Origin of the sequence: Desulfosporosinus sp. OT (assembly GCF_000224515.1) — a bacterium.
GTDB lineage: Bacteria > Bacillota > Desulfitobacteriia > Desulfitobacteriales > Desulfitobacteriaceae > Desulfosporosinus.
Window position 1 is genome coordinate 1 of sequence record NZ_AGAF01000071.1, and the last position, 43,636, is coordinate 43,636.

The window sequence follows — 43,636 nt, forward strand, 5'->3', positions numbered from 1 at the left end:
TTGCAATGCACTCAGGGGGTAATTCTTCTTGGAGAATGTTAAGTAGGTAACTGTAAGTACTATAGAGTGAAGGATCTCCCAAGGTTATGAAGGCAACAGATTTTCCCTGTTTCAGTTCACCGAGGAGCGTTTGGGCTCCATCTTGCCAAGCTTTTGCCAAAACCTGTTGATCTGAAGTCATGGGCATTTCCAGCTCAATCAGACGGACGTTTGCCGGGCAGTGAACTTTGGCAATATCCCAGGCCACGCTTTCTCGCTCCATCTTAGATTTAGGGATAGCTACGATATCGACCGTTTGCAAAACTTCAACGGCAAGTAATGTTAAATGACGCGGATCACCGGGGCCAACCCCGACCCCATATAATTTTCCCCACGTTGTATTCATGCTTTTTCTCCTTTTCGCGCTGATAGTATAAAGACCGGATTCATTGCTTGGGCCATGTGCAGGGAGTGAATCGCATTCCAGCGGACCGCTTGTATAGAGACGGTATCGATTTCCTGATAATGCAACTCGTTAAGCAGTTTCAATCCTTGAGCCACGGTTTCGATGGTCACTGCCGTGATCACGACTCTTCCCCCATCAACCAGGGGTACTTGCTTTAAGATTTCCGCCAAGCGCCCATTGCTTCCGCCAATGATACAGACATCGATTGGTGGAAGTTGATCAAAAACATCTGGTGCTGCCCCAGAAATCAAACGAATATTGGAGATGCCAAACTTTCGTTGGTTAGCAAGAATAAGTTCTTGAGCTTCCGGGTTATGCTCAATAGCGTAGACAACGCCTTCGGCGGCAAGGGCCGCTGCTTCAATGCTGATACTCCCGGTACCAGCCCCAATATCCACCACGCGGTCAAATAACGAAATTTGGGCTTTAGCGAGTACTTGGACTCGAATTTCAGCCTTCGTCATGGGAACTTTACCGCGCAGGAACTCTTGATCGGGGATCCCAATTCTGCATCCAGTACCTTGCTTGACTTCCTGCTCTAAAGTAGGATACAGAATGATGATGGCATTTTTCAATAACTTCGTTTCCTGGGCTAAATGTTGGGCATCCATTGTTTCCCAGATCTCCTCAGGATACCCTAGGGCATTACCGATAGAAATAAGAGGGTTATCGCCCCGTTCCAAATAGAATTGAGCAATTTTCTGAGGGGTATTTTCACCCCCCGTCAAAACCGCCGTCGGTCGTTTTAACAACCGGGGCAATACAGACAATTCTCGACCATGAACACTAACAAAAGCCGCATCTTGCCAGGCAAGCCCGGCTCTGGCAAAGGCGAATTGCAGTGAACTAATTCCGGGGTAGACATCTATCCTCTCCTCAGGAAATTCCCTGCGCAGCATAGGCAAAAAACTAAAGAATCCTGGATCGCCTGAGACAAGGACCCCAACCACTTTTTTGTCCAGCAGAGCATCTTTGATAACAGCAAGACTAGGTGTAAGGTTACCGGTTATACAAGATTTATATCCCGAAAAATCGGGAAAGAGCTTGAGGGCTCTAGATCCTCCGATCAAGACATCGCAGTGCTTTACAAGTTCAGTGATTGCTGGTGGCAACCATTCAAGCTTTCCAGGACCGATACCGATCACCTGTAACATACATTCCCCTCTTCCTAAGTTTGATGGCTTGTTCAAGACTCGAACAGGACGTTCGAGGTTAGAGCATCGTCATGACTCGGACTGGACGTCCGAGGTTTGAACACCGCCATGACTCGGACAGGACGTCCGAGGTTAGAACACTGCCATGGATGGCATAGAGCGGTGTTCTTTGTTATATTGTTGACTGCAACTGGGAAGTAAGCGAATTTATAGTATGTAAATAAAAAACGAGCCCGAGCGGCTCGTATGGTTTACCCTAATAAACACACACATTTCCTATCGCCCGTAGGTCAGTGATGTTTCTTAAGGCAAGGTTTCCTGGCTTCAAGTCATCGTTCTCTTCCTCTTCCCAGCTTTAATCTTGAAGAGAACTCCTTGTTTACAGTGGCGGGACCGCGTCGGATTTTCACCGACTTCCCCTTTAAGATCCTCAATTGCAGAGGAACCTTAAGAATATTCATATTTAATTGAAAATACTTTCATTCGACGTATAGTCAGATATTCGACCTTTATTTATGCAATTCCTTCTTTACTAAAGGAATTTTTCAAAAAAATACTTAGAATGTTTACATTGGAATTTTCACGCGATTAAAGTTAGGGCTCAATTGACCACTTCCAACCTTGCTCTTCGACTATTTTGCGAGCTGCTGAATCCCAACCAATCGGTTGGCCATTTAATAACGTCATAACCGTGCCAACAACTAGGCGCCCAAAGGTGAAAGCCTGGGCCCGTTCACTGGCTAAACGCGCCAAATGATGAAATAACCTTTGTTCTCCAAGTAGCAAGAGCTCCGAGGCGGCCCCTTCAGTTGTTGGTAATTCGGCAAGACGAGCTAAAGTGTCCATCTTAATTCCAGCAAGTGCGGCGTGCGCTACTAGGATTTCCATTCGGGCATCAGCTACACGATTATGTGTATGAAAAATGCCTCCAGATACTTTGATCAACTTCCCGATATGCCCAAGTAATATAACTTTTTCAATCCCTCGGTAGGCCGCTTCTTCCAAAAGGAAACCTACAAAGTTACTCATCTGGATCACTGCTTCGCTCGGGACCTTAAACCGCTCTGTCGCGACTCTAAATCCATAGTGCCCGGGGGTAAGAACTATAGATTTATGCCCATAAGCTACGGCTTGATCTAATTCCGGTAGGATAGAGGTTTTAAAGGCTTCCTCAGACATTGGTCGGACAATCCCACTTGTCCCCAGGATAGAAATCCCTCCGATAATCCCCAGTCTGGGATTAAGGGTACGTAAGGCAGTGGCTTCTCCGGAAGGGACCTCAATAATAATTTCGAGTTCTTCTTGAGGGAAAACCTCCCTTACCGCTTCAAGGATCATTTGCCTCGGTACCGGATTAATAGCACTTTTGCCAACCTCTATGGCTAATCCTTTTTTTGTGACGGTCCCCACCCCCTGACCGCCTTGGATGTGTATATCCCCTTGGGGTGAAATGAAGCGTGCTACTGCTTGGATCTCAAGTCCATGGGTGATATCTGCGTCATCCCCACCGTTTTTGAGAATGGTTGCTTTTGCCAGCGGATATTCAGTTTCTCCCCCCTGGATAGGGAGCATTAAACGTGCAGAATTTGGAAGAGGAATATCAACCTGTTCAGGTATATTGTCTCCTCGGAGCAGCAGGCAGGCTACTTTAGCAGCACCAGCAGCACAACTTCCGGTTGTATATCCTTCGCGCCAAGTATGTCGATCTTTGTCTCGTGCCATAGTTTCCCTCTCCCGCCATAGATTAATTAAAGGTTTAATTAATTCTACCTATCGACAACCTTTCGTCAAGTCTCACCTATACTATTCAGCATCAGAGAATAGCAGTGTATTAACCATAATACACTGCTACAATACTCACTATTTGTAATTTCTAATTATTTAAAAATTACTTTTATTTTAACCCATTCTCCGTTAGATAAACATGGAATTTCTTTTGAATAGTATCAAAAACTTGTTTATCTACAAACATTTTGTTTCCTTCAGGTATACATATAACAGCTTTTTTATCTTCCTTGTTATAACCATCAGTACAAAGCACCTGATAACCACAAGGATTTGAGCGGCTATTTGGAGTATAGATAGCGGCATCAGGACTTTGTGGGAGATATAAACCACTGTATTCCGGTACTTCCGAAGATAACATCAAAGTTGCTTGCTTGATAGTTTCAATCTTAATATCCAGATATTGCCCTAACTTCGCCAAAGTACTAAAGACGGTATTTTGATTAACCGGCTGAATAGCAGGGTTAATCGTTTGAATCTTTCGATCCGATCTCGTAAACGTACCGGCAGATTCTGCAAAAGTGCCAAGAGGAATAACAATGTTTGAAATTGCAGTCGTAGCTGTCTCAAAGAGATCAAGAGTTACCACAAAATCAAGCTTCTTCAAGGATTCAGCGAGGGTTGGATCAGTTCCGGCCGGATCTTCGCCAACAATTAAGGCAGCTTTAATTTTCCCAGCGTTGATTTGTTCTATAATCTGCATACCAGGAACTTTTACACCCATATCGATAAATCCTTGGGAATTACAGTTGGAGCGCATCAGGATGATGCCACTATGTGGTTTACCAATCTTGCCAGTAATTACAGCAATATCTGCCAACAGTTTGATAGCATCCGCTGAGACAATATTGTCATCGATAACGAAGATTGCTTTTTTAGCTTCCCCGTACATTTTGGCGAGCTTAGTGGCATCCTCAGAAGCTGGAGCGTCCTTAACATAATCGCTCAGATTAGTTAGATTCACAGCGTTCTTTTCAACATTAGCTTGGTTTACATGCCCACCGTCAAAGAGTGCTTTAACTAAGGACTTAATGAAGTCCAAGTTATTATCAAGTTTCAGAGAAACATCAGCATATTCAGCCATTCTTGTCGTACCATTACTGATTGAAACCAGTTTAGCTTTTTTCTGGGCAGCAGTCTTGATTTTCACTCCCATAACCGGATTATCTTCAGCAATATTCCCGACGGAAATGATTAAATCAGTACTGAAAAGTTCATCATAGCTGTTCGTAGAAGCATTGTAGCCTAGCACGCTTTCAGTTCCTGAAATATCTTTCTCAGCCATTGTGCCAAGGAAGGTTGTCCCTAATTTGGCGGCAACTTTTTTGAGAATAAACGCTTCTTCGTTTGTAAATCTTGGGGAGGCGAGGATTCCAACACTATCATTGCCATATTGCCCTTGAATTAACTGGAGATTCTTCGTGGTCAGGGTTAAGGCTTCTTCAAGTGAAACCTCAAGGGTACTGTCTTTTCTGCGGACCAGTGAAGACTTAAGTTTATTTGGATCGTTAACAAACCCTATGCCAAATCTGCCGTTAACACATAAGACCCCTTCGTCTTTCGTTCTGTCAGGAAGAGATTTGAACACAAGATTTCCTTTGGATTGGAGAATAATGTTACAGCCAACACCACAATAATTACAGACCGAATTTACATTATCAAATTCAACCGGCACTTGCTTTGGTACAGCGGCTTTTTCCATACATGCTCCCGTTGGGCAGACATCGATACACTGGCCGCAAGATATGCATGAACTTTCCTCAAGAGGCAGATTAAACTCTGTAATGACCTTGGAATCGAAACCTCTTTTTTCTAGTCCGATAGCTGTAACGCCAAGTCTTTCTTCACAAGCTCTGATGCATTGACCACATAAAATGCACTTATCAGGATTTCGAACAATAAACGGATGAGTTTGAGCTTCTTCTCGTTTATGAACTTCTCCGACTATAGCTTTGGTATTAATATTGTACTTGCCAAAATAATTAATCAGCTTGCATTCAAAATAATCGTGGCAGCCGCACTCCAGACATTTGGCAGCTTCTTTAAGAGCACTTTCTTCAGTAAAGGTTTCGGAAATTGCGCTAAAGCTGAGTTTTCTTTTTTGTTCTTCGACAACAAAACCGTGTTGGCGGTCTTGTTTGGCGATGTGCGCAAAGTCCTGCTCAGTTAAATCAGTTTGCGTAATGTAAGAAGGTTCAGAAACAGGAATGATTTGACCATTTAAATAACTATCAATCACCTTGGCAGCATTATTTCCTTGAGCGATGGCAGCGATAGCTATTTTGGGACCAGTTGCTGCTTCGCCGCCGGCAAAGACACCTGCCATATTCGTTTCAAAGGTGTTGGGATTAACGTTAATGTTGCCTCGTTTAGCGACATCAAGTTCCTTAATACTTCTTGCATTAACTTGCTGTCCAATGGCCGAGAGAATGAGGTCTGCTTCAAAGGTAACTTCTTCGCCTGGAATTGGTTTCGGACTTCTTCTTCCGGAGGCATCGGGTTCACCAAGAGCCATTTTCTGACACCTGACAGCTTTTGCTCTGGTGCCATCTCCGATAATTTCTACAGGGGCTACAAGGAAGGTGAATTCCACGCCTTCTTCTTCTGCTTCTAAAATCTCAATCTTTTCCGCAGGCATTTCATCTTTCGTTCTTCTATAGATAACCTGAACATGCTCAGCTCCAAGCCTTACAGCCGTCCGGGCAACGTCCATAGCAGTATTTCCGCCACCAACGACGATAACGTTATTGCCCATATACAAAGGCTCAGAATTGGTAACCTTACCCAGGAACTCTATACCGCCAAGAACCCCTTCCATGTCTTGCCCTTCACAGCCCATGCTTGAACTTTCCCAAGCTCCGATGGCTACGAAGACAGCGTCATAAATTTTCTTAAGGTAGACAAGGCTGATATCTTCACCAAGTTTGACGTTATATTTGATTTCCACGCCCATTTTCGTGAGAGTATTGATTTCAGCATCCAGAATTTCTTTAGGCAAACGGTATTCAGGGATACCATAGCGGAGCATACCACCGGCATAGGGCTGATTCTCATAGATAACGACCTGGTGGCCATAGCGCGCCAAGAAATAGGCGCACGAAATCCCTGCCGGACCGGCGCCAATAATGGCAACCTTTTTGCCGCTTTGGGGTTTTAGTTCAGGCACATACGTTCCGTTGCTGATATCAATGTCCCCAAGGAATCGTTTGAGTTCGGCAATGGCGACAGGGCTATCAACGTTCTGACGTCGACATTCAGTTTCACAAGGATGGGGGCATATTCTGCCAATACTGGCAGGTAGGGCAATAACATCTTTTGTGAGCTTGATGGCCTCCTCATACTGACCATTAGCAATTAAGCCTACATACCCTTGACAATCGGTATGTGCCGGGCAGGCAGTAACACAGGGAGGTCTGCAATCTCCTCTATGGTCTGAGGCTAATAATTCAAAGGCAACTTTACGTGCGGCTAGCGTTCTTTCAGTTTCGGTTCTGATGATCATGCCATCGACAGCAGTCGTTGAGCACGCTCTTAGTAATTTAGGGATACCATCAACTTCAACGACACAGACACCACAAGCACCATAAATCTTCAGCCGATTATCATAACAGAGGTTCGGAATCTCTATTCCATTAGCAAGTGCTATCGTTAAAATGGTATCTCCAGCTTGACCGGTTAATTCTCGAGAATTTATATTAACTCTTATCATATCCACCAATGTCACATCCCTTCCTATTCTACAGCGATAGACTTAGTTTTACATACCGTTACACAGTTACCGCATTTAACACACTTTGACTGATCAATTTCATGAACCTTTTTCAATTCACCCGTAATAGCTTGGGCAGGACATTTCTGCGCACATAAGGTACATCCTTTGCAAGACTCTTCAATAATGGTGTAGGTTAATAGAGGCTTACATTGTTTTGCGGGACACTTTTTGTCTTCAATATGGGCAAGATATTCGTCTTTGAAATAGCGAATTGTTGTAAGAACCGGATTAGGAGCTGTTCCTCCAAGCGCACAGAGTGATCCGTCCCTAATGCTGGTACATAGGATCTGAAGAGTATTGAGATCCTCAAGCACTCCCTCTCCTGTGCATATTCTATCAAGTATCTCAAGCATTCTCTTGGTGCCGATTCTACAGTAGGTGCATTTGCCACAGGATTCTTTGACGGTGAAGTCCAGGAAGAATCTGGCCATATCAACCATACAGGTCTCTTCATCCATGACCACCATACCACCTGATCCCATAATGGCACCGGTTTGATTAATCGATTCATAGTCTACTGGGGTATCCAGGAGGGCACGTGGAATACATCCGCCAGAGGGTCCTCCCATTTGAACAGCTTTAAATTCGTTATCTTGTTTAATTCCTCCGCCTATGCCATAGATAACTTCTCTTAAAGTCATACCCATTGGGACTTCGACAAGTCCCCCGTTTTTAATTTTGCCTGCCAGAGCAAATACCTTGGTACCCTTACTGGTTTTAGTGCCATAAGCAGCAAAGGCCGCTCCGCCATTTCGGAAGATCCAAGGCACATTGGCAAAGGTCTCTACGTTGTTAATATTGGTTGGTTTACCATAATATCCTGATTGAGCCGGGAATGGCGGTTTTAGCCTTGGCATACCCCGTTCCCCTTCCAGAGAGGCGATTAAAGCTGTCTCTTCGCCGCAAACAAAGGCCCCTGCCCCAGTTTTAATGACAATGTCAAAGTCAAAACCTGAGCCAAGGATATTTTTACCCAGGTAGTTTTTATCTCTAGCTTGTTGAATCGCTATTTTGAGTCGCTCAATAGCAAGTGGATATTCCGCACGGCAATAAATAAAGCCATAATTTGCTTCCATTGCATAACCGGCAATGATCATACCTTCAAGCACTGCATGAGGGTCTCCCTCTAGAACGCTTCTATCCATAAACGCGCCTGGATCGCCCTCATCAGCGTTACAGACGACATATTTTTCCGATCCTTTGGATTTTTTGGCAGCATCCCATTTAAACCAAGTCGGGAAACCTGCTCCCCCTCTACCCCTGAGTCCCGAAATTTTAATTTCATCAATAACCGTTTCCGGAGTCATTTCGTTGACTACTTTGTTAAGTGCTTTATAACCATCATTTTCAGTATAGTCTTCAATCTTCTCAGGATTAATTATTCCGCAGTTTTTCAGTACAATTCTAACTTGATTTTTTAACTGGGGATAAGGTTCTTGAGTTGTTGAGACGATATGCTCTTGAATTGGTTCGCCATTAACAATATGTCGCTCAATTATTTCTTCAACCATAGTTGGGGTGACATTCGCATACGTGAAGACGCCCTTATCATCAATAATGTCAACGATTGGTTCATAATAACACATGCCAATGCAACCAGTTACCGAAACATCAATATTCAAGTTCTTTTCTGCAAGTATCTGTCCAAATTTGTCGGTAACCTTTTTTGCTCCTGCTGCAATTCCACAGCTACCAAATCCTATTCTAATCTTCATTAACGGCAACCCCCTTTTCCGAGGCGTAAATATCTTTTACAATTTTCCTGGCACTTTTAGGAGTCAAATTGCCAAAGGCTTCACCATTGATCATAATTACGGGAGCCAGACTGCAACATCCAAGACAGGCAACTTCTTCAAGCGAGAACATCCAATCGCTAGTGGAATCCCCCACCTTAATGTTTAATTCTTCACAAAGAGCTTCCGCAATTGCATCAGAACCATTAACATGACAGGCTGTTCCTTGACAAGTAAGAATGATATATTTTCCACGAGGTTTTAATCTGAACTGTGAATAGAACGTTGCAACGCCATATATTTTAGCTCTTTTATTGCCTGTCCTATCGGCGATCATCTTTAAAACATCGAGTGGCAGGTAGCCATAGGCCTCTTGAGCGTCCTGTAACACGCTAATGAGGTTACCGTTTTCACGCTTAAACTTGTCAATCACCTCATCCATCAGAGATGTATCAACCTTATTCGTACTGAATTCTGCTTCTAACTTTTTTTCACAATCGCAAGACACTAATTATCACTCCTTTAATACTAGATCTATGATTCCACTGCGGAAAAAATAAATTGGTACTTTCTTCACGAACTACTGGAACAACTAAATATTGAATAGAGAGCACCTACAAGATACGGCACGACAAAGTTATTGTTGCAATAAAGTCTGAATATTCATTAAATTCCGAAATGCCCGAAGAAAAAAGTTTGTCCTTGCCGCTTCCCAATGTATATATTTTACATCACTTTTCAATGATTGGATATAATTTTTTTGCTTTTTTAGGTGATTTGTTTGATTATTTGAAAGAATCTCATAATGTCAAGAGAGAGATCCTCCCTCACAGCAATAATATTCTTCCATCTATGTAATAATTAAAAAGATGTACCATAATATCCCTCTTGCTGGACATTATTTTAACTCTAACAAAAAACCTGTGTTTCAATATTAATCTATTGGTCAGTGTTTAGAGCGTGTCTATTTTTTCTTTGGAGCAAGATTGATAAATAGTATGTTAAAAAGGTTAGCTAACTTGTTGGTTTATAGCGGTTTCGTATTTCGGACAACTCTTTACGACGGCCATAAAATTCTTGAACTTGAGTCTTCAGCCAAACTTGAAAGTGCTCTTTTAAGACTTCTTTTTCAAAACGTTTACCAACCGATATAAAATCCCATTGTACTCTATCTTTCAAAAAGTTAATGTTTGCCTCCTGACCACAAAGGGGGCAAACAGCATGATTTGGTTCGGGGAACTTCCAGAGATCGGACCAACATGTAGGGCATTGACCCTCTTCAAGTTTTCGAGTCTTGCTGAACAAAGCCTCACCTAAAGTACGGATGCGTTCGACAGATTCAGGATTTACCAAAGCTTCCCCCGGCAGTGCGCCAATAAACATGTGAGCATCTTTGATGTCCAAGCCCATAAGACGTGCGTTCGCGATTAGCGCCGATAGAGTATATCCATCCCAACCTTTAATTCCAGCAGTACCGATAATCACACATGGCTTTCCCCAGATGTCATCGATATGTTGAGCAAGGGCAATAATTCGATCTCCAAATAATTTTGTGATTGCTGCTGGGCCTAAGGCATAGCAAGGAGAGGACAAGATAATACCATCAGCGTCTTTCAGGCGATCTAACAGGAAATATAAATCATCTATAAGTGGGCAACGTTGATCTGGAACTAAGCAAGCATAGCAAGCGTTGCAGGGCTGAAGGATCAACTCAGGTAGTCGGATGAGTTCGAGTTGAAATTTTTCACCAATTGAATTAGCCGCTTCCTTAACCAAAATTTCACCATTACCTAATTTTCGCTTTGAAGCAACTAATCCTAAGATCTTTTTCATCCTATAGCTCCTTCCTTGAATTTAGCTGAAGCCTTGGTAGGTTTTAATTAAAGTGTCTAAACTTCTTTCCCGATGCAACCAGAGGATCGACTCTCCTTGTTGTTTCTTTTTGTTCTTCGTGTGAATTTTTCAAGTCAGTAATTTTTTTAAATAGGTCACTTTCAAGGATAAGTTCTATTTTGCCTAATTGCTTGCTTAGCGCTTCTTGTTTACTGTTCATCTCGTCTAACTTCTTGCTTATCAAGTTGTGGTTTTTCTCGAGCTCATTTTGAGCCTCAAGTATTTTGGCGAGTGTTTTTATAATCTGTTGTTGATCCATATAATCAATCACCCCTCGGTGATAGATTATATCATACAGCCATCAGCTTTTTGTAGGACAATAATCTTTAAAACAAACATTCTCAAAGCACAATATATCTTACATAATCTGGAATTCATAGAACTTGATAATCTGGAGACTATATAATTTGTATTTTAAATTTAAAGGAGGAGTTTTTACATGTCAGGACAAGCTAAAAAAATGCCTCAACCAAACGGCGGGATTAAATGTGTTGTGAACACTTGCCATTATTATGGCTCAGGCGATCATTGTCATGCAGACAAAATCGAAGTACAATCTCCTAACGCTAGTTCTACAGAAATGACCGATTGTGCTACTTTCCTTCCTGAGTAACTTGATTGCCTGTTTAACTAAACAATAAAAATTTTAAGGCTTGTCGCAAGACAAGCCTTAAAATTTTTCCCTACATTACTATATATTTGGAAAATGCAACTAGACAATCTAAATAGTTCTTTATACATACCATATAGTTACATTTTATACAATTTTTGCATATTGTGTATTATCTACAGGAAAAGGAGGAAATGCAAATGGCATATGGTGGCGTAGATGGAGCTGCTTGTGGAACAGGATATGGCTTTGGCGCAGGAATCGCTGTAGTTGTTATAATTATTCTTCTGCTTATCGCAATGGGAATAGTATTCTAAATTAGAAAGGTGGAAATAGCTATGTATGGAATGGGTTATGGTGGAATGGGTTACGGTGGAATGGGTGGAGCTTGCTGCCGTCCTCCAGTTGCCCCAGTTGCCGCCTGTGGCGGCGTCGGTGCAGGAATCGGTGTAGGTATTATTGCTATTGCAATCTTAATTCTTATCGCTTTAGGAGTAATTTTCTAGAATATTATCTGGCTAATGGGCTGTCACCTGAAAAGATGACAGCCCATTGAAATTTAAGTCTCAGATTCAGAAGGAACTCCTAGAAAATAAACGAGGAGATTACTGCTCCAATCACTATAATCCAAAGAGTATCAACTTTGGTTAATCGCTGTACTCCAAAAGCAGCTAAGGCGAGTCCACAAGTAGGTAAGTCAACTAAAGAACTACCCATTAATTTAAAAAGAACTGCCCAAAGGGTTCCGAAAAATGCCGCGACAATTCCACTAATCACCATCTTAAATAGTTCAGCATTACCAGCCCGCCGATAAAGATCTGAAATTATAGATACCACGATAAACGATGGCAAATACATATTCGCCATTGCTAAGGCCGCTCCGAAGATACCAGCCACTTTATAGCCAACAAAAGCGGAAATGACTGTGACTGGACCGGGCGTTAGTAAGCTTAAGGCCAGAGCAACGCCAAATTCCTTGTCGGTGACAAAGTGAAATTGATTCACCATAGCATCCTGGATGAACGGCAGCATAACGTAGCCACTTCCGAAGGTCAATCCTCCAATTTCAAATAAAGTGTTCCCCAGTTTTTGAAAGGTGGGATTGCTAAAATTAATCGTCATATTGACGGTTAGTAAAATAGCAAGCATGATTAACATGGTTGCGTACTTTTTCTTACTGAACTCAAACCTAATTACCGACACTGCTTTTGGAGAAGGCTTTTTCGCAATCCAAAACCTACGATCCATTAATGCTTTCCAACGCGAAAATTTATAAGTAAGGAAAGTAAACACTAGACTGAACGCGCCTGCAACGAAAAGAAGAGTCGTAATATTTAGCTTCAAGAAATACACCATTATAAACCCTGTAACCGCCAAGATCGTTAGCTGTGGGGTATTCACCCCTTTTTTCCAGAGATCCATAATCGTGTTTAATACGAGACCGACAACTAAAGCCCCCACTCCTTTAAATAACGATGATACTAAGGGAACATCGTTAAAGTTTAAATAGAGGTGGGCAAGTAGGACCATAGCCACAAAACATGGAATTACAAAAAAAATAGTAGCTACTAATGCGCCTGGAAAACCTCTTAGAAAATAGCCAATATATGTGTTTAGATTCACAGAAGGTGCCCCGGGTAAGAGTTGTGAAAGAGCCAGGCCTTTTAGGTATTCCTCATCTGTTAGCCAGTTTTTCTTGTCGACCAATGATTTTTTGGCTTCCCCTAGCGCTGCTAAGCTATAAGATACTAGTCCGATGTGAAGAAAGGTTTTAGCAATCTCTAAGAGACTCACTAACCTGGGTGGCTCTGATGAATGGTTAAGCTTACGTACCGTTCTTATTTCCATAAGTTAACCTCCTATGTTTATAAGCGTTGTCTTACCACTAAGCTAATAGCCTAATTAACATGGAATGAAACCACATTCTTCCAGGATTAGGTTGCCTTCCACTCCAGTTAATAGGTCAATAAAGGATTTGGCAAATTCTAAATAGCCCGTACTCTTAGCTATTCCAACAGCAAATTCAATAGGTTTACCATGGATAATTTCATTTTTCCCCGGAATTCTACTTTCTACAGAAACAGCAGCCTGATCATAAAAATTGGCATAAGCGGGACTAGAGAGATTAATCTTCGAGGGCAGGATGACATAGGGAAGCCCTAATTGTTCAGCCTGCGAGGAATACAGAAAGGCATAGTCAACCTTTCCCTTAAATAAAGCACCTGCAAGATCTAATGATTTAGGGTAAACAGAGTATGGTATACTAGCGGATTCCATGATTGCGCTCAGACCTGGCTTGTCATAAATTATTTCAGCCAATTGCCAAACCATGAGTGTTCTATAACCGCAGGGATCCAGATGATGGTTGGAGCGAGCAAAGCTCACTTGCGGCTTAAGTAAGATTTCCACCCAATTCTCTTGAGTAATCTGCTGGCTGCCCTTTGATGAGCGATCATAGCCAATAACAATTTGATCAGCAGCAAAAACAAAGTAGTTTTCTACCAGATCGGGTACCAGCAATTCCGCAAATAGTGCCTGGTCAGCTAAAGCAATGATGTCATATTTTTCTCCCGATAATAACCGTTTGGCAGCCTCTCTTGAACCAACTGCATTAGTCTCAAATTTAAGACCTGAGTTTTGTTTTGAAAATTGTTCTAAGCATTTCTCTACAACTTGCTCTAATGCACCTGCATGAATAATTCTAAAGGGTTTAGTTTTATTAGAATCTTTGATGATCTTCACCCCCCTTTCTTTTCGAACAGTGATTCTTCAAACTGGAAATAGGCTCGTAAAAAATTCTCTAACTTTGCTTTGTGTCGAGTTAGATACTTGGCCCATACCTTTAGAGACTCTTCTCCATGAGGAGTCAATTCGTAAAGTCGCCTACCGGGGCCTGACTCGCCGACTTCCCAATGGGATTTAATTAACCCATCTTTATCCATACGCCTTAGGTTTCGGTACACGGTTGCTGTGTCTGCTTCGCCGGTTCTAAAATCAGTTTCATTCAAGCGTTGAATTAATTCATACCCATGAGATGGCTTTTGCCCTAACAGGAGCAGTAGTTCAGCTTGGATAGAACGTTCTATAGGAATAGTCAACTCAAATTTACTTAAGATTTCTGCATTCATATGTTTACACCTCAGCTATTGTCACCATGCACATAGATTTATTATATCTTTATTCTACATCTATAACTATTATCCTCCTCATCAGCCCAGAAATCCTTGGAATTATTACTAAGCCTAGGCGAAGGCGGCAGCCTTAATCGCCAAAAAGGGTTATAACAAACTAGAATAAGTTTGTTATAACCCCTTTTTTTGTAAAGTATTTAACAGATTTTTTTGTCAATAGGATATAGACTTAACTTGTACATTACATCATATAAGGAGGTGGTATGATTGGAAAAAGTGTTTGTCGGCTGTTCAATGCTTGAGAATGAAATTGAACAAGTTATGAAAAAAATGGGCTTACAAAACAAGACAGTTTTTATAGATGCAGCACTGCATGTTAATTTAGATCGCTTAGAAGAGGCTGTCCGTCGAAGACTCGATGAAACTAGCCACATTGGTAAGCCTATTATTCTAGTAGGGAATAAATGTCACCCTGACATGGAATTGATTTCTCAAGAATACGATGGGCAAATTGTATCAAGGTGTAATTGTTTAGATCTCCTTCTTGGAGATAAGATGAAAGAGTTAGATAAGGAAGCCAATATTTTCTATATCACGAGCGGCTGGTTAGAGAAATGGAAAGAGATTTTCATAACCGGGCTAGGTTGGGATGAGATTGATGGCAGGCAAAATTTTGGTTTCTATGACAAAATACTATTGCTTGACTTGGGAACCCCTATTGACGACATGGATATGTTAGAATTCTTTGAATTTACCCAAGTACCTATCGAACTGTACCCAATCTCCTTAGATAATCTAGAACTAGAACTTAAAAAGCTTCTTGATATTGAATCCACCTAAATTCAAACTGCTGTCCTCGTAAAATTTATTACGTCCTAAAGACAGGGGCTGACTCAGTCTTTAGAATAGGCAATTATGGGATACGAAGGAGGTGAAAATAATGTTTGACGCTACTAAAAAAGATACTGCAATTGCTGCTTTAGCAGAACTCTGTCTTAAATGTGGAGATAAACATTCGGATGAATGTTACCTTGCCAAAGCAGTCGCTGCTGCAAAAGCAATTCCGACAGCATAATAAAGAATCATTTTTGATATTACATGCCTATCGCTATTTGAAAGGCTCATAACCAGTTAAGTCTGGGTATGAGCCTTTTTCCAGGTGATCCTTGATAAAGAATATGTCCGGCTATTATCTCTTTGTTTTCTCCACTTGAGTACAGAGCCAACTTTTTATTTCATCCGTAACGAGATTTTTATCTAATTGCCACTGCCAATTTCCATTGACCGTCCCTGGGATATTCATTCTGGCTTTCTCGCCTAATCCCAAAATATCTTGCATTGGTGTAATTACCCACACTGCTTGGCTCAAATAGACTTCCTCTATCAATTTGCGACACGCTTCTCTGTTCCTATCTGCAGGGTCCACACCGCTGCTGAGCAAGGCCCCTCCTTCTGCCACATGATTTTTTTCATACCAACCCAGCAAAGTATTGTTATCATGAGTTCCAGTATAATAGACAAAATTAGTTTCATGCTCCATCGAAATCTTTTCTAGAGGCGTGAACTGAAGGACCTTTATTCCAGGAAAACCAAAAATCTGTTTCAGACAATTGACTTCCGTAGTTATAACTCCTAAATCTTCAACAATTAGTGGGCATTTCTCGAATGTCTCAACCAGGCTTTCAAAAAATCGTTTCCCTGGTCCTTTCATCCAACGCCCCCTTTCTGCTGTTTCTTCTTGGGCATCAACCTCCCAATAGGCTTCAAAACCTCGGAAATGATCCAGACGAAGGTAATCAAACAGTTCTAACCCGAACTGTATTCGCTTTTTCCACCAATCATACTGAGTAACGTGCATAGCATCCCAGTCATAGACAGGATTTCCCCATAACTGGCCTGTCTTACTAAAATAGTCAGGTGGTACACCTACCGTTTTAGCAGGTCTTCCACACTTATCCAGCACAAATAAACTGCGGTTCACCCATACATCACAGCTATCGGCAGCAACAAAATGAGGTATATCGCCAATAAGTTGAACGCCTTTTGATTTGGCGTAAGTTTTTAAATTATCCCATTGAAAGTAAAAGGTATATTGTAAGAATTGGATGAAACCCATTTCTTCTAGCAGTTGCAAAGAATACTTAGACAACCCATCTTTCTCACGAGCAGCAATTCCTGGTTCCCAGTCATACCAGGGAATATCTCCGAAATGAGTCTTTAAGGCCCGGAAGAGAACATAATCATCAAGCCATTCTTTGGTTTTAGATTTAAAGCGCAAATAGTTTTCCAATGAAAGATAGCTGGACTTCTCAGAACCAGATAATCCTGTGGAGATTGACTCCAGTTGAGTCTTAAATTGCCGATAGGCTTCATTGAGTAATTCAAGTTTCAGCTCTTTAAAAGCTAGGGACAAGAGACTTTTTCGAAGGCCTAAACTCTTAATATGTTCGTATTTTTGATGGGTCACTGCAAAACTTAAAAGTCCTTCCCTGACCAAGTGATCGAGACTGATAAACATCGGGTTCCCGGCAAACACTGACTCACTTTGGTAGGGACAATCTCCCACTCCTGCAGGATTCAAAGGCAAAACCTGCCATAAAGATTGCTTGGAGTCCACTAAAAAATCAACAAACTCATATGCTTCATTCCCGAAATCTCCCAGCCCCCAAGAAGAGGGCAAAGAACTAATGTGCAATAAAACTCCGCACGAACGGTGAAGTTGCAAATTGTTAGGCAAGGTAGTTCTATTCAATAAAGCTCGTCCACATAGGGAGTTGATTGGCAAAGCATTTAATATTTCCGGAGCCAGCTTTTCTCCGTTGATTAAGTCAATCACAAAATTGGAATGGGTCAGCTCTGTCTCGAGATTCACTATTTTTATTTCCTCGGAATGACGATTGATGAGGATTATTATTTCTTCCTCGTTCCCTACCCGCCTAAAGCCATAAACATCTGGTTCATAGAAAAACGACCCAAAATCACCTGTCTGTAAAACTTCATATTCAGCGTGCAGGCGTAGGATTCGTCGATACCAATCCAAGATTTCTTGGTCTTCCTTACCCCAGGGATAGGTTCCTCGGTTATAAGGGTCAGGATACCCTTCCAAGCCTGCTTCATCACCATAATAGATACAAGGAACTCCAGGAAAGGTCATTTGCACTAAACTTAAAATTTTAAGCCGTTGCACAGCCAATTTTCGGGCAAAATTAGAAAGTTTGAAGTTCCTCTGCTCCGTAACTGACAAACTTTGTTCTGGCGGAGCAGCTCCTAAAAGAGTCAAGATTCGTGTCGTATCATGACTTCCGATAAGGTTCATGGCTGCATAGAAATTCTCGCGGGGATAATTTTCATACAAACTCATAACTTTTTGATGAAGGAGACAGGAATCACTTTGTCCGAGAATAAATTGCAGAAAGCTGGTGCGGAAAGGATAGTTCATCGTCCCATCCAGTTCATTTCCAAAAAAGTATTCGCGTTGTTTAGCATAGCTTATTTTATTGGAAGCATCTTCCCATACTTCCCCGATCAGAACTGCATTGGAGCAAATACGTTTAATCGCTTGCCGAAGTTCCTGAATAAACTCGTCTGGAAGCTCATCAGCAACATCCAACCGCCACCCAGCAACCCCCATGTTTAGCCACTTATTAATAACACTTTCTTCTGAACCATAAATAAACTGTCGATAAGAAGGGTTCATTTCGTTGACCTCAGGTAGGGAATCGACACCCCACCATGATTGATACTCTTGATGATCTGGTTTAAACTGATACCAATTATAATAGGGAGAGTCAATCGATTGATAAGCCCCTAAGCTTTGATAATTGCCATATTTATTAAAATAGACACTGTCACTCCCGGTATGACTGAAGACACCATCTAGGATAATTGAGATCCCATAGTGTCGGGCTGTGTCGATCAGTTGTTTAAAGACCGCATCATCTCCGTACATGGGATCAATCCGGTGATAATCGGCTGTGTCATACTTATGATTACTCGAGGCTTCAAAAATAGGATTAAAATAGAGTATGCTTATGCCTAATTCTTTAAAGTAGGGCAATTTTTCTAGGACTCCTTGCAGGGTTCCCCCAAAAAAGTCCCAATCAGTCACTCGCCCCAGCTCGTCCTTAATATAGATCGGCGGATCGGACCAATTAGCATGCAAGAGGGCATTTTTTCGTGGATAGATAGTGAATTTGTTTTCGTGCGCGCAATAAAATCGGTCGACAAAGATTTGATACATCGTCCCTTGTTTATACCACTTAGGCACCTCAACGGGCTTAAACACTGTAATTTGATACGAAGGAGGTTCTTGCTCCCAAAGTTGTCCTGTACCGCCCAGTCTTTCCGGGTTATTTCCATACAGATAAGTTTGCTCTCCTAAGCAAATCTCAAAATAGTACCAGATCAGCCCGGGGTTATCAGGTACTTTGTATTCAACCTCGAATAGTCTCTTATCCTCAATAGGTGTAGGCGTTTGATTCATGGATATAGGGATTTCCCGGTCTGTTTCCCAAAGACGAAGAACGCAGGTCTCAATTGGGACTGTCGAAAAAGTCTTTAAACGGAAGGTTATCCGCTGTCCACACATGACAGCACCAAACGGTTCACGGTAAAATAAATCGTGAGAATTATGATACGCATTGAACTCTATCATAATAATGATTCATAGATTTCGATATAAGCATTGGCGGATCTGTCCCAACCGAAATCGCTTGTTAAGGCATTCTGACGTAAATTGTTCCATAGTTGCTCTTCTTGATATAATTTCAAGGCATGCTGTACTGTAAATAGTAATTCATGAGCATTATAATTTAGAAAACTAAATCCGTTTCCAGTGCCATTTAGTTCATTATAGGGCATAACAGTGTCCTTTAAGCCTCCGGTTTCTCGAACAATAGGAATCGTTCCATAGCGCATGGCGATCATCTGAGAAATCCCACAGGGTTCAAAACGGGAGGGCATTAGAAACATGTCCGCTCCTGCATATATTTGATGCGCCAATTCATCTGAAAACTCTAATCTTATCGCCAGCTTCTCAGGATATTTTGAGGCGAAATAGCGTAACATTCTTTCATATTGAATTTCTCCCGTGCCGAGGATAACGATTTGAACATCTAGCTCAAGTATTTCTTCTATAACGTAGGACAAGAGATCCAGACCTTTCTGATCTACGAGTCGCGATACCATCCCAATTATTGCGCTATCACCGAGAACCGGTAGTCCAAAAATACTCTGTAAGTGCTTTTTGTTTTCTGCTTTGGCCAGCGGAAAATTGTTGTATGGCATGACAAGATAGGGGTCCTTATAGGGATCATAGACTTGATAGTCAATACCATTTAAGATACCCATCAAAAATTCGCTTCGCTTTCTTAAAAGCCCATCGAGGTTTTCCCCATAATAAGAATTCTGGATTTCCTGAGCATAAGTCGGACTCACTGTCGTAATTCGATCTGCATATATCAGCGCTGCCTTCATAAAATTAATTGCGCCATGAAATTCTAAGGCATCTTCCCTAAAGTACTCCATCCCGAGCCCGACAATGTCCCCAAGAACTTCCTTCGGGAAAATTCCCTGATATTTAAGGTTGTGAATCGTAAATACTGTTTTTATCGGGTAATAAAGGGGCTCTCGGTTATAAAATTCTTTGAGCATGAGGGGGATTAAAGCAGTATGCCAATCATGACAATGGATGATATCAGGTTTAAACCCCGGTATGTGAATTAAGCTTTCCAGTGCTGCTCGGGAAAAAAACGCAAATCGCTCTGCGTCATCATATTCCCCATAAACTCGTGGTCGCGAAAAGTAATACTCGTTGTCAATAAAATAATAATGAACCCCTTGGTAAACAATTTCATCTAAACCGCAATATTGTTTGCGCCAAGCGACTTGGACATCAAAATGGGCCAGGTGTTTAAACTCTCTGCGAAAATGTTCGGCAATGATGCTATATTTCGGCATAATAACTCGGACATCAACACCCTGTTTATGCAAAAAGGTTGGTAATGAGCCCCCTACTTCCCCCAGACCTCCTGTTTTAACGAAAGGATCTGCTTCAGTAATCATAAAGACAATTTTCATATGCTCCCACCTTTCAAATGTTAGATCACAGTTTTTTTGAGGACAACCAAAGGGTTATGTAAAGTTCCTTTTAAAATATTTTCTCCATTTACTTTTACCGATTTATCGAGAATTGCATAGTCAGTTTGCGCATTGGCATGAATATGACATTTCGGCAGGATTATGCTATTAGTTATTTTACATCCCTGTTCTAGCATCACACCTCGGAAAATAATTGAGTTCACTACTTCCCCTGCAATAGTGCAGCCACTTGCAATCAAAGAATTGGTGACCTTGGCTTGTGAAGTGTATTGAGTGGGTGGATTATCCTTAATTTTTGTATGGATCTGATCTACCCCCAACCATAATCTTCCGCGAACTTCTAAGTCTAATAGCTCCATACTCCGATCAAAGTAATCCTTAACCTTGCGAATCGTTCCAATCAACGAACAAGTTGGACTGCCATAGATTTTAAGGACTTTCAGATTTGTAGATAGTATATCCATTAAGTCAATACACCCTATTGAGCTATACTTTTCAATAATGTCCAACAAAATCGCGCGTCGTATGATTAACATATTTACAAAATAAGATTGAACAAGACTTTTCCTTTGTTGCCCTTTCTTATTATGAATAGTTGATACTTTGTGATCCTTTTCCATTTCCAAAAATATCTCATCTGTCAAATTACTAGAGTTATTCATGTTTTTATAAATCAAGGTTACGTCGGCATGCTTGTCGTTATGAAATTCAAGTGCATTCTTAAAATTTGTATTATATATCTGATTGCCACTACTAATGACAACATTTTCCGCAAAATCTTTGTCCAAGTACTCCATATTATTTTCCAAATCTTTAATACAAAATGTATGATTATTCCCTGTTAAACCATGGAAGACTCCAGGCAAAATAAACAATCCTCCATCTTTACGGTCTAGAAACCAAGCTTTACCAGCTCCCAAGTGATCAAGAAGAGGTCTATAATGGTGTGGGGTTACCAATCCAATGGTCCTTATTCCGGAGTTGACCATGCTAGATAACGCGAAATCAAGAATTCGATATCTTCCTCCGAAGGGGACGGCCGCTATTGGCCTTTCTGATGCAAGCCCTTGCAAGTTATCAGTTTCGCTATTAGCATAAATAATCCCTATAGCGTTTGACATCATCGCTCCCACCTTTCGAAATCTCCCGAGTCATTTAGACATTCTTACCAGCTTCAATAACGGAACCTTCTGTAATTATATGATTATCTTCAACAACTGTAATTCCCTCTTGATCCGAAGCGATATGTCCATCAGCACCGACAAAGCAGTGACGCATAATTTCCGCATTCTCTCCAACAATTGTTTTATGGATTATTGAGCCATCGTGAACCTTTACACAAGGTAATAAAATGGAATCTCTAATTTGCACCTCTTTCCCTACATAAACTCCAGGAGCAATGATTGAATTGCTCACCTTACCATGAATAATACACCCATTACAGACAAGACTGTTCTCAATCTCTGCTGTAGAGCCTACGAAGTGTGGTGGTAAGATATCTTCGTTAGAAAATATCCGAAACTTAGGATCAAAAATATTAAGGAAATGACCTTTTCTCAAGGACTCCATATTTGCTTGATAATAGCTTTCAATAGTACCGACATCTCGCCAATATCCTTGAAACTCGTACGCATAGACTCGTTTCCCTTGTTTAAGTTGCTGGGGGATAATATTTTTACCAAAGTCGTTTTGAGACTTATAATCCTCGGCATCAGCAATTAACGCTTGCTTAAGTGTTGACCAGTTAAAAACATACACTCCCATTGAAGCAAGATTACTCTCTGGCTGAGCAGGTTTTTCTGTAAACTCTGTTATTCGTGCATCCCCATCAACGGTTAGAAGACCGAACCGAGAAGCTTCCTCCCATGGAACTTGAACTGTAGCAATAGTAATTTCTGAATTTTTCTCCTTGTGAAACTTTAACATAAGGGTATAATCCATTTTATAGACATGATCCCCGGAAAGAATAAGCACATATTCAGGATCATAAAAATCAATAAATTCATAATTTTGGTATACGGCATTCGCTGTTCCGTTATACCAACTTCCTTCTTTTTCACCAAGAAAAGGGGGAAGAATATGAACACCACTATAAGGATTATCTAGGTCCCAAGCTGAACCCAAACCGATATAGGAATTAAGTAGAAAGGGCTTATATTGGATAAGAACACCGACCGTGTTAATGTGTGAATTTAAGCAGTTACTCAAGGTAAAGTCAATAATCCGGTACTTGCCACAGAATGAAACTGCGGGTTTGGCCCGTTTTCGAGTCAGACCACCTAATCTGCTTCCTTGTCCACCTGCTAAGAGCATCGCTACACATTCTTGCTTTCTCATACATATTTCCCCTCCTCTAAGTTATAAAATTGTTTTCATACTGACCCAACCTCTCAATAATTAATTAGGTGTAATGTTATTAACAGTGCGGTATCTTATTTTCCATATTTTGTCTGCATATTCTCGAATTGTTCTATCGCTTGAGAAGATTCCAGACTCCGCAATGTTAACTAAGGATATTCGATTCCAATCCTTCTGATTCATATGAAGTGTTTGGAGCTTTTGGTGCATTTCAATATAAGAAGTGAAATCCTTTAAGACAAAGTATTCATCGTTATAAATCATCAATGAATCGTACAACACCCTGAATTCTTCACCCATATTATCAAAAAATCCACTACTTAATTGGTCAACACACGTGCGGATATCGCAGTTGGCATGGTATTCATCCCAGGGTTTATATCCCCCATAACGAGTGTAGTTCAATACCTGTTCGGCTGTAAGTCCAAAGATGAAGATATTATCCTCGCCCACCGCCTCTTTAATTTCAACATTGGCACCGTCCAAGGTTCCTAAGGTAATGGCACCATTCATCATGAATTTCATATTTCCAGTACCCGAGGCCTCTTTACTAGCAGTGGATATTTGTTCACTAATATCTGCGGCAGGATAGATTAATTCGCCCTGAGTCACATTAAAATTCTCTAAAAATACAACCTTTAGTTTTTGTTTAACTTGTGGATCATGCTCAATCTTCTGACTCAGAGCATTAATAAGCTTAATCACAGTTTTTGCATAATGGTAGCCCGGCGCTGCTTTTCCACCAAATATGAAGGTATAGGAGTCTGTCAAAGAATCCGGGTCGTTTAGAGCCTTGTTGTACATGTGCATAATCTTCAGCACATTAAGCAATTGTCTTTTATAGGCATGTATGCGCTTCACCTGAACGTCGAAAATTGATAAAGGGTCTAGGATAAGCCCCTGTTTTGTCTTAACACTTTCGGCTAAGCGGCATTTGTTTTCGTATTTAACTTTCGCGATCTGTTCCAAAAAGTTACTATCGTCCTTTAATCCATGAAGTTTCTTCAGTTCACAAGCATCTTCCTTCCAGTTGGAACCGATCGCCTCGGTTATTAGATGAGACAATTTTGGATTCGCTGCCAACAGAAATCTCCGATGACTAACACCATTTGTTTTATTATTAAATTTATAACCAAAAATGCGATAATAGTCTTTAAAGACTTCTTTCTTCAGAATTTGGGTGTGTAATTTGGCGACACCGTTTACTGATGAGCTCCCGATCACAGCTAGATTCGCCATCCGGACGTACCCATCTCTGAGAATCTGAGTGTTTTGGATAACCACTTCATCGTCTAGAAAGCGTCGCGTTAAGTCTTTCACAAATCTTCGATCTATTTCCTCAATGATCATATAGATCCTAGGCAAAAGGTTTTTAAACAGGTCAATGGGCCATTTTTCCATTGCTTCGGGCATAATCGTATGATTAGTAAATGACAGGGTGTTGACGGTGATATTCCAAGCCTCATCCCAGTCCATCTCTTCTTCATCAATCAAGATACGCATCAACTCAGGGATACACAACACTGGATGAGTATCATTAATATGGACAGAAACCCGGCGCGAAAAGTTTTGCAATGAACCGCAATTGTTCTTCTTTTTATAACTTCGCACGATTGATCCTAACCCAGCGGCTACAAAAAAGTATTCTTGTTTAAGCCTTAACTCTCTTCCCGCCCGACTACTATCATCTGGATACAGAATATATGAAATAGCCTCAACCTCAGATTTAAAGTTTGTAGCTTGTTTAAACTCCCCGCGATTGAAACAGCTCAAGTCAAGTTCTCCACATAACGCTTCTGCACTCCACAAGCGTAAGTTATTAATATAAAAAGGATTATCATAGCTCATAATCGGGACATCATAAGGTACAGCGAGAACCGGTTCATAATTTTCGTGATAAAACCTCATTCGCTCATTTTCAAGCTCAATGCGTACGTTTCCTTTGAATTTCACAATAATCGATTTATTAGGCTTACGAAGTTCCCAAGGGTAACCATTTTTAAGCCAGTTATCGGCTACCTCAACCTGATTTCCTCCAACAATCTTTTGTTCAAACAAACCATACTTATAGCGAATCCCATTTCCGTGTCCCTCGATCCCTAAGAACGCCATTGAGTCAAGGAAACAGGCAGCCAATCGCCCCAAACCCCCGTTGCCCAGCCCTGGATCGGCTTCTTGTTCTAACAGATCATCAAGATTGATATTCAACTCGGCCAAACCTTCTCTTACAAGATCCTCAATTTTGAAATTAACCAAATAGTTGAGAAGGAGTCTGCCAATGAGAAATTCCATCGAAAAATAATAGATTTGTTTGCCTTGGGACATAGAATTTTTATAGATAGCCCGATTAAAACTCATCTTCTCTTTGAGCAATACAACCAATGCACTAAATTTGTCCCAAGGGCTTGCTTCATCTTGAGTGATCCCCTCCCCTTCCATCAACTTCATCAAATAGGCCCGCTTAAAGCTTTCTTTATCTGTAAACATACTGTTGGTTCCTCCAATACTTTACTGTTTAACTTGGGTTTCAAGATGATCATTGCTAAAGGAGCAACGTTAATTGTTACAGAAGACTTATGTCCATGCCATGGGATTTTTTCGCTCAAGAGCAACAAGTGATTGACTTGATCGTTACCCCCATAAATTTCCTGCTCGGAATTAAATATTTCTTGATAAATTCCCTCGTAGGGAACGCCCATGCGAAACTTCTCGTAACTAATGGGTTGAAAATTGATTAAGATGATCAGAAAATTGGTAGCTTTACGAGCCTTTCGACAGAATATTAAGATACTCTGTTGCTTGTTATTGACATCGATCCATTCAAAACCCGACCAATCATCGTCGTTTTCCCACAGAGCAGTTTCTCGTTGGTATAGCTGATTCATCGAGCTCACGAAACTCTGATACTTTTTATGCATCTCATACTCTAAGATAAACCAATCCAATTCAGCATCATAACGCCATTCAATAAACTGGGCAAACTCCCCACCCATAAACATTAATTTTTTACCTGGATGACACATCCAGTATCCATATAAACTTCTTAAACCCGCAAATTTTTGTCTGTAATCGCCCGGCATTCTATCTAATAATGACTTTTTGCCATGAACAACCTCATCATGAGAAAGAGGAAGAACAAAATTCTCGGAAAAAGCATAAGTCAAGGAGAAAGTCAATAAGTGGTGATTGTCTTTACGCAAGGGAAAATCAAGACTCATATAACGTAAAGTATCGTTCATCCAACCCATATTCCATTTAAAATTATAGCCAAGTCCATCCACGTAAGGAGGATAAGTAACGAGTGGCCAGTCGGTCGATTCTTCAGCGATCATCAAGCTCCCAGGGAAATATCGAAAAATTACTTCATTTAATTTTTGCATAAAAGCTATAGACTGAAGGTTCTCTCTCCCCCCATAAATGTTGCGTTTTTTTGAAGGAGTATTTTTTTCATAATCAAAAAAAAGCATACTGCTTACCCCATCAACTCGCAGCCCATCGACGTGATATTTGTCAAACCAGAACATCGCGTTGGAGATGAGATAGCTCCAAACTTCAGTTTTCGCAAAGTTAAAGTTATAGGTTCCCCATTGTTCGTTTTCATCGTATTCATAAACTGCCGTACCATTGAATTGACCTAAACCATGAGCATCTTTACAAAAATGACCTGGTACCCAGTCTAAAATAACCCCTATCCCAGCTTGATGACACTGATTCACAAAATACATGAAATCGTGAGGGCTACCGAATCTGCTCGTACATGAGTAATATCCGGTCACTTGATATCCCCACGAACCATCAAAGGGATGTTCCATAATAGGCATTAATTCAAGATGGGTATAGCCCATTTTACGCACATAGTCTACCAACTCTACAGCCAGAGTTCGCCAAGTATAATAGGTTCCGTCCTCTTTTCTTTTCCATGAACCTAAATGAACTTCATAGATCAAAAGAGGCATCTCGGTTACCTTATCCCCTTTTTTTTGTTCTATCCAAGATTGATCCTGCCAATTAAAACCCTCGAGCGAATAAACAATCGAGGCGGTTGCAGGCCTCAACTCTGAGAAAAAAGCATAGGGATCGGATTTCAAAAAAACTTGTTTGTTCTTCGTATGGATTTCATATTTGTATAACTGCCCAAGGAGGACTTTCGGCACAAATAAGGTCCACACCCCGCTATTTCCTATTTCCACCATCGAGCTATTTACAGAACACCAATTATTAAACTCTCCTACCAGGCAAACCTTCAGCGCTTCAGGCACCCAAACTGCAAAATGCGTCCCATAAACACCTGCACATTCAATGATATGCGCGCCGAGTTTAAAATAGCTGTGGAACATTTCTCCACGGTTAAAAAGATATAGTTCATCTTGATCAAGAAAGCACTTCTTGTCCATTACATCATCACTACCTCTTACTCTGTTCCAATTGCTATATCAAAGTAACTATTCTCTTCGACAATTGCATTTCCTTCCAGCTTATGTAAATAATTTGCTGACAAGTTTCGCACGTCTGAGGAAATTTACCCTCAGTCAGAAGCGGGGGAAACGAAAGTGCCTGTTGATTGGAGAAGGCCAGCTAATTAATTGTTCTGTTTCGCTGGCCGTAGGTCCAGCATTATGGAGAATATACGGTACACCGTCTGGGCGACGTTTGTCGGAGACAATCGCTATATGTTCATAAGGCTGCTCAAAGGTAACGATATCTCCAGCCTGCCAAAATTGAAGATTTTTTTCATCCCCTGGTTTTATCTCTAAGGTTAGTTCCTGGGCATGGCGGTGAAAGAAGACGAGGAGATTAGCAACTCTTCGGAAGTCAATATTCGAGTCTGGGTTTCCCTCTACACGTGGGTAATTTGCCAAGTTGTTTCGTATATCCTTATCTACTAAAGTCCTTAAGTCATAGCCCGCATCTCGCAAAGCTCTTCCAACGACATCTGTACATACCCCTTCAGTTTCTGGTGGATAACCTCCTTGGTAATAAGCACTGCGATACTGGGGTTTCCGTCGAATTTCTGCTTTGGCACCGGCCAGGATATCTCTTAAATCGTCCAAGCCATCACCGTCCTTATCGACGGGACAAGAGATGGGTAAAATCTTTATGGACGGACCAGGAAGAAAATCAACATAAGACCAATATCTCGAGAACCCTATCACAGTCGAGATAATAATGAGGAGAGCTATAAAGGCTATGACAACAACGTTAGTTGTTCCCTTTTTCATAGGTTTTCACCACCCAGATGAGACTATTAAAATTATTTCTTAGTAATGTAACATTCAAATCCTTTCATACGTATTAAGGTGTAGAGATCGACAAACAGCAGCTAGCATTTGATTCCAAGAGGCTGAAAAACGATCAAAAGGGAGGAAAAATATGTCTAAAAACTTGTATCGATCCAGTCAGAATAAACAACTCGGTGGGGTGTGCGGAGGTTTGGCCGAGTACTTAGAAATTGACCCCAGCCTCGTCCGGATTGCTGGAATTCTGCTTCTCTTTGTAGCAGGAACTGGATTTTTAGCTTATCTTGTTGCTTGGCTTGTCATTCCTTTGGATACTAAGAACTGACAATAGTATATATAGGGCTGTTCTAAAATACTCATGCTTTCTAGTGTTCAACCCACATATAGAAGAGGGTCATCATTAGTCCCTAATAATGAAATAAAGTGCAAAAGCTTCTGTCTTACTTAAAAGCTTTGCACTTTATTTTTATAGCTGGATATCTCTTTAACGTTCTGTTAAACGTTTGATCGTCATCTGCTTTTGTAGCTTATTACACGTTCATTTCTATTTTACAATGAGTACAGAACATTTTGCCTTGTGAAGGACGTGTTGACTGACACTACCTAACAAGGAACCAGCAATCGCCCCGTAACCATGAGTCCCCATGACGATCAAGTCAATGTTCTCATTTTCAGCTTCGCTTATGATAACGTCCGCTGGTTTTTTCCCTTGCATTTGTTTCTTAACCAAGGTGACATCACTAATATCAATTCCCTTAAGTGTGGCTGCTAAGGCATGTTCACCTTCTTGTTCAATTAGTTCCGGCGCAATTATATAGCTATTAACACTAGAGTCATACACTATCGGTAGGTGCGTAACGAACAGAAGCTCAACTTCCGCGTTAAATTTCCGAGCAAGCTCCAATGCAGTTGTTAATGCTCGTCGTGAATACTCTGAAGCATCAGTTGCCACCAATATTTTGTTCAATATAAACTCCTCCTCATATTTCATCATTTCTGACCTATTCGACGTAATTAAGTTAATATCCTTCTTGATCAAACAATTATAATAAATTAATTGTAATAATATTTACAGAAACAGATAACTCACGCACTTATGTTCTTAATTTTGGATTTGCTTGGGCTTTGACTAACAGTTTTGGTTTAAACTTATAGTTCCCTGCTGCATCATAAACATTTTAAAATAAAGTCCTTCTTTAAGTAAAAGGTCTGAATGAGTACCTCGTTCCACAATCTTCCCTCGGTAAAGAACCAAGATGAGATCGGCATCCTGAATTGTCGAAAGTCGATGAGCAATGGCAATCGTTGTTCGGCCTTTGCGCATTTTGGCGAGTGCCGTTTGAATTGCTTCTTCTGTCTCCGTATCCACACTGGCTGTTGCTTCATCCAAAACGAGTATTTTTGGGTTACCTGCGATTGTTCGAGCAAAACAAATGAGTTGACGCTGTCCGCTCGATAAAGTTGCCCCCCGTTCTCCAATCGGTTCTTTGAATCCCTGCGGAAGCTTGCCAATGAATTCATCCGCCTGGACAAATGAAGCCGCTTCGCTTATCTCTTGTACATTGACGGTAGGTCTGGAAAGTGCAATATTTTTGGCAATATCTCCCACGAACAAAAATGGGTCCTGGGATACAAGCCCAACGTTTGTGCGTAGTTCATCATTGGAGAACTCGGACAAAGATACTCCGTCAATGAGGATTTCACCGCGCGTAACAGGATAAAAACGCATAAGGAGATTTGCAACCGTACTTTTGCCACTTCCCGTATGTCCAACCAAAGCTACGGTCTGCCCAGGGTAGGCAGTGAATGAGATGTTTTGCAAGACATCTGTCGGACCGTCCGAGGAACCGTCATAAGAAAAACTAACGTTCTTAAATTCAATCAGACCGTTTTGAATCGCGGGAGGCCCGGCAGTGTTTACTTCACCAGTCACGCGATCATCATCCAAAAGCTCAAAGACCCGTTCGGCAGCAACAAAAGACTGTTGAAACTGTGACAAGCGTTGCATCATCGTGTTGACCGGTTCAAAAAAGCGATCCAAATAGTTGATAAAGGCATAGAGTACCCCGATTTCTATCGGCCCCTTTAACGATTGGAATCCAAAGAAATTCAATACAAGGATGAGAGCAAAGGTGTAAATTAAATCAACCGCCGGACGAACAAAAAGGCTCTCTAAGCGGATGTTCGTAATGGCTGCCTGATAATAGGCATTGTTAATGGTCGCAAACTCTTCTCTGAAGCGCTTCTCCTGGCGCATTGCCTGTACAATACTCATCCCTTGAATGGATTCGTTCAGTTTGGCATTGAGGCGACTTAATTCCTGACGCATGGTACGATATACTTGCGTACTAACTCTTCGATACGCATACATCAGGCCAAGAATGGCTGGAATTAACACAAGGCAAAAGGCAGCCAACCGAATATCTAAACTGAACATGGCAATAAAAATGCCAATTAGAAAGACAAAATTTTGGACAAGTGCCACCAGAACTCCGACAAACAATTCTTTGATTGCTTCGGTGTCATTTGTAATGCGAGATACTAAAGCGCCGGTCGGGGTTTTGTCGAAAACTTCAAGCCTGAGGTGCTGAACATGGCTAAAGACATCGACTCGTAACTGCTGAATCACTTTTAAGGCAATCTGATTGAACCTTACTAACTGACGGTAATGCAGTCCCACAGAAAGAAAATGAAGTCCTAAATACCCTCCCCCTAGGAGTATTAAAGCCTGCCGGTCAAATGAACGCGGTACTAAATGGCGATCGAGAAAGATTTTAACTAGGATTGGGCCGACAACATCGGCAAAGGTAGCTAGTAATAAGACGACAGAAGCAACCTTTAACGCTTTGTAGTGGGGGGTGAGATATCTGAGTAAACGCCTAATCACCACCTCACGATCCCCCTTCTTCAATCAGTGATTCTAACTGCTGACTTCGATAAGTGGCAGCATACCATCCATCAAAAGCCATTAGTTCAGGATGCGAGCCACGCTCAGCAATCTTTCCATTTTGCAGGACTATGATCAAATCTGCATGTTCAATAGCACTTAAACGATGAGAGGAAATCAGGGTTGTCTTTTGAGATCTCTTCGCTTTTAATCCCTGTAAAATCGCCTTTTCTGTTTTAGCATCTACAGCTGACAAAGAATCATCCAAAATTAGAATTTCCGGTTCAAGCAAAAGCGCTCGCGCAATGGATATCCGCTGTTTTTGCCCACCTGAAAGGGTTACCCCTCGATCTCCGACTAACGTACTGTATTGTTCATCAAAACGCAGGATATCTTTGTCAATGGCCGCAATCTCAGCGACAGCTTGGATTTCCTCCTGGATTGCGCTAGGTTTTCCGAAGGCGATGTTCTCCGCGATCGACGCTGAGAACAGGAAATGATCCTGAGGAACATAGCCGATTGCTGTACGCAACGCTTTGAGCGTTACGTCATATATTGAGGACTTACCAATTCGAAGATCCCCCTTAGACAGATCAAATTCCCGAATGAGCAGGCGGAAAAGCGTCGTCTTGCCACTCCCTGTTTTCCCCACGACTCCTAAGGTTTGTCCTTGGGGAACGAAAATATCGATTTCTTCAAGAACTGGCAGACGAGCCCCAGGATAAGTAAACGATGCTCGCTGATACGTAAGAGGGCCGCTGTGAAGCTGATCAGTGACCCCTTCCCGTTCAAAGATTTGGTAGTTTATTTTCAGCAGTGATTCCACTCGATCATAGGACGCCCGCCCACGTTCGAGGATGTTAAAGAGCCAGCCAAAGGCCAGCATCGGCCAAATGAACTGTCCCAGATAAATTGTGAACTGAGTTAGCTGGCCAAAAGTCAATTGTCCATCGACCACATCTCTCGCTCCGAAAACAATGGCTAGGAAAAAGGAAATCCCGATAATTAGTTGGATCGTTGGGTCAAAGAGTGCATCCACTTTGGCAACCGCTATATTCTTCTCTACTACATCAGCAGATAACATCCGAAAGGCTTCTTTCTCCGCTTCTTCCTCCCCGAAAGTTTTAATCACTCTGACTCCAGAGATGTTTTCCAGCACTTTGTCATTGAGATCAGAAAAAGCTGCCTGTGCTTTATGGAACCTCTTATGTAGGAGGGTGCCGTAATAGCTGGTCGACCAGGCCATCAGCGGCATAGGTAGTAAGGTGATGAGCGTGAGTTTCCAACTGATAAAAAAGGCCATGGAGAAAACAACCAAACCTCCTGTTGTCAGAGAATCGATAAAAGTCAAAACCCCCAAGCCGGCCGTCATTTCTATTGCTTGGATATCGTTCGTGGCATGTGCCATTAAGTCTCCAGTGCGGTGTTCTTGATAAAACTGCGGCGACAAGAAAGTAAAATGACTAAAAAGCTGCTTTCTAAGTAACCTCGCCAGTCGGGCCGACGCTCCGAAAATCATTAATCGCCAAACATACCGTAATCCGTAGACTAGGAACCCTGCAAATAAAAGGAGCAAACTCCACTTGAGCAAAATTCCTTGGGACAAATTCTCTTTGCTAATTCCGTCCACGATGACCCGAACAGCATAGGGCGGAAATAGATTAATGAGTGCTACAAAAACTAAAACTAAAATCCCCATACCGTAGCTTTTCTTCTCTAACTTAAAAAACCACATTAAATCTTTAAAAAGAAGCATAAAATCTCCTCTCAAATCAAAAGCCATTAGAAACACCTAAATCTTACTTACTGTAATGACATTCTAAGAAAGTATATCATAGGACTACAGATTTAATGTAGAAAAAACTGGAGAAAACACAAGCAATAAGTAGCGCCCCCAGCTAAGCTGAGGGCGCTACTACTTAAAGTAAGTATAACAGAATTTAAATTTCATTTTATCATATTTTTCCTGGTAGCACAGGACTCAGGGGGAGACACAGCATTTCTCATCTTACAATCCTCACAGACTTGTAAACCATGATCTTCATACAAGTCCTTTTCGGAAACTTCAACTCCACACTTTCTGCATTTAGCCATTACTTACCCCTCTCTCAAGTTTAGCTTAGTAAATAAGACTTACTTAACACAACTAAAAATTTGCTGGTTTATTCGACGTGGACAGATACGCCAGTCATTGCGTTTCCCTATTGGGTCTGGACTTTCCTTGATAGAACATATTTGTTTTGTTATACTGATGCGGAGTTATTATTCCCTTTTTGGGTGCTGTTTATATAACCCAAAGAAGTTAGATCTCAAAAAAGGAGCTATCACGTATGAAGAAGAAACTACGTCTCATATTGATTTGGTCATTAATTTCACTTCTCCTGCAATTGGGAGTTTACTCTCTTTTGAATAACCAAGTTCAAAAAGTTCTGGCTCCGCCTGCGCCTTCAAGACCGATAACCCGCCAGCTTAAAGCCACAATTCCGGGTGCTGATCTTACTAATATCCAGATTTCCTACGCTAAGGATTACTTAGCTTACTCAGAAAATGGCACACTTAAAGTCTTTAACCTTAAAAAACAAACCATCGTTTTTGAGAAAGAACCCCCCACTACGAATGATGAAACATTAGGAGTGCTCACGTACCAGTGGTTGCCGGATAGAAATACTTTACTCTATTTCTATGCTCAAAAGAATCCCAATCCCATAACATATGTTACCGTGTACCCTCCCAAAACGGAGTCACAGACTATTCAGCCACCTGTGGAACCGAAGACTGAAGACCCCAATCAGAAAACAGTTAACGAAGTTCCTAAGGTCGTGACCAAAGAGGTTCCGGTACAGCCTCGGATTGAAAAGCGGTATGGAAATCCTCAAATCACAGAGCTATATACGCTTGAACTTCCAGATAGTGACGAAGACACCGCTCCAGATGATCGGTTTAATCAAACGATTGATCAATTTCCAGCTGGTGGAGAAATTGAAGAATGGGTTGTTTCAACCACGACCAATCTTATGTTCCTTACTATTAAAAACGGATCGACAGAACAACTAATGGAAATAGACGTCATGAAGAATGTACGAACTCTAAACAAATCGGGAGAGACGATCGATAATATGGCTGCTTCAGATCGGTATGGAACACTTTATCTGGACAGTAATGTAGGGACTACTGAACAAGTTATTGCTTTAAATGGTTCAAAACGCCAAATTATTTCTAAAAACGTGAACGATAGAATTCTAGGAATTAGGGATGGAAAAGTTTATATTGGTGAAGTTGAAAATGATATGCTCATTGAAATTAAAACAACGACTGACCTGAGTGAAGTAAAAAGTAACCCTTCTCTAAAAACTGAATGGGAAGGCTCGATTCCCTTTAACAAGAACTTACGAACGCTGATCGGTGCTGAAGGCCAAATGGTTGTCTATGATCATCAAACTGCCTATATCATCACTGCAGGTCAACTTAAAGAGGTAAAATTACACGGTGATGAGAACTACGTTTCTGTCGATGGAGCTGAGCTGATCCAACTAACCCGAGATGGAACATCTACCCTTGCAGAATTGCAACCACTCGAGCCCTAAGAGTTAGAATCCAATGGATGCTTATTTCTAGACCGTTCAATCCTAAATTAAAAGAAGGAAGCGCTTTGTCTTGACTGACTTAAGCGTTTCCTTCTTAATTTTGTATGTAAATCTAATTCTTTCTTATATTAGATTAAACGGCAGGATCTCACCTTCCAAGGCTTTCATAATGTTGTTTTGAGTGACTGATTGATGTGATACATGCCATAAAACTTTCCTATTGCTTAAGAGAAGTACTTGTGGTGATTGATGTTTAACCTCTAAATCATTAGCCACTTGGTTGCTCACCGCTCTCGACTCGATCACTTTAATCATGACCACCAGAACGTCGTCCGTATTTTCCTTCATAAAAGTCCGTACCTCCTGCCAAGCACGTTCACTGATAGGACAAGTTGTACTATGTTTGAAAAGTATGATCTTGCGTTGGCAAGACTCATCTAGAATTTCTCCAAATTCTCGAGAAGAAGTAATTTCTTTAAATTCCGCCATTATTTTGCCACTCCTTTTTTAGTTTAAGCCATTATATCAAAAACGTCCAGGATATCAAAGGTAAGATGTCCACCTCAAAAATATACAAGAGAACGTGTGACAATGCTACCTCGACTTGGTACAATATATCTTAAACGTTGTTCAATTGCTTGTAATTAAATAGGTTAAGGGGGGAATAGCATGTTTGTCGGGGCACGAATATTAAAAACGGGAATTGCTGTTACATTAGCGATGTATTTATGCAAACTTTTTCAAATTGAACCGGCAGTTTTCGCCGCCATTTCTGTCGTGGTCAATATGCAGCCTTCCGTTCGCAAAGCACTCCATAATGCGTGGGAGCAAGTCTGGGTACATTTACTTAGCATCACTTTGGCTATTCTTCTAGGCCTCACGCTTGGTACTAATCCCGTGGTCACTGGTGTAGCGGTCATTATTATCATTCTTTTGTGTAATCGACTTGGATGGTCTGGGGGAATTACGATAGGCGTAGTGTCGATTGTTTTTGTACTTGATTCACCAGCCAATGAATTTCTACCCCACGCTGCGAGTCGTTCGATAGCGGTTTTCCTCGGTCTCGCGGTAGCTCTGGTTGTTAACCATATTCTATTACCGCCAGAACACAAGAAAAAATTGTTCGCTGAATTGGAACGACTCTTCCGTGATGCCTCTACGTATTTCTTAGACAGTTTGATTACGTTTATCTCGTCTGCTTCTTTGGTATCTTTCATTGCCGAAGCTCCCGTGGAGCTATTACAGCGACTTGAGGATGCAATGGATCTTTACGAACATGCTCGCGGAGAATTGACAGGGCAAGACAATGCTTTACTAGTTGAACGCGTCCTCGAAATATGCCGAGGTTTCATTGAACGAGGTCAAACTATTGGAGAAATGACAGCTCAGCGCGTGCAACGGCGCAATGCGTCAGATTCTCCGCTGCCCAAAGATGGGCCGAGTACAGAATACCAAAGGATACTTAATTTGTTGTTAGAAGGAGAACGGAAGTTAGGACTCTGGGCCCGTAAAGTAAGCATTGGGCTAACCCAACCCCATGCAGCAGAAAAAGCTGGAGAAGACACCGAATATTGGGCTGAATTCGATCAGGTTATGGATACTTGGCAACGTACTGTAAGTGGCATCTTTTATCTGAGGGCCATGATGGAAATTGCTGTAGTCGCCACCGAAATGCGCTGGGCCGCACGGCGGATGAAAGCGTTTTATGATCTGGGATCGTTTAATAAGAGTTAAGAAAGTTGATAATATGAGTATCTTCGATCTATAAATACTGGAATTTTCTCACGAACCTCATTTATAGCATCAGTATTTAGCTCTATTTGGAAGATCTCCTCTGCTTCCTCTGCCTCCTGCATTATCTCTCCCCAAGGGCTAATAACACTGGAATGCCCACAAAACTTAACACCGTTGCCCAGACCTACTCCATTACAACTAATAACAAAAATCTGATTTTCAATTGCCCTGGCTTTTTGTAGAATTCGCCAATGCTCTAATCTCGGATGAGGCCACTCAGCAGGTACAAACAAAATCTCCGCTCCATCGAGAGCTAGCCGCCGGACGAGTTCGGGGAACCTTAGATCATAACAGATAATAACTCCACAAATATGCCCTTCTATCTCGAAAGTTACAACCTTATTACCCTCAGTATAGAATCTATTTTCTTCGCCTGGTGAAAACAAATGAATCTTCTGGTAGCTGGCTATTTCAAGCCCATTTCGATTAAAAACCTTAGCACTATTAACAAGTTGCCCATTATTAACTTCAGAGATTGACCCTCCAACCAAGTAGATTTCAAGTTCCCTTGCTAAGTCACTCATTTTTTCAACAGCTCTTTTTCCCCAAACGACGGCTTGTTCAGAAATATTTATAGGAAAGTACCCAGTATTCCATGTTTCAGGTAATACAATGACATCAGGTTTATTTAGAGCTGCTTCCCGAACTAGTTTTTCTACTTTTCTCAAGTTTTCGTCCGGTTCCCCAAGGGCTACAGCCAGCTGAATAACGGCTACCTTTAATGTACTTAAACTCAATTTAACCATTTCCCCTTCTCTATCTGCACATTTACGAATATACTCAAAGAGCCTGCAACGTTATAACTGTTGCAGGCTCTTTAGTTATATGACTTCAGAATTCTCACTATAAAATCAATGATTTTAAAAATTAAAAGTTGTCACGTAACGGAATCATTCTAAATAATTAATCTTATTCATTATACCATGTTGAAACACCAGTATCCAAGTCATACTTGGCTCCTAATATCTTCGATTCTTTAGTATCTACTGCGTGTTTTATAATCGGGCTTTTTAGGATGTCTTGTATTGCGTTTTGAACGTTAAAGTCAACACTCTTTTCGATCAGATCATTACCAGTTACACCACTAGTTTTGGCCTCATCAATAGCTGGTTTAATTTTCTCGACAATTGAACCAATACTACCAGGTATTTCCCCACCTTGCACAGCTGCCGTGACGGCTCCGCAACCTTCATGCCCAAGAACGACAATTAGTGGTGTTTTCAAGTGTTCGACGGCATACTCTACGCTTCCCAATTCCACTGGAGTAACGACATTACCAGCTACTCGTATTACAAATAAATCTCCGAGTGCTTCGTCGTAGAGCACCTCGGGAGGAACTCTCGAGTCTGAACAGCTTACGATTACCGCAAAGGGGTGTTGTCCATTTTTCTCCAAATCCATTCGTCTTGTAGCACTGAGGTCTTTGTTTAAGGTCTTACCGGAGGTAAAGCGCGCGTTTCCATCATCAAGTAGCTTTTTCGCTACATCTGAGGATGTGATTACTTCGGTCCTTTTGTAGACAGGAGTGTCCACAGTTGACGATTGTGGAGTGGAAGACGTGGGTACGGATTTAGTTCCGCAGCCACCAAGCATAAGTACGAGGCTGAGCGATGCAACGCCGATGAAGGTAATTACTTTTTTCATAACATTCCTCCTAATTTATTTGCTCTAATATATCAAATATTTACCAACTAATATATTACCATAATTACACGTAAATATATTAGAATATTTTGTAATATTATGAATAATTGATTATGTTAATAGTTTAATCCTTAAGAATAAGGTACTTATTACAATTTCGTTGAAAGCACCTAATCTTTAGTCACCCGGATTATGGCAACGCAGTTAAGGTTACTATTCTTGAAGATGATCTTAAGGGAAAGATATGGGCCAAGTTCGGCATCGGCAAATTTATTTAGTTTTGCATTAATAAAAGGATTAAGCGTAGTGCTTAATCCCTCTGGCCTCATTATTTGAGTTTCTTTATCGCAGTTTCTCCAAATTTTCCTGTGACCACTTTTTCATAAGGAGCTATCTTATTCAACTCTCCCGCATCTTGAATAATTTGTTGCAGGAGATAGAAATCTTTTTCTTGGAGAACAGGGTCTATTTTCCAGCTATCCTGTTCTTTATAACGTTTGACCGCGCTCACCAGAATTTCATCGTTTTCCTCAGGGAATTGAGGCTTGATCGCCTTGGCAATTTCCTCAGGAGTATGACTTGCCACCCAACGCTGCCCTTTGTAGATTGCATCTGTGAACTTCTGAATGAGGTCTGGATTTTTCTCGATAGTGCTTTTCTTCGTAAAATATGCTGTATAAGGAACTTCACCGCTCTCCTTACCTAGAGAAGCAACGATATACGCTTTACTCTCCTTCTGCATACTCGAGGCCGTAGGTTCAAAGATAATAACATAATCCCCTTGCCCCCCCATAAAGGCACCGGGCATGGCAGCATATTGCATCGTTGTATCGATGAAAACATCTTTTCCAGTGGTAAGACCATTTTTACCTAATACATACTGAAGGACTATGGCTGGCATTCCACCCTTTCGTCCACCAATAATACTTTTTCCCTTAAGATCGCTCCATTTAAAGTTGGGTTCAGGATTCCTACCCATTAGAAACGTGCCATCCCCGTTGGTAAGCTGAGCAAAGACAACACTATTGTCTTCTTTGCCTTCGTTATAAACATAGACACTCGCTTCAGGTCCCGCAAAACCAATGTCAACCTGACCTGATAAAACTGCGGTCATGACCTTGTCTGCGCCTTGACCATTCGAGAGCTCAATATCAAGACCCTCTTCAGTAAAAAACCCTTGTGTCATAGCCACATATTGAGGTGCATAGAAAATTGAGTGTGTGACTTCTGACAGTTTAATCTTAGTGAGCTCAGTTTGATTACTACAGCCCGATAGAACTAGAGTCATCCCCAGGAGCAGCACGCTAAGTACCAGTAAAAACTTTTTTTTCATAATAAAGATCCTCCTCGTATTTGAGATTTATGTGTTTTCTAACTTCAGCGGGGTTTAGATGGGGCTTAAAGTTTATTTTTCACAAGCAATTTTTCAAGTAAGACCACCCCCTGATACATCAAAGTTGCAGCAATACCCAAAATGATGACGCTAGTCATAACCAGGTCCAATTTAAAAACTTGCCCCCCATACACGATGAGATAACCTAACCCCGCTTTAGATACTAAAAACTCTCCCACGATGACCCCAACCCAAGACAACCCGACATTAATCTTAAGGGCATTGATAATGGTAGGAAACGATGCCGGAAGCAACACTTTTGTTAGGATCTGAGATTTTGTGCCACCAAAGGTCTGGATGAGTTTTATCTTATCTCCATCGATAGCTAAGAAGCCATTTAAGACCTCCAAAACCGTGACAATGAGAGAAATTGCTAAGGTCATGACAATAATTGCAGCAGGACCTGCCCCGATCCAAACTATAAACACCGGTCCGAGTGCAATTTTAGGCAAACTGTTGATAACCACTAAGTAAGGTTCTAAAATTTTGCACAAGAATTCTGACCACCATAAGCAAATAGCAATTATCGTTCCCAAAAGTGTCCCTAAGACAAAGCCAACAACGGCTTCTAGACAGGTAATTCCTATGTGTTGAAACAGTACACCCTCTTGATATAACCTCATAATAGTGTTCAAGATTCTTGACGGCTGGCTGGTAATAAAAGGGTCAACTATTTTGGCATCGGCACAGATTTCCCAAAGTGCTAAGGCAACGACTAAAATCAATAATTGGATGAACAAAATCCATAGCTTCCTCATCTTTGCTCGTCGCAAATACTCTTGATGTTCTTGGGAAATGACTGCAAGGTTTGCCCTGCAAGGACTACTTTTTTGTTCAAGATTAGACATGGACATCCAGCCCCTTCCATATCTCTTGAAAAATATGCCGGAACTCAGGTGCTTCGCGAGATGCTAAAGGTGTCCTTTTATCACAATTTAACCTGACTTCATAGATGTTTTTAACGGTTCCGGGTCGTTTTGACAAAAGGATGACGCGATCTGCCATACTGATACTCTCGGAAATGTCATGGGTCACGAGAAGCGCAGTTTTATTTTCCTTTTTGATAATGGCATAAATATCATCATTGACCATAAGTCGGGTTTGATAATCCAAGGCAGAAAAGGGTTCATCCAGAAGAAGGATTTGAGGATCCGTCACAAGAGTTCGGATCAGTGCTACTCTTTGTCTCATTCCACCCGATAGCTGGTTAGGATATTTATCTTTGAAATCATATAGTCCGTATGTTTTGAGAAGTATTAAGGCGCGCTCTTTCGCCTCAGGTGTCGCAGCTTTTCTTATTTCCAGACCGAGAATGACATTTTGATAAATGGTCCTCCACTCGAAAAGATGGTCCTTTTGCAACATGTACCCAATTTTGGGGGAGGTGCCCGTGACCTTTTCTCCACAAAGCCAGACGCTCCCCGTGGTAGCAGATACCAGCCCAGAAATAATCGATAACAGGGTGGATTTGCCACAACCACTTGGGCCGACTATACTCACGAACTCCCCGTCTCGAACTGAAAAATCGATAGCATCCAAGGCTGTTATTTCCCCGTTGAGAGATTGATATTTCATACCTACGTTATGTATCTCGACCACATGATTCAATGGCACTCCCTCCTTAGTACCTCAGCTTTTAATAGTGTATTGGCGTGTGCCTTAATCGGTGAGTAATTCGGGAATTTATCTCCCCCACAAAAATATAGGGTCTAGAAAATCCGGATAAGAAAAGAGAAGAGCCGTGCATTTTTAAAAGTGCACGGCTCTTCTCTCCGTAGTATTATCGTTAGACAAATCATTTTCATATAAGCAAGTTTTACAGGGGTTACTACAGTGTTTGTTTGATCCACTCAATAAATGACTGGACATTATCAAAAGCAACGTCAGGATTCATCTCCAGGATCTTTTGAGGGTGGGTTGTTTTAGCCCACATAGCCCCTATGGCATACACTCCGACTTCTTTTGCTGAGCTTACATCATACGCCATATCCCCAACATAGGCTACTTCTTCCGGGGAATAGCCCCAAATCTTTAGGACTTCCTTAAGGTGTTCAGGTTTACTAGCCCTTTCTTCTGAGCCAGTTTTCACAACCTCAAAAAAGCCACCTAGACCTGAATGTTTCAAGGATATTTTCATACTGCCCGGTCCTTTGCCGGAAACAAGAGCCAGCTTTATCCTGCGTTCTTGCAACAAGGCCAAAGCCTCTAAAACTCCCTTAAAAGGTTCAGCGTATTCAGGATGAATACGATCGTATTCAACGAGATAAGATTCTAGGCTCTCCTTCCAAACAGACGGAAAAAGCTTTTTGAAAATGCCATCCTCTGTAGGGCCAAACATGGCAGCAATTTCTTGATCCGAGTACTCACGCCCAGTAAATTCTAACAGTGTCTTACGAAATCCACCATAGCATACAGGTATGGTATTTAGAAGTGTTCCATCCAGATCAAAGATAAGTCCTTTCAGTTTCAATCGTATACCTCCTTTGACAACTCAATTTAGGGGGTTCTACTAACAGCTACAGCCTTTATGATCTCGACAACCAACTTCGCTGACTTGTATAAATCGTCTTCTTCGATGAATTCATCGGTTGTATGTGGCTTTTGCATTCCTATTCCCAGAACAACACAAGGTATATCGTAGCGGTTATAATAATTGGCATCACTGCCCCCGCCAGTTGCCTCAAATGTCGCAATTAAATTGGCTGACTGGGCTGCTTGAGCTGCGAGCAGGGCAACTTCTGATTCCTTCATTATCGTAAATGGGTCATATAATCTTGTGACCTCCACTTCAGCAACGGCGCCCATCTCAGTTGCCCTATTTTTGAAGGTTTGGCACATCTCTGTAGTATAACGTTCTAATTTTCCTGTGTTGCGGCTTCTTGATTCGCAAGTGATTTCGACTCTGTCGGCGACAATATTGGTGGCACGGCCGCCCTGAATCGTTCCAATATTGGACGTCGTTTCCTCGTCAATGCGGCCGGTCTGCAAGCTGGCGATCGCCTTGGCAGCCACAACAATTGCGCTGATTCCATCCTCTGGACTAGCTCCGGCATGAGAGGCCTTGCCTTTAATTGTGACGTTGATTCGATCTTGCCCGGGAGCTTCGAGAATAATGAGCCCCGGCTGACCAACGGCATCTAAGACAAAACCTAAATCAGCCCTCAACAGCGTCTTATCTATGTTTTTGGAGCCGTTTAAGCCGCCCTCTTCTGCTACATTGAAAATAACCTGAATATCCCCATGAGGAATACCTTGCTCTTGGATTGTTCTTAAAGCTTCCAGAATTGGGGCAATACCAGCTTTATCATCAGCCCCCAAGATTGTCGAACCAGCAGAAGTAATCCGTCCATCTTTGAGCACTGGCTCAATATTGAGGCCAGGGTCCACTGTATCCATGTGCGCTGAAAGTAAGAGTATGGGTGCCTGAGGCAGGTTACCTGGCAAATAGGCAAAGATATTACCGCAATTGCCACCAATTGCCATGCCCGCTTGATCTTCTGTTACGACCATACCCAAACCTTCAAGACGCTTTTTGAGTATATCTGCGATCTGGCGCTCATTTCTGGTTGGTGAATCAATCTTGATTAGTTCAAAAAGCTCTGCTAACAATCTTTCACGATTAATCATTTCATTTACCTCTTTCGTTTTAGCTATGATTCTTATATTATCAAGGATTCAGCGAATTATGTCTAAATCCTGCAGCTTTCAAAATTCATTGACAAACTAACCTCCTTAATAAGTTATCTATGTTTATAAAGAATAAGTAATGTTTTTGGCCTAGTATAAAAAATACAATAGCCTAATCGCTACATTAGGCTATTGTACTAATCTCTTTAGTTTTATGAACGTCAGATTTATCTGATTCTTAGAGCTAAAATGTGAATACTTTAGATTCAGCAGCTAAGTCAATGAGGACTGAAGCCGTAGATAATTTGGCTCCCTCAATAAATTGGTCTTCACCGAAAAGTCTTGTTCTAGCACATGGCGTACATAAATGAAATGGCACCTTATTTTCAATTAAGTAATCAATATATTGTTTAGCATTATCTCCGGTCGGTGCCACTACGCTATCAGCCAGTCCCACAATCCCATAGGCAACAGCATCGTCGACTAAGAA

38 protein-coding genes and 1 riboswitch are annotated in these 43,636 nt (G+C 41.4%); of the genes, 7 read left to right on the forward strand and 31 right to left on the reverse strand.

Annotated features, from left to right (window positions below; genetic code table 11):
- From DOT_RS06425 to DOT_RS06460, 8 genes are all read right to left on the reverse strand, one after another.
- On the reverse strand, positions 1 to 385 hold a 385-nt coding region (locus tag DOT_RS06425; protein ID WP_009615758.1), incomplete at its 3' end, for a precorrin-2 C(20)-methyltransferase.
- A complete protein-coding gene (locus tag DOT_RS06430) occupies positions 382 to 1,599 on the reverse strand; it encodes a bifunctional cobalt-precorrin-7 (C(5))-methyltransferase/cobalt-precorrin-6B (C(15))-methyltransferase (RefSeq protein ID WP_009615759.1) in 1,218 nt (405 codons plus the stop codon). The genes DOT_RS06430 and DOT_RS06425, both read right to left, overlap by 4 nt.
- Before the next feature lie 289 nt (positions 1,600 to 1,888).
- Positions 1,889 to 2,064: riboswitch (cobalamin riboswitch) on the reverse strand.
- A gap of 129 nt (positions 2,065 to 2,193) precedes the next feature.
- The gene (gene cbiD, locus DOT_RS06435; protein ID WP_009615761.1) at positions 2,194 to 3,321 is read right to left on the reverse strand and encodes a cobalt-precorrin-5B (C(1))-methyltransferase CbiD; all 1,128 of its coding nucleotides are present in this window, start codon (positions 3,319 to 3,321) and stop codon (positions 2,194 to 2,196) included.
- 172 nt (positions 3,322 to 3,493) lie between these two features.
- Positions 3,494 to 7,093, reverse strand: coding sequence for an FAD-dependent oxidoreductase (locus DOT_RS06440; protein ID WP_040411438.1), 3,600 nt, complete (start codon positions 7,091 to 7,093; stop codon positions 3,494 to 3,496).
- Positions 7,094 to 7,116: 23 nt separating this feature from the next.
- A complete protein-coding gene (locus tag DOT_RS06445) occupies positions 7,117 to 8,871 on the reverse strand; it encodes an NADH-quinone oxidoreductase subunit NuoF (protein WP_009615765.1) in 1,755 nt (584 codons plus the stop codon).
- Positions 8,861 to 9,397 carry an NADH-quinone oxidoreductase subunit NuoE gene (nuoE, locus tag DOT_RS06450; RefSeq protein ID WP_009615767.1) on the reverse strand — a complete coding sequence of 179 codons (537 nt, stop codon included), beginning with the start codon at positions 9,395 to 9,397 and terminating at the stop codon, positions 8,861 to 8,863. The genes DOT_RS06445 and nuoE overlap by 11 nt, the downstream gene beginning before the upstream one ends.
- Positions 9,398 to 9,903: 506 nt before the next feature.
- Positions 9,904 to 10,722: a flavodoxin family protein gene (locus tag DOT_RS06455; protein WP_009615771.1), complete on the reverse strand. Its 819-nt coding sequence runs from the start codon at positions 10,720 to 10,722 to the stop codon at positions 9,904 to 9,906.
- 43 nt (positions 10,723 to 10,765) lie between these two features.
- The gene (locus DOT_RS06460) at positions 10,766 to 11,041 is read right to left on the reverse strand and encodes a hypothetical protein (protein WP_009615773.1); all 276 of its coding nucleotides are present in this window, start codon (positions 11,039 to 11,041) and stop codon (positions 10,766 to 10,768) included.
- Positions 11,042 to 11,221: 180 nt separating this feature from the next.
- On the opposite strand from DOT_RS06460, the gene DOT_RS28460 reads away from it, so the two are divergent.
- Together DOT_RS28460 and DOT_RS30995 are read left to right on the forward strand one after the other, a co-directional pair.
- The gene (locus tag DOT_RS28460; RefSeq protein ID WP_009615775.1) at positions 11,222 to 11,395 is read left to right on the forward strand and encodes a DUF1540 domain-containing protein; all 174 of its coding nucleotides are present in this window, start codon (positions 11,222 to 11,224) and stop codon (positions 11,393 to 11,395) included.
- A gap of 335 nt (positions 11,396 to 11,730) precedes the next feature.
- The gene (locus tag DOT_RS30995) at positions 11,731 to 11,898 is read left to right on the forward strand and encodes a hypothetical protein (protein ID WP_009615779.1); all 168 of its coding nucleotides are present in this window, start codon (positions 11,731 to 11,733) and stop codon (positions 11,896 to 11,898) included.
- Positions 11,899 to 11,977: 79 nt separating this feature from the next.
- Here DOT_RS30995 and chrA read toward each other — a convergent pair whose 3' ends face one another.
- The 3 genes from chrA to DOT_RS06480 are packed head-to-tail and all read right to left on the reverse strand — an operon-like array spanning position 11,978 to position 14,520.
- The gene (chrA, locus tag DOT_RS06470; RefSeq protein ID WP_009615781.1) at positions 11,978 to 13,240 is read right to left on the reverse strand and encodes a chromate efflux transporter; all 1,263 of its coding nucleotides are present in this window, start codon (positions 13,238 to 13,240) and stop codon (positions 11,978 to 11,980) included.
- Between the two features lie 54 nt (positions 13,241 to 13,294).
- Positions 13,295 to 14,134, reverse strand: a complete 840-nt coding sequence (locus DOT_RS06475; RefSeq protein WP_009615783.1) for an extracellular solute-binding protein — start codon at positions 14,132 to 14,134, stop codon at positions 13,295 to 13,297.
- Positions 14,131 to 14,520 carry a PadR family transcriptional regulator gene (locus tag DOT_RS06480; RefSeq protein ID WP_009615785.1) on the reverse strand — a complete coding sequence of 130 codons (390 nt, stop codon included), beginning with the start codon at positions 14,518 to 14,520 and terminating at the stop codon, positions 14,131 to 14,133. The genes DOT_RS06475 and DOT_RS06480 overlap by 4 nt, the downstream gene beginning before the upstream one ends.
- A 279-nt stretch (positions 14,521 to 14,799) precedes the next feature.
- On the opposite strand from DOT_RS06480, the gene DOT_RS06485 reads away from it, so the two are divergent.
- Both DOT_RS06485 and DOT_RS32290 read left to right on the forward strand, forming a co-directional pair.
- Positions 14,800 to 15,363, forward strand: coding sequence for a DUF1638 domain-containing protein (locus DOT_RS06485; protein WP_242833784.1), 564 nt, complete (start codon positions 14,800 to 14,802; stop codon positions 15,361 to 15,363).
- 100 nt (positions 15,364 to 15,463) lie between these two features.
- A complete protein-coding gene (locus tag DOT_RS32290; protein ID WP_009615789.1) occupies positions 15,464 to 15,598 on the forward strand; it encodes a hypothetical protein in 135 nt (44 codons plus the stop codon).
- A 114-nt stretch (positions 15,599 to 15,712) separates the two neighbouring features.
- On the opposite strand, the gene DOT_RS06490 is transcribed toward DOT_RS32290, so the two are convergent.
- The 7 genes from DOT_RS06490 to DOT_RS06520 form a co-directional block, all read right to left on the reverse strand.
- Positions 15,713 to 19,177 carry a bifunctional glycogen debranching protein GlgX/4-alpha-glucanotransferase gene (locus DOT_RS06490; protein WP_040411424.1) on the reverse strand — a complete coding sequence of 1,155 codons (3,465 nt, stop codon included), beginning with the start codon at positions 19,175 to 19,177 and terminating at the stop codon, positions 15,713 to 15,715.
- Positions 19,174 to 20,601: a glycogen synthase GlgA gene (glgA, locus tag DOT_RS06495; protein ID WP_009615794.1), complete on the reverse strand. Its 1,428-nt coding sequence runs from the start codon at positions 20,599 to 20,601 to the stop codon at positions 19,174 to 19,176. The genes DOT_RS06490 and glgA overlap by 4 nt, the downstream gene beginning before the upstream one ends.
- A 20-nt stretch (positions 20,602 to 20,621) precedes the next feature.
- Positions 20,622 to 21,743 (reverse strand): glucose-1-phosphate adenylyltransferase subunit GlgD, encoded by a 1,122-nt coding sequence (gene glgD / locus DOT_RS06500; protein ID WP_040411426.1) that lies wholly within the window; start codon positions 21,741 to 21,743, stop codon positions 20,622 to 20,624.
- Between the two features lie 34 nt (positions 21,744 to 21,777).
- The gene (locus DOT_RS06505; RefSeq protein WP_009615798.1) at positions 21,778 to 22,959 is read right to left on the reverse strand and encodes a glucose-1-phosphate adenylyltransferase; all 1,182 of its coding nucleotides are present in this window, start codon (positions 22,957 to 22,959) and stop codon (positions 21,778 to 21,780) included.
- 60 nt (positions 22,960 to 23,019) lie between these two features.
- Complete coding sequence (locus DOT_RS06510) at positions 23,020 to 25,467, reverse strand: glycogen/starch/alpha-glucan phosphorylase (RefSeq protein ID WP_040411428.1); 2,448 nt, start codon at positions 25,465 to 25,467, stop codon at positions 23,020 to 23,022.
- The gene (glgB, locus tag DOT_RS06515; RefSeq protein WP_009615801.1) at positions 25,428 to 27,374 is read right to left on the reverse strand and encodes a 1,4-alpha-glucan branching protein GlgB; all 1,947 of its coding nucleotides are present in this window, start codon (positions 27,372 to 27,374) and stop codon (positions 25,428 to 25,430) included. Before glgB ends, DOT_RS06510 begins: the two co-directional genes overlap by 40 nt.
- A gap of 135 nt (positions 27,375 to 27,509) precedes the next feature.
- A complete protein-coding gene (locus tag DOT_RS06520; protein WP_009615802.1) occupies positions 27,510 to 28,199 on the reverse strand; it encodes a DUF1287 domain-containing protein in 690 nt (229 codons plus the stop codon).
- Between the two features lie 151 nt (positions 28,200 to 28,350).
- Here DOT_RS06520 and DOT_RS06525 point away from each other — a divergent pair, with 151 nt between their 5' ends.
- Positions 28,351 to 28,542 carry a PspC domain-containing protein gene (locus DOT_RS06525; RefSeq protein WP_009615803.1) on the forward strand — a complete coding sequence of 64 codons (192 nt, stop codon included), beginning with the start codon at positions 28,351 to 28,353 and terminating at the stop codon, positions 28,540 to 28,542.
- A 219-nt stretch (positions 28,543 to 28,761) separates the two neighbouring features.
- Here DOT_RS06525 and DOT_RS06530 read toward each other — a convergent pair whose 3' ends face one another.
- The 3 genes from DOT_RS06530 to DOT_RS06540 all read right to left on the reverse strand — a co-directional run bounded on the left by DOT_RS06530 (position 28,762) and on the right by DOT_RS06540 (position 32,860).
- Positions 28,762 to 29,187 (reverse strand): universal stress protein, encoded by a 426-nt coding sequence (locus DOT_RS06530; protein WP_139024151.1) that lies wholly within the window; start codon positions 29,185 to 29,187, stop codon positions 28,762 to 28,764.
- Positions 29,188 to 29,346: 159 nt separating this feature from the next.
- Positions 29,347 to 31,107 carry an ABC transporter transmembrane domain-containing protein gene (locus DOT_RS06535; protein WP_040411430.1) on the reverse strand — a complete coding sequence of 587 codons (1,761 nt, stop codon included), beginning with the start codon at positions 31,105 to 31,107 and terminating at the stop codon, positions 29,347 to 29,349.
- A 1-nt stretch (position 31,108) separates the two neighbouring features.
- The gene (locus DOT_RS06540; protein ID WP_009615809.1) at positions 31,109 to 32,860 is read right to left on the reverse strand and encodes an ABC transporter transmembrane domain-containing protein; all 1,752 of its coding nucleotides are present in this window, start codon (positions 32,858 to 32,860) and stop codon (positions 31,109 to 31,111) included.
- Between the two features lie 574 nt (positions 32,861 to 33,434).
- Here DOT_RS06540 and DOT_RS06545 point away from each other — a divergent pair.
- Entirely contained in the window at positions 33,435 to 34,688 is a 1,254-nt protein-coding gene (locus DOT_RS06545; RefSeq protein WP_040411434.1) for a hypothetical protein, read from the forward strand.
- A gap of 123 nt (positions 34,689 to 34,811) precedes the next feature.
- On the opposite strand, the gene ytxJ is transcribed toward DOT_RS06545, so the two are convergent.
- Positions 34,812 to 35,177, reverse strand: coding sequence for a bacillithiol system redox-active protein YtxJ (gene ytxJ / locus DOT_RS06550; RefSeq protein WP_009615814.1), 366 nt, complete (start codon positions 35,175 to 35,177; stop codon positions 34,812 to 34,814).
- 180 nt (positions 35,178 to 35,357) lie between these two features.
- Here ytxJ and DOT_RS06555 point away from each other — a divergent pair, with 180 nt between their 5' ends.
- Entirely contained in the window at positions 35,358 to 36,422 is a 1,065-nt protein-coding gene (locus DOT_RS06555; RefSeq protein ID WP_009615816.1) for an aromatic acid exporter family protein, read from the forward strand.
- Here the strand turns inward: DOT_RS06555 and DOT_RS06560 are convergent.
- The 9 genes from DOT_RS06560 to DOT_RS06595 all read right to left on the reverse strand — a co-directional run.
- Positions 36,419 to 37,219 (reverse strand): carbon-nitrogen family hydrolase, encoded by an 801-nt coding sequence (locus tag DOT_RS06560; protein ID WP_009615818.1) that lies wholly within the window; start codon positions 37,217 to 37,219, stop codon positions 36,419 to 36,421. The genes DOT_RS06555 and DOT_RS06560 overlap by 4 nt on opposite strands.
- Positions 37,220 to 37,391: 172 nt before the next feature.
- Complete coding sequence (locus DOT_RS06565; RefSeq protein ID WP_009615819.1) at positions 37,392 to 38,126, reverse strand: carbonic anhydrase; 735 nt, start codon at positions 38,124 to 38,126, stop codon at positions 37,392 to 37,394.
- Between the two features lie 170 nt (positions 38,127 to 38,296).
- Positions 38,297 to 38,455, reverse strand: coding sequence for a hypothetical protein (locus DOT_RS31365; RefSeq protein ID WP_009615820.1), 159 nt, complete (start codon positions 38,453 to 38,455; stop codon positions 38,297 to 38,299).
- Entirely contained in the window at positions 38,455 to 39,459 is a 1,005-nt protein-coding gene (locus DOT_RS06570) for an ABC transporter substrate-binding protein (protein ID WP_009615821.1), read from the reverse strand. Before DOT_RS06570 ends, DOT_RS31365 begins: the two co-directional genes overlap by 1 nt.
- Before the next feature lie 65 nt (positions 39,460 to 39,524).
- On the reverse strand, positions 39,525 to 40,367 hold the full coding sequence (locus DOT_RS06575; RefSeq protein ID WP_009615822.1) for an ABC transporter permease: 843 nt from the start codon (positions 40,365 to 40,367) through the stop codon (positions 39,525 to 39,527).
- Positions 40,360 to 41,127, reverse strand: coding sequence for an ABC transporter ATP-binding protein (locus tag DOT_RS06580; RefSeq protein ID WP_009615823.1), 768 nt, complete (start codon positions 41,125 to 41,127; stop codon positions 40,360 to 40,362). The genes DOT_RS06575 and DOT_RS06580 overlap by 8 nt, the downstream gene beginning before the upstream one ends.
- A 220-nt stretch (positions 41,128 to 41,347) precedes the next feature.
- Positions 41,348 to 41,989 carry an HAD family hydrolase gene (locus DOT_RS06585; RefSeq protein ID WP_009615838.1) on the reverse strand — a complete coding sequence of 214 codons (642 nt, stop codon included), beginning with the start codon at positions 41,987 to 41,989 and terminating at the stop codon, positions 41,348 to 41,350.
- Positions 41,990 to 42,015: 26 nt separating this feature from the next.
- Positions 42,016 to 43,146 carry a M20/M25/M40 family metallo-hydrolase gene (locus DOT_RS06590; protein WP_009615839.1) on the reverse strand — a complete coding sequence of 377 codons (1,131 nt, stop codon included), beginning with the start codon at positions 43,144 to 43,146 and terminating at the stop codon, positions 42,016 to 42,018.
- A 244-nt stretch (positions 43,147 to 43,390) separates the two neighbouring features.
- Positions 43,391 to 43,636: DsrE family protein (locus tag DOT_RS06595; RefSeq protein WP_009615840.1), on the reverse strand; the 246-nt coding region annotated here is incomplete at its 5' end.

Coding starts and splice junctions, on each gene's coding strand:
- DOT_RS30995 (WP_009615779.1), top strand. CDS start 11,731: ATGTATGGAATGGGTTATGGTGGAATGGGTTACGGTGGAATGGGTGGA.
- DOT_RS32290 (WP_009615789.1), top strand. CDS start 15,464: ATGTTTGACGCTACTAAAAAAGATACTGCAATTGCTGCTTTAGCAGAA.
- DOT_RS06525 (WP_009615803.1), top strand. CDS start 28,351: ATGTCTAAAAACTTGTATCGATCCAGTCAGAATAAACAACTCGGTGGG.
- DOT_RS06460 (WP_009615773.1), bottom strand. CDS start 11,041: ATGGATCAACAACAGATTATAAAAACACTCGCCAAAATACTTGAGGCT.
- DOT_RS06455 (WP_009615771.1), bottom strand. CDS start 10,722: ATGAAAAAGATCTTAGGATTAGTTGCTTCAAAGCGAAAATTAGGTAAT.
- DOT_RS28460 (WP_009615775.1), top strand. CDS start 11,222: ATGTCAGGACAAGCTAAAAAAATGCCTCAACCAAACGGCGGGATTAAA.
- DOT_RS06490 (WP_040411424.1), bottom strand. CDS start 19,177: ATGATAGAGTTCAATGCGTATCATAATTCTCACGATTTATTTTACCGT.
- DOT_RS06575 (WP_009615822.1), bottom strand. CDS start 40,367: ATGTCTAATCTTGAACAAAAAAGTAGTCCTTGCAGGGCAAACCTTGCA.
- DOT_RS06430 (WP_009615759.1), bottom strand. CDS start 1,599: ATGTTACAGGTGATCGGTATCGGTCCTGGAAAGCTTGAATGGTTGCCA.
- DOT_RS06570 (WP_009615821.1), bottom strand. CDS start 39,459: ATGAAAAAAAAGTTTTTACTGGTACTTAGCGTGCTGCTCCTGGGGATG.
- DOT_RS06445 (WP_009615765.1), bottom strand. CDS start 8,871: ATGAAGATTAGAATAGGATTTGGTAGCTGTGGAATTGCAGCAGGAGCA.
- DOT_RS31365 (WP_009615820.1), bottom strand. CDS start 38,455: ATGAGGCCAGAGGGATTAAGCACTACGCTTAATCCTTTTATTAATGCA.
- DOT_RS06565 (WP_009615819.1), bottom strand. CDS start 38,126: ATGAAAAAAGTAATTACCTTCATCGGCGTTGCATCGCTCAGCCTCGTA.
- glgB (WP_009615801.1), bottom strand. CDS start 27,374: ATGGACAAGAAGTGCTTTCTTGATCAAGATGAACTATATCTTTTTAAC.
- DOT_RS06590 (WP_009615839.1), bottom strand. CDS start 43,146: ATGATTAATCGTGAAAGATTGTTAGCAGAGCTTTTTGAACTAATCAAG.
- glgD (WP_040411426.1), bottom strand. CDS start 21,743: ATGTCAAACGCTATAGGGATTATTTATGCTAATAGCGAAACTGATAAC.
- glgA (WP_009615794.1), bottom strand. CDS start 20,601: ATGAAAATTGTCTTTATGATTACTGAAGCAGATCCTTTCGTTAAAACA.
- cbiD (WP_009615761.1), bottom strand. CDS start 3,321: ATGGCACGAGACAAAGATCGACATACTTGGCGCGAAGGATATACAACC.
- DOT_RS06520 (WP_009615802.1), bottom strand. CDS start 28,199: ATGAAAAAGGGAACAACTAACGTTGTTGTCATAGCCTTTATAGCTCTC.
- ytxJ (WP_009615814.1), bottom strand. CDS start 35,177: ATGGCGGAATTTAAAGAAATTACTTCTTCTCGAGAATTTGGAGAAATT.
- DOT_RS06510 (WP_040411428.1), bottom strand. CDS start 25,467: ATGTTTACAGATAAAGAAAGCTTTAAGCGGGCCTATTTGATGAAGTTG.
- chrA (WP_009615781.1), bottom strand. CDS start 13,240: ATGGAAATAAGAACGGTACGTAAGCTTAACCATTCATCAGAGCCACCC.
- DOT_RS06540 (WP_009615809.1), bottom strand. CDS start 32,860: ATGCTTCTTTTTAAAGATTTAATGTGGTTTTTTAAGTTAGAGAAGAAA.
- DOT_RS06505 (WP_009615798.1), bottom strand. CDS start 22,959: ATGAGAAAGCAAGAATGTGTAGCGATGCTCTTAGCAGGTGGACAAGGA.
- DOT_RS06440 (WP_040411438.1), bottom strand. CDS start 7,093: ATGATAAGAGTTAATATAAATTCTCGAGAATTAACCGGTCAAGCTGGA.
- DOT_RS06480 (WP_009615785.1), bottom strand. CDS start 14,520: ATGAATGCAGAAATCTTAAGTAAATTTGAGTTGACTATTCCTATAGAA.
- DOT_RS06545 (WP_040411434.1), top strand. CDS start 33,435: ATGAAGAAGAAACTACGTCTCATATTGATTTGGTCATTAATTTCACTT.
- DOT_RS06555 (WP_009615816.1), top strand. CDS start 35,358: ATGTTTGTCGGGGCACGAATATTAAAAACGGGAATTGCTGTTACATTA.